At 44.5% G+C, this 57,671-nt stretch carries 53 protein-coding genes and 1 pseudogene (1 of these 54 running past the window's edge); 1 reads left to right on the top strand and 53 read right to left on the bottom strand.

All coding sequences use genetic code 11. From position 1 onward, the window contains the following. From CSX02_RS10220 to CSX02_RS10010, 44 genes and pseudogenes are all read right to left on the bottom strand, one after another. Positions 1–201: the beginning of an HAD hydrolase-like protein gene (locus tag CSX02_RS10220; protein ID WP_099386607.1), read on the bottom strand. 447 nt of this gene lie to the left of the window's left edge; the window shows 201 of its 648 coding nt (coding positions 1–201); the start codon lies at positions 199–201; its stop codon lies off the left edge, out of view. Between the two features lie 8 nt (positions 202–209). After that, a complete protein-coding gene (gene folK, locus CSX02_RS10215; protein ID WP_099386606.1) occupies positions 210–1,025 on the bottom strand; it encodes a 2-amino-4-hydroxy-6-hydroxymethyldihydropteridine diphosphokinase in 816 nt (271 codons plus the stop codon). 2 nt (positions 1,026–1,027) lie between these two features. Further along, positions 1,028–1,840 carry a dihydropteroate synthase gene (gene folP, locus CSX02_RS10210; protein WP_099386605.1) on the bottom strand — a complete coding sequence of 271 codons (813 nt, stop codon included), beginning with the start codon at positions 1,838–1,840 and terminating at the stop codon, positions 1,028–1,030. Then, the gene (locus CSX02_RS10205) at positions 1,840–2,229 is read right to left on the bottom strand and encodes a thioesterase family protein (protein ID WP_408607296.1); all 390 of its coding nucleotides are present in this window, start codon (positions 2,227–2,229) and stop codon (positions 1,840–1,842) included. The genes folP and CSX02_RS10205 overlap by 1 nt, the downstream gene beginning before the upstream one ends. Next, positions 2,198–3,436 (bottom strand): bifunctional folylpolyglutamate synthase/dihydrofolate synthase, encoded by a 1,239-nt coding sequence (locus CSX02_RS10200; RefSeq protein WP_143248176.1) that lies wholly within the window; start codon positions 3,434–3,436, stop codon positions 2,198–2,200. Before CSX02_RS10200 ends, CSX02_RS10205 begins: the two co-directional genes overlap by 32 nt. Before the next feature lie 69 nt (positions 3,437–3,505). Then, the gene (locus CSX02_RS10195) at positions 3,506–5,740 is read right to left on the bottom strand and encodes a DNA gyrase/topoisomerase IV subunit A (protein ID WP_099386602.1); all 2,235 of its coding nucleotides are present in this window, start codon (positions 5,738–5,740) and stop codon (positions 3,506–3,508) included. Positions 5,741–5,764: 24 nt separating this feature from the next. Then, positions 5,765–7,717: a DNA gyrase/topoisomerase IV subunit B gene (locus CSX02_RS10190; protein WP_031543363.1), complete on the bottom strand. Its 1,953-nt coding sequence runs from the start codon at positions 7,715–7,717 to the stop codon at positions 5,765–5,767. 3 nt (positions 7,718–7,720) lie between these two features. Beyond that, the gene (locus tag CSX02_RS10185) at positions 7,721–8,824 is read right to left on the bottom strand and encodes a PucR family transcriptional regulator (protein WP_242970468.1); all 1,104 of its coding nucleotides are present in this window, start codon (positions 8,822–8,824) and stop codon (positions 7,721–7,723) included. Positions 8,825–8,917: 93 nt separating this feature from the next. Then, positions 8,918–10,030, bottom strand: coding sequence for an ABC transporter ATP-binding protein (locus tag CSX02_RS10180; protein ID WP_031543365.1), 1,113 nt, complete (start codon positions 10,028–10,030; stop codon positions 8,918–8,920). Positions 10,031–10,180: 150 nt separating this feature from the next. Further along, a complete protein-coding gene (locus CSX02_RS10175) occupies positions 10,181–10,822 on the bottom strand; it encodes a type I phosphoribosyltransferase (RefSeq protein WP_031543366.1) in 642 nt (213 codons plus the stop codon). 26 nt (positions 10,823–10,848) lie between these two features. Then, positions 10,849–11,286: a dUTP diphosphatase gene (locus CSX02_RS10170; RefSeq protein ID WP_099386600.1), complete on the bottom strand. Its 438-nt coding sequence runs from the start codon at positions 11,284–11,286 to the stop codon at positions 10,849–10,851. Between the two features lie 15 nt (positions 11,287–11,301). Continuing rightward, complete coding sequence (locus tag CSX02_RS10165; RefSeq protein WP_031543368.1) at positions 11,302–12,312, bottom strand: NAD(P)H-dependent glycerol-3-phosphate dehydrogenase; 1,011 nt, start codon at positions 12,310–12,312, stop codon at positions 11,302–11,304. Positions 12,313–12,330: 18 nt separating this feature from the next. Beyond that, a complete protein-coding gene (gene plsY, locus CSX02_RS10160) occupies positions 12,331–12,987 on the bottom strand; it encodes a glycerol-3-phosphate 1-O-acyltransferase PlsY (RefSeq protein ID WP_099386599.1) in 657 nt (218 codons plus the stop codon). Continuing rightward, entirely contained in the window at positions 12,987–14,312 is a 1,326-nt protein-coding gene (gene der / locus CSX02_RS10155; RefSeq protein WP_031543370.1) for a ribosome biogenesis GTPase Der, read from the bottom strand. Before der ends, plsY begins: the two co-directional genes overlap by 1 nt. Positions 14,313–14,320: 8 nt before the next feature. Beyond that, positions 14,321–15,664 (bottom strand): DUF512 domain-containing protein, encoded by a 1,344-nt coding sequence (locus tag CSX02_RS10150; protein WP_051637878.1) that lies wholly within the window; start codon positions 15,662–15,664, stop codon positions 14,321–14,323. Positions 15,665–15,718: 54 nt separating this feature from the next. Further along, positions 15,719–17,668 (bottom strand): hypothetical protein, encoded by a 1,950-nt coding sequence (locus tag CSX02_RS10145; protein WP_143248175.1) that lies wholly within the window; start codon positions 17,666–17,668, stop codon positions 15,719–15,721. After that, a complete protein-coding gene (locus tag CSX02_RS10140) occupies positions 17,643–18,548 on the bottom strand; it encodes an ABC transporter ATP-binding protein (protein ID WP_099386597.1) in 906 nt (301 codons plus the stop codon). Before CSX02_RS10140 ends, CSX02_RS10145 begins: the two co-directional genes overlap by 26 nt. Beyond that, positions 18,523–18,912 carry a GntR family transcriptional regulator gene (locus CSX02_RS10135; RefSeq protein ID WP_099386596.1) on the bottom strand — a complete coding sequence of 130 codons (390 nt, stop codon included), beginning with the start codon at positions 18,910–18,912 and terminating at the stop codon, positions 18,523–18,525. Before CSX02_RS10135 ends, CSX02_RS10140 begins: the two co-directional genes overlap by 26 nt. 133 nt (positions 18,913–19,045) lie before the next feature. Next, the gene (locus CSX02_RS10130; RefSeq protein ID WP_099386595.1) at positions 19,046–19,396 is read right to left on the bottom strand and encodes a YraN family protein; all 351 of its coding nucleotides are present in this window, start codon (positions 19,394–19,396) and stop codon (positions 19,046–19,048) included. Positions 19,397–19,423: 27 nt separating this feature from the next. After that, positions 19,424–19,714, bottom strand: coding sequence for an EscU/YscU/HrcU family type III secretion system export apparatus switch protein (locus CSX02_RS10125; protein ID WP_099386594.1), 291 nt, complete (start codon positions 19,712–19,714; stop codon positions 19,424–19,426). Positions 19,715–19,716: 2 nt separating this feature from the next. Beyond that, positions 19,717–21,438, bottom strand: a complete 1,722-nt coding sequence (fliK, locus tag CSX02_RS10120) for a flagellar hook-length control protein FliK (protein WP_189281499.1) — start codon at positions 21,436–21,438, stop codon at positions 19,717–19,719. A gap of 41 nt (positions 21,439–21,479) precedes the next feature. After that, positions 21,480–22,238, bottom strand: coding sequence for a ribonuclease HII (locus CSX02_RS10115; RefSeq protein WP_031543386.1), 759 nt, complete (start codon positions 22,236–22,238; stop codon positions 21,480–21,482). 2 nt (positions 22,239–22,240) lie between these two features. Continuing rightward, the gene (gene ylqF, locus CSX02_RS10110) at positions 22,241–23,095 is read right to left on the bottom strand and encodes a ribosome biogenesis GTPase YlqF (RefSeq protein ID WP_031543388.1); all 855 of its coding nucleotides are present in this window, start codon (positions 23,093–23,095) and stop codon (positions 22,241–22,243) included. A 36-nt stretch (positions 23,096–23,131) separates the two neighbouring features. Beyond that, entirely contained in the window at positions 23,132–23,719 is a 588-nt protein-coding gene (lepB, locus tag CSX02_RS10105; protein WP_099386592.1) for a signal peptidase I, read from the bottom strand. Positions 23,720–23,871: 152 nt separating this feature from the next. Continuing rightward, positions 23,872–24,225 (bottom strand): 50S ribosomal protein L19, encoded by a 354-nt coding sequence (gene rplS / locus CSX02_RS10100; RefSeq protein WP_031543393.1) that lies wholly within the window; start codon positions 24,223–24,225, stop codon positions 23,872–23,874. Positions 24,226–24,350: 125 nt separating this feature from the next. Beyond that, positions 24,351–25,700 carry a hypothetical protein gene (locus CSX02_RS10095; RefSeq protein ID WP_099386591.1) on the bottom strand — a complete coding sequence of 450 codons (1,350 nt, stop codon included), beginning with the start codon at positions 25,698–25,700 and terminating at the stop codon, positions 24,351–24,353. After that, positions 25,697–25,981, bottom strand: coding sequence for a GNAT family N-acetyltransferase (locus CSX02_RS14195; protein WP_456297894.1), 285 nt, complete (start codon positions 25,979–25,981; stop codon positions 25,697–25,699). Before CSX02_RS14195 ends, CSX02_RS10095 begins: the two co-directional genes overlap by 4 nt. A 390-nt stretch (positions 25,982–26,371) precedes the next feature. Further along, positions 26,372–27,076: pseudogene (trmD, locus tag CSX02_RS14190) on the bottom strand (tRNA (guanosine(37)-N1)-methyltransferase TrmD); the annotation flags it as partial. 63 nt (positions 27,077–27,139) lie between these two features. Beyond that, positions 27,140–27,370 carry a KH domain-containing protein gene (locus tag CSX02_RS10085; protein ID WP_031543399.1) on the bottom strand — a complete coding sequence of 77 codons (231 nt, stop codon included), beginning with the start codon at positions 27,368–27,370 and terminating at the stop codon, positions 27,140–27,142. Positions 27,371–27,394: 24 nt separating this feature from the next. Then, positions 27,395–27,640: a 30S ribosomal protein S16 gene (rpsP, locus tag CSX02_RS10080; RefSeq protein ID WP_031543401.1), complete on the bottom strand. Its 246-nt coding sequence runs from the start codon at positions 27,638–27,640 to the stop codon at positions 27,395–27,397. A 45-nt stretch (positions 27,641–27,685) separates the two neighbouring features. Beyond that, positions 27,686–29,053, bottom strand: coding sequence for a signal recognition particle protein (ffh, locus tag CSX02_RS10075; protein ID WP_031543403.1), 1,368 nt, complete (start codon positions 29,051–29,053; stop codon positions 27,686–27,688). Positions 29,054–29,063: 10 nt separating this feature from the next. Then, on the bottom strand, positions 29,064–29,423 hold the full coding sequence (gene ylxM / locus CSX02_RS10070; RefSeq protein WP_031543405.1) for a YlxM family DNA-binding protein: 360 nt from the start codon (positions 29,421–29,423) through the stop codon (positions 29,064–29,066). Between the two features lie 63 nt (positions 29,424–29,486). Beyond that, complete coding sequence (gene glmM, locus CSX02_RS10065) at positions 29,487–30,815, bottom strand: phosphoglucosamine mutase (protein ID WP_031543406.1); 1,329 nt, start codon at positions 30,813–30,815, stop codon at positions 29,487–29,489. 56 nt (positions 30,816–30,871) lie between these two features. After that, positions 30,872–31,378: a ribosome maturation factor RimM gene (gene rimM, locus CSX02_RS10060; protein WP_031543407.1), complete on the bottom strand. Its 507-nt coding sequence runs from the start codon at positions 31,376–31,378 to the stop codon at positions 30,872–30,874. 11 nt (positions 31,379–31,389) lie between these two features. Further along, a complete protein-coding gene (gene ilvA / locus CSX02_RS10055; RefSeq protein ID WP_031543408.1) occupies positions 31,390–32,601 on the bottom strand; it encodes a threonine ammonia-lyase in 1,212 nt (403 codons plus the stop codon). A gap of 14 nt (positions 32,602–32,615) precedes the next feature. Then, a complete protein-coding gene (gene ftsY, locus CSX02_RS10050) occupies positions 32,616–33,548 on the bottom strand; it encodes a signal recognition particle-docking protein FtsY (RefSeq protein ID WP_031543409.1) in 933 nt (310 codons plus the stop codon). Between the two features lie 5 nt (positions 33,549–33,553). Then, complete coding sequence (gene smc, locus CSX02_RS10045; protein WP_099386590.1) at positions 33,554–37,114, bottom strand: chromosome segregation protein SMC; 3,561 nt, start codon at positions 37,112–37,114, stop codon at positions 33,554–33,556. A 3-nt stretch (positions 37,115–37,117) separates the two neighbouring features. Next, entirely contained in the window at positions 37,118–37,804 is a 687-nt protein-coding gene (gene rnc, locus CSX02_RS10040) for a ribonuclease III (protein WP_031543411.1), read from the bottom strand. A gap of 74 nt (positions 37,805–37,878) precedes the next feature. Further along, on the bottom strand, positions 37,879–38,109 hold the full coding sequence (acpP, locus tag CSX02_RS10035; protein WP_031543412.1) for an acyl carrier protein: 231 nt from the start codon (positions 38,107–38,109) through the stop codon (positions 37,879–37,881). A 28-nt stretch (positions 38,110–38,137) separates the two neighbouring features. Continuing rightward, entirely contained in the window at positions 38,138–39,160 is a 1,023-nt protein-coding gene (gene plsX / locus CSX02_RS10030; protein WP_031543413.1) for a phosphate acyltransferase PlsX, read from the bottom strand. 503 nt (positions 39,161–39,663) lie between these two features. Then, positions 39,664–40,686, bottom strand: coding sequence for a S66 family peptidase (locus CSX02_RS10025; protein ID WP_099386610.1), 1,023 nt, complete (start codon positions 40,684–40,686; stop codon positions 39,664–39,666). Between the two features lie 59 nt (positions 40,687–40,745). Continuing rightward, on the bottom strand, positions 40,746–41,039 hold the full coding sequence (locus CSX02_RS10020) for a hypothetical protein (protein WP_099386589.1): 294 nt from the start codon (positions 41,037–41,039) through the stop codon (positions 40,746–40,748). Between the two features lie 132 nt (positions 41,040–41,171). After that, positions 41,172–42,917 (bottom strand): ABC transporter ATP-binding protein, encoded by a 1,746-nt coding sequence (locus tag CSX02_RS10015; RefSeq protein WP_099386588.1) that lies wholly within the window; start codon positions 42,915–42,917, stop codon positions 41,172–41,174. Then, on the bottom strand, positions 42,907–44,631 hold the full coding sequence (locus CSX02_RS10010; protein WP_099386587.1) for an ABC transporter ATP-binding protein: 1,725 nt from the start codon (positions 44,629–44,631) through the stop codon (positions 42,907–42,909). Before CSX02_RS10010 ends, CSX02_RS10015 begins: the two co-directional genes overlap by 11 nt. 151 nt (positions 44,632–44,782) lie before the next feature. On the opposite strand from CSX02_RS10010, the gene CSX02_RS10005 reads away from it, so the two are divergent. Further along, entirely contained in the window at positions 44,783–45,154 is a 372-nt protein-coding gene (locus CSX02_RS10005) for a metal-dependent transcriptional regulator (RefSeq protein ID WP_099386586.1), read from the top strand. Positions 45,155–45,186: 32 nt separating this feature from the next. Here CSX02_RS10005 and CSX02_RS10000 read toward each other — a convergent pair whose 3' ends face one another. The 9 genes from CSX02_RS10000 to thyA all read right to left on the bottom strand — a co-directional run bounded on the left by CSX02_RS10000 (position 45,187) and on the right by thyA (position 57,342). Next, positions 45,187–47,877, bottom strand: a complete 2,691-nt coding sequence (locus tag CSX02_RS10000) for a DegV family protein (protein WP_099386585.1) — start codon at positions 47,875–47,877, stop codon at positions 45,187–45,189. Between the two features lie 11 nt (positions 47,878–47,888). Then, a complete protein-coding gene (locus tag CSX02_RS09995; protein ID WP_143248173.1) occupies positions 47,889–50,630 on the bottom strand; it encodes an ATP-binding protein in 2,742 nt (913 codons plus the stop codon). Positions 50,631–50,710: 80 nt separating this feature from the next. After that, positions 50,711–51,103 (bottom strand): response regulator, encoded by a 393-nt coding sequence (locus CSX02_RS09990; protein WP_031543423.1) that lies wholly within the window; start codon positions 51,101–51,103, stop codon positions 50,711–50,713. Positions 51,104–51,139: 36 nt separating this feature from the next. Then, complete coding sequence (locus CSX02_RS09985; RefSeq protein WP_099386583.1) at positions 51,140–52,201, bottom strand: response regulator; 1,062 nt, start codon at positions 52,199–52,201, stop codon at positions 51,140–51,142. After that, entirely contained in the window at positions 52,198–53,640 is a 1,443-nt protein-coding gene (locus CSX02_RS09980; RefSeq protein WP_031543427.1) for an ATP-binding protein, read from the bottom strand. The genes CSX02_RS09985 and CSX02_RS09980 overlap by 4 nt, the downstream gene beginning before the upstream one ends. Before the next feature lie 94 nt (positions 53,641–53,734). Then, positions 53,735–54,232: an acetolactate synthase small subunit gene (ilvN, locus tag CSX02_RS09975; RefSeq protein ID WP_099386609.1), complete on the bottom strand. Its 498-nt coding sequence runs from the start codon at positions 54,230–54,232 to the stop codon at positions 53,735–53,737. An 18-nt stretch (positions 54,233–54,250) separates the two neighbouring features. Continuing rightward, positions 54,251–55,972 (bottom strand): biosynthetic-type acetolactate synthase large subunit, encoded by a 1,722-nt coding sequence (gene ilvB / locus CSX02_RS09970; RefSeq protein WP_099386582.1) that lies wholly within the window; start codon positions 55,970–55,972, stop codon positions 54,251–54,253. Positions 55,973–55,990: 18 nt separating this feature from the next. Beyond that, positions 55,991–56,482 (bottom strand): dihydrofolate reductase, encoded by a 492-nt coding sequence (locus CSX02_RS09965; RefSeq protein ID WP_031543430.1) that lies wholly within the window; start codon positions 56,480–56,482, stop codon positions 55,991–55,993. A gap of 11 nt (positions 56,483–56,493) precedes the next feature. Then, entirely contained in the window at positions 56,494–57,342 is an 849-nt protein-coding gene (thyA, locus tag CSX02_RS09960) for a thymidylate synthase (protein ID WP_031543431.1), read from the bottom strand. Between the last annotated feature and the right edge of the window lie 329 nt (positions 57,343–57,671).

Raw genomic sequence — 57,671 nt, 5'->3', positions numbered from 1 at the left:
CGCTTCGCGTGCCTGTTCCTTTGAAAAAGCATAAAATTTTTCAAAACTTTCCGAAAGCGGCGGACCGATAAAACGTCTGAGTCCGTCTGTATCGCTTTCTTCTATTCCATAAAATTGTAAAGTATATAAAACCGATTTGATAATTCCATCTGACGAATCAATCAATGTACCATCCAAATCAAAAAGAATCACTCGATACATCTTTCATTCTACTCCAATTCTTCCAATAAATCACGCATTGTCTTATGATAAACAGGATGTACAAATCCCGGCGCCAGTTCCGTCATCGGGCGCAGCACAAAATTCCGGTTTTTGATATCGATATGCGGAATAATCAGATCCGAATCGTCATAAATCAGGGAATCATAAAACAGAATATCGACATCAAGTGTCCGCGGACCCCAATGGATTTCGCGTGTTCTGTGCGCAGCATGCTCGATTGCATGGCATCGCTCCAGCAACTCCTTCGGAGAGTCTGTCGTCCACAATTCTATCGCACCATTTAAGAATCGGTCCTGCTCCACACCTCCATATGGTTCGGTCTCTATATAGCCAGAAACACGGACTCCGCGCACCTGCGGCACTTTCAGTGCCTCCTGCACCGAGTCAAGATAAGCTCTGCGGTCTCCCATGTTCGAACCGATTGCCAAAAATACCCTGTGCCAACCGCGCTCCACTGTCACTGAGACATCTTCAAACGGCAGCCCGATTGGTGCTGACGGCTTACGCAGGCAGAGGACGATTCGGGTTGCCTGTGCAAAATGAAGTAAGACTGCATTGGCAACTGCATCTGCCGCTGCCTCAATCAGATCAAAATGTTCACTGCGTAAAAATGCATCCATAAAAACACACAGGTCTGCATAATTGAGTGCCGCCTGAATCTGATCTTCCTGCGCAGGCGCAGACATATCATAATACACTTTTGCATTGATCAAAAATGTCTGCCCCTTTTGTTTTTCCTCTTCAAATACTCCATGATATGCATATATCTGGAGGCCTTCCACATTAATATAATCCTGATTCATTTTTACTCCATCGCATTGAAAATTGCTTGTGCCATACGCATTGCGCGATAATTTTCTTTCACATCATGAACACGGAACATGCAGGCTCCGCGCTCCACGCCCATCACCGTCGTCGCAACGGTTCCTTCCACGCGCTGATCTTTCGGCAGATCCAAAGCCAAACCGACAACCGATTTGCGCGATGTTGCCAGCAAGACCGGATATCCAAGTTCCAGCAGACTGTCAAGATGTTTCACTGCCAGCAGATTTTGCTCAAAGGTCTTGCCAAAACCAACCCCCGGATCCAGAATTATCTGCTCATCCTTCACCCCGGCAGATTTTGCAATTTCCAATGATTTCATCAAATCATTTTTCATGGTTGCGACAAAATCAGACACTGCCGGTTCCTGACGGTTATGCATCAGACAGCATGGGATATTCTCGCGCGCAGCCAGAGCAGCCATCTGTTCATCTGCGCGAAATCCCCAGATATCATTGAGCATATCAGCGCCGGCAGCAACAGCCGCTTCAGCAACACGGCTCTTATATGTATCAATCGAAATCGGAATATCAAATCGTGTCTTAATCTTTTCAATGATAGGTGCGACACGAGAAATTTCCTCTTCATCGGAGATTCGTTCGTAGCCAGGTCTGGTAGATTCTCCGCCAACATCAATGATGGCAGCATGTTCTGCAATCATTTCTTCGACATGATATAATGCCCGATCGATGTCATTCCATTTTCCGCCATCCGAAAAGGAATCCGGTGTTACATTTAAAATTCCCATGATATAGCAGTCATGTTTCAAATCAAATTCATGTTTCCCGATTTTCATTATGCTTTCCCCTTTGCTTTTTCCATAAATCTGGCGCTGTCAATCACGAAGCGCTCATGTTCCCCTTCTCCGATCACTCCGGCTTCATCATATGCCGTAACCGAAAAGGTCAGTTTACGTCCATCAATCGCCTTTAATTCTGAGCAGACACGTACCTTACGTCCTTCAACCGTTGCAGAAACATGACGAATGTTTACAGCAATTCCGACCGTCCCCTGCCCCGGTTCCAAATAAGGCGCCACACTGTAACAGCAGCAATTTTCCATCAGGGCAATCATTGCAGGTGTTGCATATACCGGGAGCAGACCGCTTCCCATGGATTCTGCTGTACGATTATGCGTCACTTCTTCACTCACTTCATTTGTTAATCCTACTTTTAATTCCATCATTCCATTCCTTTCTTACAGCTCCCAAATACGATAAAGACCCACAAAACAGAATCGGTTGATTCTGCTCAAGCGCCATCTGAATTGCTTCCCGGACACTGTCGGCCACACGCATTGGCATTTGATTCAGTTGTTTTGCTTCCTGATATAATTCCATCCCGGAGAATGCCCTTGGATTGTCCGGTGGAGTCAGCGTAATGAGTTCGGATGCAAACGGTAGCAAAATCGACAACATCTTCGCATGAGCCTTGTCGCTCAACACACCCATAACCATAACGATCTTTGATTGGCCAAAACTGTGCCGTAAGCTTTCTGCCAATTCCAATGCCGCCCCTTCATTATGTGCGCCGTCCAGAATCACCAACGGATTTTCGGAAATCACTTCAAAACGGCCGGGCCATGATGTATTTGCAATCGCTTCCTGAAGCTTTGCAGTATATGCCGCATCTTTTGCCAGACAATCCGGTGCAATCCGATCGATGGTCCCCAGAAATGTCTCCAAAGCCAATGCACAGTTAATCAGTTGATAATGGCCTGCCATTTTTGTCTCAAATGTAATCTGTTTCCATGAAAAGCATAACTGCCCAGGCTTTTCTGATTCGAGCCGGATATCATGCGTATCAACAAATGTAATTTCTGCATCTTTTTCGTCTGCATATTTGGACAAAACCGATTTGACACCTTCTGTCTGCGGAGCAGAAAAAACAGGACAATGTGACTTGATGATTCCCGCTTTTACGGAAGCAATTTCTTCACAGGTATTTCCCAAAAAGCGGATATGATCCAGGCTGATGGATGTGATAACCGATGCAATCGGTGTATCCAGCACATTCGTCGCATCTTCCGCTCCGCCCATACCGCATTCCATCAATATGATATCAGGCTTTTTCTTTGCAAACCACAAAAAGGCAATTGCTGTTTCCGCTTCAAATATGGTTGGCCACTGTGCTTCCGGCAGTTCGCTGCATACACAGCGAATCTGCTCCATAAGAGTCTCATATTCATCGGCAGACATCGGAATATCATTCAATGTAAATACTTCCAGCGGCGAAAAAACTGCCGGTGAAGTATATCTGCCTACCGTCAGTCCCATCCGGCGGTAAAGGGAAGACAGATAAGCTCCCACGGAACCTTTTCCGTTCGTTCCCGCAATATGGATAATGGGCAACGCCAATTGTACGTTGCCCAGAGCCTCCATCAAATGTTTCATATTTGAAAGGCCTAGCACAGAGCCTTTGTTTTTGATTGTATCCAAGAATTGTAAGAGTTCTGTAGTCACTTATCTCTTAACACCTTTCGTATCACGATTTCCGATATGAAGACGATTCAGGGAAACCTCTTTTCCCTTCACTTCAACCACACGGTTGTCACCCTCTGTAAGGAAATATACTGCCTGCAATTCATCCTGTGCATCCAGCTTCATACCTCTGACTCCAATTGCAGTTTTTTTCTTTTCCGGAATGGTATCACAGGCAATTCTCAGGAATGCTTCCTTTGCGGAGCGCATCACCATGGTCATTCCTTCTGTCAATGGGCTGACATTCAATACCAAATCATCATCTGCCAGTTTGGTCGCGGCAATGGTGCGTTTTGATGCCACAAATTCCGTGCCGTCAACCTGCTTAATCATCGCAGTCTTCGTCGCAAATATCATCTTTTGTCCCGCAATCGCATCGAGATCACAGACATAGATAAAGCGTTCCTGTTTGCTGTCATAATTGGAGAGATTGTCAATCGGAACTCCCTTGTCACGGAATTTTCCAAATGGCAAATCCAGTGTCTTTATGCTGTGCATATTGCCATGATCGGTAAAGATACAAATCTTTCCGACATTTTTGCAGACAAAGACATATTTATTTTCCGCATCGGCAGCTTCTTTGTTTCTTTCATAAGTTGCAAGATCGATGGTCTTTGCATATCCAAAGCGGTCCATCAGGAAGACAACATCTTTCACTTCAATCGGTTTTTCTTCCACAACCGCTTCCGCAAGGTTATCGATTTCGGTTCGTCTGGCGCGCTCATACTCTTTCTTGTACGCCTTTAATTCCTTCATGATATGCTTTGCCATAGATGCACGGTTTGACAGATAATCCTGATATTCCGCAATCTTTGCAAGTGTCTCGTTGTGGTCTGCCATGAGTGCCTCAATCTCGAGACCAACCAGGCGGTGCAGTCTCATGTCGAGAATCGCCTGTGCCTGATTTTGTGTGAAATGCAATTGCTTCGCCATTTTTTCGGACTCTTTTGACTTGAAGGCAATTCCGTCCGTGATTCCTTCGGTCAGACAGGCCTTCGCCTGCTTCACTTCCTTGCTGCCGCGCAACACCTCAATGATCAAATCGATGACATTACAAGCTTCAATCAAGCCTTCCTGGATTTCTTTTTTGTCCATTTCTTTGCTCAGAAGCGTCTTATATTTTCTGGTATTGACATCGAATTGAAAATTGACATGGTGACGGATAATCTGCACCAAAGACAAGGTTTCCGGCTTTCCGTCCGCCACCGCAAGCATATTCACACCAAATGTATCTTCGAGTTTGGTCTTTTTGTATAACAGATTCTTTAATGCTTCCACATCAGCACCGCGCTTTAACTCAAGCACGATGCGAATGCCTTCCTTGGAAGACTGGTTCGTAATATCAACAATATCGGAAGTCTTGCGTGTCTCAACTAAAGAAGCCACATCATTCAAAAATTTACCGATATTGGCACCGATCATGGTATACGGAATCTCTGTAATGACAAGACGCTCTTTGCCACCTTTTGCCTTTTCAAGCTCCACTTTGCCGCGCACCTTGATTTTTCCCTGTCCGGTTTCATAAATGCTGAGCAATTCATCCTTGTTTGCAATGATTCCGCCTGTAGGAAAATCCGGTCCCGGAATATATTCCATCATTTCAGCATTGGTAATATCCGGATTCTTCATATAGGCAATCACGCCGTCGATGCATTCGCCAAGATTGTGCGGCGGAATGCTGGTCACCATTCCGACACCGATTCCTTCCGATCCGTTGATCAACAGATTCGGCACACGTACCGGCAGTACCACAGGCTCTTTTTCGGTTTCATCATAATTCGGTATAAAATCAACAACATCCTTGTCGAGATCGCCAAGATATGCCTCCTGCGTGATTTTTTGCAGACGTGCTTCCGTATAACGCATTGCCGCTGCGCCATCTCCCTCAATGGAACCGAAGTTACCATGCCCGTCAATCAGTGCCTGGCCCTCTTTGAAATCCTGCGCCAGAACAACGAGTGCTCCATAGATGGAAGAATCACCGTGCGGGTGATATTTACCCATGGTATCACCGACAATACGTGCACTCTTCTTATATGGTCTGTCATAGCGCACACCCAGTTCATACATATCATATAAAGTGCGCCGCTGTACCGGCTTTAATCCATCACGCACATCCGGAAATGCACGCGCAACAATGACAGACATCGCATAATCCAAAAATGATTTCTGCAAATGTTCGGAATATTCTGTTTGAATAATATTCTGATCAGACATTCAAATACTCTTCTTTCTTGTTTTTTATGCATTATAATCGAGCTCTGCATCATATGCATGCTCATAAATAAATTCGCGGCGCTGCACGACATCATTTCCCATCAAAAGGGAAGTCATATCACTTGCCATCATCGCATCTTCAATCTCGATGCGCTTCATCATACGGGTTTGCGGATTCAAAGTGGTCTCCCACAGCTGTTCCGCATCCATTTCTCCAAGACCTTTGTAACGCTGGAGTGTAAATTTTTCACCCTCATGTCTTCTGCGGTATTTTTCCAGAGCCGCATCATCATACAGATAAATCTCATCACCCTTTGCCGGCTGTACTTTATAGAGCGGAGGCATTGCCACATAGACATGTCCCTCATTGATCAAATCCGGCATAAAGCGGTAAAACAGAGTCAGCAGCAAGGTCGAAATATGCGCACCGTCGACGTCCGCATCGGCCATAATAACAATCTTGTCATAACGCAATTTGGAAATATCAAAATCATTGCCATAGCCTTCAGAAAATCCGCAGCCAAATGCATTGATCATCGTCTTGATTTCCGCATTGGCCAACACTTTATCAATACTTGCTTTCTCGACATTTAATATTTTACCGCGTATCGGCAAAATTGCCTGATACATACGATTGCGTGCCGTCTTTGCAGAACCGCCCGCAGAATCTCCCTCGACGATAAAAATTTCGCACTTGGAAGCATCACGACTTTCACAATTGGCAAGTTTGCCGTTGGAATCAAAGGAATATTTTTGTTTGGTCAGCAAATTGGTGCGCGCGCGTTCCTCTGCTTTTCTAATCTTTGACGCTTTTTCTGCGCAGGCAATCACAGCCTTTAACACTTCCAGATTTCGATCGAAATAAAGTGGAATCTTGTCATTGGTTACCTTTGATACCGCTTTGGCCGCATCCTGATTATCCAGTTTGGTCTTTGTCTGTCCTTCAAAACGAGGATCCGGATGTTTTACGGAGACAACGGCCGTCATGCCGCTTCGCACTTCTGCTCCGTTGAAGTTTGGATCCTTGTCCTTAAGAATTCCGAGTTCACGCGCATAAGAATTGATAACTGCTGTAAAAGCAGTCTTAAATCCGGTCAGATGCGCGCCGCCCTCAGAGTTAAAAATATTATTACAAAAGCCTAAAATTGTCTCATGGAATTCATCGGTATACTGAAATGCAACATCCACTTCAATCCCCTCAGCCACACCATGAAATGAAATGACATCATGAAGTCCGGCAAGTTTTTGCTTTTTGTTGATATCTTTGACGAATCCGACAATGCCCTCCGGCTCGTGAAATTCGATATGCTCCGGCTGTCCATCCGGACGCTTTTCGTTATCTTCGCGTCGATCTTCATAGATAATTGTCAAATTAGGATTTAAATATGCCGTTTCATGCATACGGCTCTTGACATCATCCTCACGGAATCTGGTCTTTTCAAAGATTTCCGGATCCGGAAGAAAATTAATTTTCGTGCCATGCTTTTTGGTTTTTCCCAGTGTCGGAAGCAGTCCTTTCTCCAGCTTAACCACCGGCACACCGCGCTCATATCCATCATGATGAATCAGGCCGTCACGGGAAATTTCGATATCCATGCGTGTGGAAAGTGCATTTACAACCGAAGAACCAACACCGTGCAAACCACCGCTTGTTTTATAAACGGTATTGTCAAATTTACCACCCGCATGCAATGTTGAAAATACAATACGTGCAGCAGATACGCCCTTTGCATGCATTCCCACCGGAATACCGCGTCCGTTATCTTCTACCGTACAGGAGCCATCCGCTTCCAAAGTCACCCAGATTGTGTCGCATTCGCCTGCCAGGTGCTCATCCACCGCATTGTCCACGATTTCATAAATCAAATGATTCAGTCCCTTGGTCGTTACGCTTCCGATGTACATTCCCGGACGCTTGCGCACCGCCTCAAGACCTTCTAATATGGAAATACTGCTCGCATCATACTTTGTTGCCATAAATTAAACATTCTCCTTCATATGTGCCAATACCATTACCGCAATGCGGAATGTCATGGCATCTTCAAAATTACGAATATCAAGGCCGATGGCTTTTTCAATTCGTTCCAGACGGTATACCAGTGTATTGCGATGCAAATACAATTGTCTTGCCGTCTCTGAAATATTCAATGAATTTTCGAAAAAGCGATTGATGGTATTCATCGCCTCTTCATCCTCTAAAATATCCGGGACCGTCTCACCAAAGACTTCTCGGATAAACATTTCACATAAACTCTGCGGAAGCTGATAAATCAGACGGCCGATACCGAGTCTGCCATAGGAAATCGTATCCTGTTGTGCATAGAATACACGGCCAACCTCCAGTGCCATTCTGGCTTCCTGATATGATTTTGCAACATCAATCAGTTTTTCCACCGGGTTGCCATATCCGACTCTCGCCTTGACCATAACCTCCATATGAATATTGTCAACCAGCTGAGATGCCGTCTCCTGAAGGAAACGATCCTCTTCTGTCTCATTATCACATTCCGGAAGTTCCTTGACCAGGATGACAGATGATTCATCCAGTCGAAATACAAAATCTTTGTTCTTGATATTGGACAGATTCTTTACCGTAGCCAATACCAGCTCGTGGTTTTTCTTCGCAGTATCAATAATATAAACCACACGCCTTGCATTTTCCACATGTAATTTCTTGCCTCTGGTAATCACCTCAATCGGAAGCATATTGGCCAGAATCACATTTTGCATGAAGCCGGCACGGTCATACTGTTGTGCCGAAGCCATTGCCAGGGTGCGAACCTGTGCCGCAGCCATCCTGCCAATCGTATCCTGATACGGTTCTCCGGATAAAAGCAGGACATATTCTGTTTCCTCTTCGATTGCGATCAAAAAGCAATGAAACTGTGCTTCCTGCTCCTGTTCAAACTCCTGCTGCTTCAGCTTCAAAAATGCCGTTTCCGCATCTGCCGATTCCTCGCCAACCGATGCTATCAGCATTCCCTCCGCAGTGAAGAGATAGCAGGAAAGACTGGTGATTTCATGAATTTCTGATAATGTGAATTCAAATTTTTGATTGGATACCAAGGCTGATTCTCCCGTCATTTTATAACATTTAAAAACCGGGTGTAAATATCACACCCGGTTTTATATTTACCACTGTTTAATTTTATCGAACCGGGACTTAAAAGTCAAATCCTAGTTGGTAATTGTCTGCTCTGTTTCCTTATCAAATACATGAATCTTAGAAACATCAAGAGCAAGCTTAACCTGATCGCCATAACGAGCCGGAGTATCAGAATTTACACGAGCGGTCATGTTTGCACCTGCGATTGTGTAATACAATAATACTTCTGCACCAAGCAATTCGTATCCGGTTACTTCAGAGCTTACGATGCTCTCAGAGAATTTCTCAAGGCTGTCTGCATCATCATAGATGTCTTCCGGACGAATACCCATAACAACGGTCTTTCCAACATATCCGCCGTCAACAAGCTTCTTAGCCTTTTCGCTTGGAAGAGTTACCTTGAAATCAGCAAACTTAAGAGCTGCTCCGGAACCTTCTGCTACAACTTCTGCATCAACGAAGTTCATCTGAGGTGATCCGATGAATCCTGCTACGAATAAGTTGTTCGGCTCATTGTATAACTTCTGAGGAGAATCAACCTGCATGATTACACCATCTTTTAATACAACGATTCTGGTACCAAGTGTCATAGCCTCGGTCTGATCATGGGTTACATAGATGATGGTAGCACCAAGTCTGTTATGTAATGAAGAAATCTCAGATCTCATCTGTACACGAAGCTTAGCATCAAGGTTTGATAAAGGCTCATCCATAAGGAATACCTTAGGATTACGAACGATTGCACGACCCATAGCTACACGCTGTCTCTGTCCACCGGAAAGAGCCTTTGGCTTACGATCCAATAATTTCTCAAGGTCAAGGATGCGAGCTGCCTCTTCAACCTTTGCCTTAATTTCATCCTTCGGAACCTTACGTAACTTTAATCCGAATGCCATATTATCAAAAACGGTCATATGAGGATACAGAGCGTAGTTCTGGAATACCATTGCGATATCACGATCCTTTGGCTCTACGTCATTCATCAGCTTTCCGTCGATGATCAATTCACCGGAAGAAATCTCTTCCAAACCGGCAATCATACGAAGTGTAGTAGACTTACCACATCCTGAAGGTCCTACGAAGATGATGAATTCCTTATCTTCTACTTCAAGGTTGAAGTCCTTAACTGCCTCAAATCCGTTTGGATAAACTTTGCAAATGTTTTTCAATGATAAACTTGCCATTATAAAATACCTCCTAAAGTATTATCAATTTCATAGCCTTTCGGCTTCTCTGAAATTATAATACCCTAAGAGGCATTTTGTTAGAATTGTCAAAATAGATAATATTTTGGCATCACATTTGTTATTTTGACGAACCACCGTACTTTGGTACTAAAGCTTTGAATATCCGTAGCCGTTTACCATCGCTTCAATCGGATGACCCTTTTTGCAGAACGGACATTCATGTACCGGATATGCTTCATATCCCGGAATATCATTCTCGTCAAAAAGATAGTCAATCTCATATCCTTCGACATTGTCCACGGTCGAGAATACGGAGCATACCATCTCCACAATTCCTCCATAGTACTGAATGCATTCGAGCGCACGGCGAATGGTATCACCTGTTGAAGTGGTTGCAAACATCAGGACGATATGCTTGCCCTGGATGGCCATTTTGTTGTTGTCTCGAAACAGCATTTGATTGTTCGCATTGATTTCCGGAGAAACCACATAAGTCGTCTCGTGCATATTATAATTGCGATAACCGTTCTTCTCGAGTTCTTCCGCAAGAAACGCTCCGATTACCTCTGTCTTGTCCATACATACAATGGTATCCACAGCTTTGGTCATCGGAATCTTTTGCTGAAAAGCTCTTGCTGCAGCTTTTGCCTCATTGATACGGGTTCCGATACTGGTCACATCAATATAATAATTGATATGGGAGTGACTGGTCGCGAAATGTCCCGGAATGGCATGCATTGCAAGATTGTTGCCCTGTTTCGAATAGAATTTAATTTTTCTTTCTTCCATAATTAAAAACCTCCCCATAGAAAAATTTATGATCTGCCGGTGCTTCCGAATCCTCCGCGATTGCTGTTGCCAAGATGCTCCGTCATTTCAAAACGGATCTTCGGCTGATTTTCCATAATACGGAATTGCGCAATACGGTCGTTGATATGGATTTCGGTGTCACGCGTTGCATACATCGGTACGAACCACTGATCCTGATCTCCACAATAAGAGCAGTCAATGATTCCCATGCTGTTTACCTGGATCAATCCCCAGGTTTTGAATGTTGAGCTGCGCGGAACCACATGTGCCTCATAGCCCTGTGGCAGTTCCATCGCGATGCCGAGCGGAATCAGTTTGAATTCTCCGGCTTTCATTACTACATCTTCAGCCGCACGCAAATCAATCCAGTCGCTCTTTCCATCAATATAATCCAATTTTTCAATCTGATTGCTCAGATATTTGATTCGAATTGTCTGTTCCATCTTTTTTCCTTATCCTTATTCCCATTCCAGTGTGCTATGCTCTGACTTCTTGTCGCGCATCATCAAGGATTCCACAACAGATGAAGCCTTTTCGTTTTCGAAAAGCACACGGTTCACGCCTTCGATAATCGGCATGGAAACCTGATATTTCTTTGCGAGCGCAAGTGCGGCTTTTGCAGAATAAATGCCTTCCACTACCATCTTGACTTCTTTGGTGGCCTCTTCCATGGTCATGCCCTGTCCCATCAGCATTCCCGCTTTTCGGTTGCGACTGTGACGGCTTTGGCAGGTTACAATCAAATCGCCGATGCCGGTCAATCCTGAAAGTGTTTCTTCGCAGGCGCCCATCTTGGTGGCGAGTCTGGTCAGCTCAGCGATTCCGCGTGTGATCAATGCCGCCTTGGTATTGTCTCCATATCCGAGTCCGTCTGCCATTCCTGCAGCAAGCGCAATCACATTCTTCAATGAACCGCCCAGTTCCATACCAAGCACATCCGGGCTGGTATAGACACGGAAAACGGAATTCATAAAAATATCCTGAATTTTTTCAGCGGTTTCTCTCTTATGCGCACCTGCAACCACAGTAGTAGGGAGTCCGATTCCGACTTCTTCCGCGTGGGAAGGTCCACACATTACAGCAACCGTTGCAGCCGGGATTTCCTGCTCGACAATATCACTTAATGTCATCAGTGTATCCTCTTCAATTCCCTTTGCAACGCAGACAATAATCTGTCCTTTTGCAACATATTCCGCCATGCGCTTTGCCGTGCTTCTGGTAAATACGGAAGGTACTGCAAGTACAATCAAATCCATCTCACGGATTGCCTGCGAAATATCGGTTGTAAATTCTATACTGTCCGGCAATTTGACGCCCGGCAGTTTGTCCAAATGCTCATGATGCTCACGAAGCATTTGAATTTCCTCTTCCACAATCGACCAGACAACGACATGATGTCCGTTATCGGCCAAAACTTTTGAAAGTGCGATGCCCCAGCTTCCGGCACCGATCATTCCGATTTTATACATGTTGATTATGCCTCCTAATTACGATTGATCTGATTTTGAAAAATGAATTTTGTTTTCGGTTCCGTTCAGCAGGCGAACAATATTCGTGCGATGACGGATAATTGCCATAAGCGTAAAGCAGATGGTAATAATCACAAATTCATTTGCATAATTGCCGGAAACACCAAGGATTCCATTGCGGTAAAATACAAAGATTTGCAACAAAAACAAAAGTACTCCGACAATCGATCCAAGAGAAACATATCTGGTGATCAGGACAATCAGGATAAATGCCAAAAAGCACACCGGAACGGCGAGCGGACAAATTCCAATGACCACTCCGGCTGTACAGGCGATTCCCTTTCCGCCTTTAAATTTCAGATAAACCGGGAAATTGTGTCCCAATACCGCACCAAATCCGGCATATAAACATAATACTTTGATCCAGTCTTCCGCGATGCCGTGAAAAATCGCCCATACCACAGCCATTGCAACAATTGCCTTTAAGCAGTCTCCTGCAAAAGTAATCAATCCGGCTTTAATTCCCAGTGTACGAAGAGTATTGGTCGTTCCGGAATTGCCGCTTCCATGTTCACGAATATCAATTCCTTTTCGTTTTCCATAAATATATCCGGTTTGAAACAAACCAAAAATATATCCGATTACAACAGCAATCACTCGATATAATACAACCATTATCCTTCGTCTTTCCTCTCTCTTACGATAAATTTCAATGATGTTCCTGCAAATCCAAAGGTATCACGAATTCGATTCTCGAGATATCTTGTATATGAGAAATGCATCAAATTCTTGTCATTGACAAAAATGACAAATGTAGGCGGCTTTACAGCGACCTGCGTAATATAATAAATCTTTAAGCGTTTGCCCTTATCCGTCGGAGGCTGCTGCATTGCAACCGCTTCCGCAACAATTTCGTTCAACACACCGGTACCGACACGCATGCTGTTATTCTCAATTACCGCATCCATTGTCTCAAAAATCTTTGGCAGACGCTGTCCCGTCAATGCAGAGATAAAGAGAATCTCCGCATAAGGCATAAAGCTTAAAATCTGTCGGATTTTTTGTGTATATTCCTTAACGGAATCGTTGTTCTTTTCGACTGCATCCCACTTGTTGACACAGATGATGATTCCTTTTCCACGCTCGTGTGCGATTCCGGCGATCTTTGCATCCTGTTCGGTGACACCCTCCGTCGCATCGATAACAAGCAATACCACATCGGCGCGTTCCACTGCGGTCACGGCACGAATGATACTGAATCGTTCGATTTCTTCTTTGATTTTGTTCTTGCGGCGAATTCCTGCCGTATCAATCAGAATATAATCTTTTCCGTTATAACGGATTTCGGTATCAATTGCATCTCTTGTCGTTCCGGCAATATTGGATACAATCACGCGATCCTTTTGCGCAAGTTTGTTGACCAGAGAGCTCTTGCCGACATTCGGCTTACCGATGATTGCCACACGCGGTCTGTCATCCTCTTCTTCTTCGTTTGACTCCGGTGGGAAGTGTTTCACCACTTCATCGAGCATGTCGCCGAGTCCGAGTTTGGATGATGCGGATACCGGGAACGGCTCACCGATTCCAAGATTGTAAAATTCATATACATCCGGCATATATTTATCAAAGTCATCCACCTTGTTTACCACAAGGACAACCGGCTTGTTGGAACGGCGCAGCATATCAGCCACTTTTCCGTCCGCATCCTGCAGTCCCTGGCGGACATCCACCAGAAACATAATGACATCTGCCGTATCGATTGCGATCTGCGCCTGCTCTCTCATTTGAGAAAGGATGACATCTTTGGAATCCGGTTCGATTCCGCCGGTATCAATCAGTGTAAAATTATAATTCAGCCAGGAAACCTCCGCATAGATACGATCACGCGTCACGCCCGGAGTATCCTGCACAATGGAGATGCGCTCTCCCGCTAATGTATTAAACAATGTAGACTTTCCGACATTTGGTCGTCCAACCACTGCTACAATTGGTTTACTCATTTCTTACCTCATTTTCGTGATTCTGTTAATGCCTGTAACAAATCCAGACCGCTTGATTTTACAATAGATATCTCAATTTGTAAAGCTTCTTTGACATCATCAAGCGTCCAGTCGTCCAAAAATACTTCTTCATCAATGCGCAGCATATTGCACGGGATCAGCAACCGTTCTCCCAAATCGCGCTCTTTTAATTGTGCGACCAGATCCTGCGCTGTAATCAGACCGGATACGGTGATCCGCTCTCCAAAAAAATCATTGCGAATGTCCACGACATCGATCTCGTAATTCGGATGTTTCTCACAGAACCATCCGCACAGCTTTTGCAGTAGCGGCGCTGCCAGTCTGCCTGTTGCCACCGTCAGTTTGTGTGGTCTGTCGTCGTGCATCGTCTCATTTGCCAGCGCTTCTTTGAATTCTTCTTCGAGAAGACGCATCATGCCAACGCCGTTTTCCAACTGGATATATCCGTCATATCGCTCCGGCTCCGGCATCGGAAGCCCTGCGGTCAAATACCATTCATCAGATGCCTGCACGAAATGAATGCCATGCTTTTCCATGCAGATTTTCTGCCATTTTTCGATGATGGCAATCACATTTTTTGCATCTTCTTTTTCAAACGGTTCGAGTTTTGCCAGGCCTTCCCGATACTTTGTCAGGCCAACGGGAACAATCGAGAGGCTTTGCATATAAGGAATATATTTTTCCAGGTCACCGATTGTGCGATCCAATTCCGCGCCATCATTGATTCCTTTGCACAAAACGACCTGACCGTTCATCTCAATTTCATGTTCATAAAGAATATCTATCTTTTTTAACGCATCACCGGCGAAGCGGTTATGCAGCATTTCACAACGCAATTGAGGATTGGTGGTATGAACCGAAATATTAATCGGTGCAAGATGATAGCGAATGATTCTCTCCAGATCATGGTCTTTCATATTGGTCAGAGTAATATAATTGCCCTGCAAAAAGGAAAGGCGGGAATCATCATCTTTGAAATAGAGTGTCTCACGCATCCCCGGCGGCATTTGATCGATGAAACAAAATACGCACTTGTTCGAGCAGGACTTATAATCATCCATCAGGCCGTTTTCAAAAATAATGCCCAGGTCTTCGTCATAGTCCTTTTCGATTTCCAGTTCCCATGTTTCCCCGTCTTCTTTCTCGACAAGGACTTCAAGATATTCATCATTTGCAAAATAATGATAATCAAAAATATCTTCGAGCTCATGTCCGTTGATGGACAGCAGCTTATCACCCGGGACCAGCTCCAGCTCTTCTGCGATGCTTCCCGGCTTCACTTCTTTTATAATATGACTTCTGTCTTTTTGTTCTGTTACTTTCTTACTCATATCTATTATTATAAGCGAAAATGAGCTCCTTTAAAAGAGCTCATTTTCATTGGTTTATTGGCCGATTTCACCGGAGATTGTCAAATCGTTCTCGTCGCGGATGAATCCATATACTTCAAGGCAGTTGATGATATTGGTACACCTTGGGCCGAATGTGATGTTCTTGGTGGCAATGCATGACCCATCCGCCTGCAGACCGAATTCATAATCATAATCCACCTGAAGTTCCCAGATTGACTCCTTAATTTTCTCATATTGCGGCTTTGGAATCAGGAAGTTAAATTCAATCGAATCGGCATAGGTGCTTTCCATCGGAACATTTCCATCCAGTTGAAATCCCCAATATATATACGGTTGCATATTTCCTTCTTCATAATCCCGGATTACCGCATCATAGAGTTGTTTGGCAAATTCATCGTTTTCGCCTCGGAATCCTACTGTTTCCCCCTCATCCTCAAGATAATCCTGAAAGACAGCACCGGTCAGATTACTGCGGGAAAGGGTCTTCATCCCCAGCCCATTTTGCATCAGATTCTCAGTCTTGCTTTCCTCTGTACGAATCATCTCGAGCACATATGCGGCTTCCTGCGATTGCATGTTCAAAGAATACTGACGCGATATCCTGTTGCCGTTCTTCAGGCGATATTCCAGATTCACGTAATATTCTTCACTATCCGTCGCTATATTTTCGGCCACGCGATCCTGCAATACAGATTTGTGATCGAGAATATATTTTTGTAAGTCCACCACAAATTGCAAGCCTTCATCCTCATTGTCATAGCACAAAGTGTAATCGAGCAAACATGTAGCCTGTTCGATGTTATCGACAGAAGGAATATACCGTTCCTGAATGCCTGCCATGCCACGCGCGCCAAGAAATGCCAGCACCAAAGCCCCTGCAAATCCAAGCATTTCTACGCATAAACGCTTTTTGAATATGCGAAACGAGCGGGCGATCAGCATCTGCGTAATACAAAAAGCCAGCATGCCGCCTACCATGAAAATTGCAAAAATCGTCGGATAATTCAGGCAGATATCCACTTCCAGCAATACAATAAACAGCGTAATTGCAAAGGTCGCACCAAATCCGATTCCGATGGTCCATCGCATGACCGGACGCATAAACGGAATTGCAACCATATCTCCTGCATATTCGATTTTGCGTTTCTTGTACATAAACCAGCTGAGCACAAAAAAGCATAAGGCAATCAAAAGAAATCCGATAATATATCCCAAACCTTCATATTGGATGGAGCTCATGGTATACTCCAGATCTCCTGCCGAATATACGGCTCTCGCAGAGAGTTTCTGCCACATAAATACGATCGGTGAAAGGAAATCCATCGGTTTCTGCGCGGAAAAATCAAACGAACTGAGAGGAAGTCCATATGCAAATACCATCCGAAACAGGGACAATACATAATAGATAATCTCATAGGCAATATTAAAAAACAGATAATAAAACACGACAGCAATGCTGTTGCCGGCCATAAAGACACAAAAAGTCGCCAGTGAAAATAAAAAAACAGAGATGATCACCGCGCTTATAAACCATTGTAACAGCGGGAGCATAACCGGCACATGATAGCCCGCACAAAGCAGCACGCTGGCAATAAAGACAATGAGCTCCGGTCCGATCATCATCGTAAGTCCGGACACCACATTGGTAATCAGTAATTCTTTTCTTGTCACGGGAAACGCATGCATCATATATGCATTTCGTGCATGATTTAGATATTGGAATACCACAATTGCAGACAAAAGACTCCAGACTGTACAAAGAGAAATCATGAATCCCGGATGCAGGCAATCGTAAACAGCCTCAATCATCGCTGCACGGCGCAATTGTTCTGTCTCCCTGTATTCTGCCATGGTAAACAGCAGACCGATATGAATCGGCATCAGCATGACAATAATTGCCAAAAAGCTGCCCCAGACAGGCCAATAGGAGGCAATATTCTTTTTGAAAATGGTCGGATTAAAATAAGATTTCTTTGACTTCATAATCTGCTCCTCCCATTTCATAGATAAAGATTTCCTCCAAAGTCAACGGCAGAATATCGACAATTGTCTTTTCTCCCTTATCTGCCAGTATTTCCTGGACCGCAACATCACGGTCACCGCGCACAATCAACGTATGGACGCGACCTGTATTTGACATATGTAAGATTTTAAAATTCTCCGACAAATGCGGAATGCCACCGAAACATGCCACCTGGATTTTGAAAATATTATCCTGCAAATCCGAAAGGGAGCGTTCTATCATGACCTTTCCCTTGTTCATGATGCCGACATGATCGCAAACATCCTCAAGTTCTCTTAAGTTGTGTGAAGAAATCACAACCGTCATATTGCGCTCTTCCACTTCGGACAATAAAATATTCCAAATCTGGCGACGCATAACAGGATCAAGACCGTCCACCGGCTCGTCGAGTATCATAATCTCCGGATGAACACAGATTGACAGCCAGAATGCCACCTGCTTCTGCATTCCTTTCGATAGATTGCGGATATTGCGTTTTACATCGATATTCGGAAAAAATTCCTGCATGCGATAAAATGTTTTCAAATCAAAACTGGCATACAATCCCCTGTAATATCGCATCATTTCCATGGTATTTGCCTGCATGAAATAAAAAATTTCATCCGGAATATAGGCAATTTTCCCCTTCATCTGTGCATTTTCAAATATTTCTTCCCCGTTTATAAAAATCTCACCGGCATCCTGACGATAAATGCCCGTCAAATGACGGATGATTGTACTTTTTCCGGCCCCGTTTGGTCCGACCAGACCATATACATCGCCCTGATTCACATGCATATCAACCCCGTCAAGAGCCCTGATTCCATCAAAAGATTTAATGACATGATTCACTTCTATCATCGTTGGTTTCTACCTCTTTCCTGTCCTCCAATAGCCGGCTGCACAATTCATCTCTGCTCACCGATTCCCGTTCCAATTCTTCCACCAGCTGATCAAATTCCCGCAAAAGTTTCGCGCGGTATTGTTCATTGATGCTTACGGCAACATAATAGTCGCCGCCATCCTCATACAGATAGCCAAGCTGCTGCAGATGCTGATAACTTTGCTCAATCATTCTCGGATTCAGTGTCATCGTTGCCGCCAGTTCTCGTATCGCCGGCATTTTTTCATCCCGCAGGACTGCACCGGTCTCAATCAGCCTGATGATTCCTTCTTCAATTTGCAGACGAATCGGTTTTGAACCTCTGAAATTGAGTTGTACCATAACCGCGCTCCTTCCAACAGATTTGCATAAAATAATAGGTATATGCATTATCATATACCTACTTTATCAAATTTATGCCGATAATCCTTTAAGATGCGCAGAATAAATTCTTAGGATTTTCTTAATTTTTGTTTCAGGCTTCAAATGCATTTTTGATCAAGCGGATTTGTTCCCCGATAATTGCAACAACATCAAATCTCATCTCGCAATCAACGGTTCCGACTTCTTTCATCAAATAATAATTGGCGGCTTTGATAATCTTTTTTTGTTTTGCATAATGAACCGCTTCCTCCGGAAATCCGTGGCGATCACTGTCGCGATATTTCACTTCTACAAAACATAGATATTCCCCGTCTTTTGCCACCAGGTCGATTTCCCCGAACCGGCTTCTGTAATTGCGATGCAAAATCCGGTAACCGTTTGCTTCCAGATATTCTGCCGCCACCTGTTCCTTGCCGGTCCCTTTTTGGCGTAAATTCTCCATATTACTCCCATCCTGTCACAGACTTTCTCAATAATTGATTTTGCTTTTCAGTTTGTCCATATCATCCACAAATACCAAAATTTCTGCGACCACCTCATACAGTTCCGGCGGAATCATATCACCGATTTTCAGCCGTGACAGGGTATCTGCCAGTTTGTTGTCTTTATATAGCGGAACATCCGCCTCTTTTGCCGTCTCTATGATTTTTTCGGCGACAGCACCCTTTCCCGTTGCAAGAATCTTTGGCGCAGTCTCGCCCGGCTCGTATGCAATCGCGACGGCGGTTTTGTCGTTTGCTTTTTGTTCTTCCAATGCCATAATTATGCCCTCATATCAAAGGAATAACGATGTACCAGTCCGATTGATTTTGTATCCTGTTTCATGAAATCTTCCACAAAATCAATTTTGTTTGCCTCATTGACCACACTGATATTGCAGTCGTATCCTTTGCGACGCAACCGTTCCGACAGTTCATCGGCATGTTCCATCACAAGATCATAGCTTGCTTCATTGTCAAAATAGAATTTGGTGTCTACCTTACGGTTTCGCATTTTTACCGAGACATCGGTCGATCCCAAATGTTCCATGTCAAGGTGCAAAAAGGCACTCAGTTCATCATCGTCTCCTGCCGCCTTTTTGTTGGCATATACATATAGTTCTCCGGCCACATTTTGTCCGTTCATCTGTAACGGAATCTGAACATATTGATATGTCTGATTGACCTGATTCATAAAATCCACATTATTGCGAATCTCATTTGCCATCTGTGTCAATGCCGGCGCCTCCTGCCCGGTTGCACGAACTGCCGACTCAATCCGGTTCAGCTGATTCTTCAAATGATCATACAGTCTCGAAACCTGATCGGATTCCTTTCCTGCGAGATCCTGTGGTTTTAGCAACCATTGCTGTTTCATTGCTTCCCTTGCAAGTGTCTTGATTTCACTCGATCCAAGCAGCTTGAGCAATGTACTTCGGTCCGCATCTGTTAATTCGCTCATTCCTTTTGCGATTTCCTGCAGCAATTGCATCGCATTTTGATTCGGTTCCAAAGTCATATTATTCGGCAACAAATCTGCCTCGTATAAATTATTGGTCAAATTAGAAATCTCATTTTGTGAGAAGACAGCGCCGAGTGATCCGCCAGGGTATTGGTTTTGCGGATTCACCTGCTCAGGGTTTGCCGATTCCGCAACATCCTGTAAAGCCACAGTCTCGTTCAAACCATTTCCCAAAGTGTCGGTTTCCGCAGCCACAGTTTCTGCAGCCACAGTTTCCGCAGTTGCTGCTTCCATAGCCGCATTTTCCAGACCAGCTGTTTCAACAGCAGGATTTTCGGTCAATATATTTACTGCCGGATTTTCCATCGGCAGATTTTCTGTCGAAAGATTTTCGCTGAGGATCTGCAGCACATCTCCGGCCATTCCGGCCAGCGCCTGCCCCGGCAGATTTTCGTTTGCAACCACATCCGGAAGCGCTTCCATAAATTGATTCAGCTCATTGGTGATGGCCTGTCTGTCATTCGCATAATTTTCAAATTGCGAAATCATCTCCGGTGTCGTAGGCAATTTCAGATTTGTCATCTCAACCAACGTCTCAACATTGGCCGTTGGATTGTTGGAAAGCACACGTGCCATCTGCACCAGCGAATCACGATTGACCGGCATTGCCTTTTCCATCATGGAATTCACCATTGTCAAATTGGTCTCGTCCAACGGAAGATTCGCCTGGGAAAGCGCATTCATCATCGTCAGATTAACCTGATTGCCGTTCAGTGTAAACGGGCGAATGGCTATCGTATTTCCGTCATTGGATTTTACCTGAAAAAACAGAGACTGACCCTGTGTCAGGGAAATGGATGCGTCCAGTCGCGCAGACAGTGTCTGCCCGTTTGAGAGGCCTAGAAGCACTCTGCCGCCCTTGATGGAATTGACTGTTCCTTCGAAGATATTTCCCTGTGTCAATTCGGAAAGATTCGACACCAGCTTCTGTGTGCCCATTTGGGATGAGACCGGTGTCGGTTGCGATGTTGAATTGTGATACATTCCCAACAAGTTGGACAATTGCATTTCCAATCCTCCAATGATTACAAAAAGTTCTTGATAAAACTACGTCTGTGAATTGGTGTCGGACCGTATTTTTTTAATGCTTCAATATGTTCGGCCGAACCATAGCCCTTATTGGATGCAAATCCGTATTGCGGATACATCTTGTCATATTCCACCATCAGGCGATCTCTCGTCACTTTTGCGACAATGCTTGCCGCGCCGATAGAAATGCTCTTCGCATCTCCCTTTATAATCGGAATCTGTCGAATGGTCACCTCCGGAATGGTCACTGCATCATTGAGCAGCAGATCCGGCTGTTGCGACAGATTAGAAATTGCTTCACGCATTGCTTCATAAGTCGCCTGTAAGATATTGATTTCATCGATACGCTCCGGCGTATTGACGCCGATTGCGACCGCAACCGCTTTCTCCATAATTTCTTCATAAAGCGCCTCGCGCTTTGCTTCCGATAATTTTTTGGAATCATTGATATAAAGGATGTCACAATCCTTTGGCAAAATAACGGCGCCTGCCATAACAGGGCCTGCCAACGGGCCACGGCCAACCTCATCGATTCCGCAAATGAATTCATAATCCTGATATTTCTTTTCGTAAAATTTTAATTGCTCAATCCGCACCTTTTCCGCCTCAAGTTTGTTCAACCGTTTACGCGCCGATTCCACAATTTTTTGAACTCCACTTCTTTCATCATCCTGATACATTTGGATAAATGCACCCAGATTTGCATCTTCCGTCTCTTTTAACAAAGCTTTGATGCTGCCGATTTTTTCTTCCATTTCTATGCCATCTCCAATGATATTCTACCCAATTTGCCGCTGCGAAATTCATCCAGTACCAGAATGGCAGCTTTTGCATAATCCAGCTCACCGCCGTTCTTGATACAATTGCGCTGTTTGGCAATTGCAAGCAGAACCTGTGCATCCTCATTTTCTTCCTCGATGTCATAGCGTGCAGCCAAAGCACCCGGATAGTTCGCCTTCAGATAGCGAATCAGTTCCATAGCCAATTCATCGATATTGAGAATATCATCATTAATCGAACCTACCAGGGCCAGACGCAGTCCGACGGTCTGATCCTCAAATTTCGGCCATAAAATTCCCGGTGTATCCAGCAATTCGACATTCTTATTCAGGCGAATCCACTGTTTCCCCTTCGTAACACCCGGCTTGTTTCCGGTCTTTGCAACCGCTTTGCCGGCGAAAGAATTAATGAAAGTACTTTTCCCGACATTCGGAATACCGACTACCATCGCTCGAACCGGGCGATTCTTGATGCCGCGCTTTCTGTCGCGCTCGATTTTTTCTTTACACACATCCATAATGACATTATGAATCTGATTCATATAATTCTTGCTGCGCGCATCCAGACAGACGACTGCATATCCCTTTTCTTCAAAATACCTGGTCCAGCCTTCCGTTGCCTTTGGATCCGCCAAATCATTTTTGTTCATCAGAATCAGACGGAATTTATTCTTTCCAAGCTCGTCAATATCTGGATTTCGACTGGACTGCGGCAGTCTGGCATCTACCAGTTCCACCACCAGATCGATCAATTTGATATCTTCCTGCATTTGGCGCTTTGCCTTTGTCATATGTCCGGGATACCAGTTAAAATTTGTCTTTGTCTCATTCATAAAATTGATTACTCTTTCGCTTTATTATTGTATATATTATCGGACAAATCCCATATTTCCTAAAGACGAGAACCGATACCACGCCTTTCCTTCTATATAGGATTTCTTGATGACACCGATATTGGCATATCGGCTGTCCTCACTGTTGTTGCGGTTGTCTCCCAGCACAAAATACTCATCCGTGCCCAGTTCAATCGGTTCTGCGGCAATGCCTGCATTTTCGATGGAAGCAACCTCCGTCTCTTCCTCGTAAAACTGATTATTGATATAAACCGCACCGTCACGAATTTGAATCGTATCGCCCGGTGTTCCAACGACACGGCGCACATAATAATGAGATTTTTCGTTGCCGTTCGGCAAAAATACAATCACATCTCCCGCTTTTGGTTTCGTAAATGTATAACTGAAGCGATTGACGAACACATCCTCACCATTCAGCAGGCTTGGCTCCATCGCATTTCCCACAACCTTTGTGCGATAGCAAAATAAATAAACCAGGAGCATTGCAACCAACATCACGGCCAGCAATTCCACTACCCATGACATGATTTCCTTGAACAGTCCCATGTTAAATTTTTTTCTTTGCTTTCCGAAATTTAATCCACTCTTTCTTCTGCGTCTCATAAAACCCAATTACTTCCTTTACCTTTATCCTATCTATTATATTCTATCCCCCTACCCCATTTCAATAGACCATCCAAAAAACCTGTTCCCATTCACAGCCGACTGAGACAAAAAAAGATCCTGTCAAAATGACAGGATCTTTTACGCAGTTCTTATTTTACAAGTTCTTTAACCTTTGCAGCCTTACCTACACGGTCGCGTAAGTAATATAACTTAGCACGGCGAACCTTACCATGACGAACAACTTCAACCTTCTCTACGTTTGGAGAGTGAAGTGGCCAGGTTTTTTCTACACCAACACCGTTTGATAACTTACGAACGGTGAAAGTAGTACGGTTGCTTCCGCCCTGCTTCTTGATAACTGTTCCTTCGAAAACCTGAATTCTTTCACGGTTTCCTTCTTTGATTTTTCCGTATACCTTAACAGTATCACCTACGGAAAACTCAGGAGCATTCTCTTTCAACTGCTCAGCTTCAATGTTCTTGATAATTTCGTTTGCGTTCATTTTGTGACCTCCTAATGTTTTGACATTCTTAATGCTACTATGATTCGCAACAGAGGAACATCGCCTTCTTGTCTATTCACAACCACGATATTATAACATGCCTTTTGTATTATAGCAAGTGTTTTTTACTGGCTAAGTGAACTCGCATAGTTTGACATTGCAGTGGTGAGATTGGTTGCATCGATCACCTTGCAATTGCTGACGATATAAGTGGAAAGTTCTGTCAGATCATTGGTTGTATCGGAGCCCTGCATACCCATTGCAGTCATTGCTGCAATCAGCATCATGGCAGCATCCTCATTCTCTCCGGCCTGAAGCATGGTCTCGCAATCTGTGACAATGGACTTGGTTTCTGTATAATTTGCAAGCACATAATATAAATCCTTGGTGATGGTAGCGGAAGATAATGTCCAGTTTTCTCCTGTTGCAGTAGTAAATGCTACATCTGTATCCTTATCAGCGCCAAGAATAGTAAGAAAGCTTGCTTCATCGGTAATGGTGTCCCCAAATACTTTTGATAACAAAGATCCGTCCGCAGGAGCAGTTCCGCCGCCCAAAGTTTCGGTTTCTGTTTCTGTTGTAGGGACAACCGGTTCCTGTGTTTCTGTTGCAACCGGCTCGGTTCCTGCATTCTTGACATCATCCGGAATGGTAAGGCTGCCTGAGCCATAATTCGCGGAGAAAGAAATCTTGCATGCGGAAATCTTTACATCCACGAGAGAAGCTGCCGCAGACTCGATTGACTGCATTGCTTCCGAATCCATCGACAAATCAAAATAGGTTGCAAATAATGTCTCGCTGTCAAATTTTGCGGACATTACAATATTTCCTTTTAATGAGCTAAGATCCATATTGGCCTGCTTTGCATAATCTGCAGCGCCATCCACATCTGCCAGTTCAGACAATGGAAGCTTGTAGGTCAGTACATATACATCATCTTCGAGCTCTAAAGTGGCATTCTCATTCTTTTTGTCATCGATTTCCTTCTGCAGATCATCGATGTATTTTTCGATATCGCCCATACCCATTTTAGAAGTCAGATCATTGATCTCATCTTCTGCGGACTTGTCCGATACGGACCAGGTATTTGTAGCGGAATCAAGTGTATAAGAATGTTCCTTGTCGGTCCAGTTCTCTACTGAATCGCTCTGTGACTGAGCGCCAGCTTCCACACTGTAGGTTCCCTTTACATAAGTGATTCCGTTTGCTGCGGAAAGATCCATATTCACGGATAAGCCAACCTTGGTTCCGGCTGTAATACCAAGTGTTGCAAGGGTATCTCCGTTTACGGTTGCGCCAAGTTCTGCAGTCAGTTTTCCGTCGACCTTTTTGTCGCCGATATTCTCTGCAAGATTCTTGTTTGCATCATATAACTCTTTGACTGTCGGCAATTTCTTCTTTTCACCGCAACCGGTGGCAAGTACTGCAACACCAACGGTGGCAAGTACAAGTGTTCCTAATGCTTTTCTTTTCATAAGCCCTCCTGTGGTTGTATCATGCAGATACTGTCTGCCGATACATAAAATCCTGTTTTTTTATAAAGTTCCTGCATATCAGACTGTTCTTTTGGAAGATAGACAAACGGAACCTGACCGTTTTCGAGCATCTTATTGCACAGATAGGTAACCAGTGCCATCGCAATATGTTTGCGCCGCAGTGACGGTTCCACATATAACTGCCCGATACTGCCATCCCGCTGTAATGCAATCACAGCGGATGGGATATCCTGATAGCAGGCAACAAAGGCAAGTGTCATATCCCCGGGATTCAATCCCCATTTCGCAATCAGTGCTTCATGCGCCTTCTCATATGGCACAATCGAAATACCTGCCGAACCCTTTTTCCCATCTTCGCAATACAGTCCGCGTATCGGAAGCTTCTCGCGCCTTGTCAGAGCACCAATCAAATATTCTTTGCAGTCCTCTCCAAATGCACAATATGTACTATGTTCCACAAAAATTGCATTTTTGTCAAGGGTCTTAGGTACTATAAATGTTTCTGTCTGCGGCTCATAGCATGCATGATAATAATATCTTTCATCCGAAGAAATCAAAACGCATCCGCTTTCATCCTCTTCGACAAGAGACAGATACCCACGTGAAATTCCCTCTATCATATCCATATGATAGATTTTTTTGCGGGATAGTTTTTTGCTGATTTCCTGTAATTTTTCGTATTTTTCGTACAGGTCCGGTCTTCGGCTTTTCGTGCGTTTCATCGACTGTTCCAGTCGCCATGCACGGATATCTCTCGTATTTCCGGACAAAAGCACCTGCGGTACTTCCCTGTCATGCCAGACGCGAGGACGCGAATATTGCGGATATTCCAGCAAATCACCCTGAAAGCTCTCCGTTTCTGCCGAAATCTCATTATGTAGAACACCCGGAACGAGTCTTGCAATTGCATCAATCATCACCATGGCGGCCAACTCACCGCCGGTCAATACATAATCTCCGATGGAGACATAATCCGTCACACATTCTTCGAGCACGCGCTCATCGATGCCTTCATAATGACCGCAGAGAAAGATCAGTTCCTCCTCCTTTGCAAAATCCTGCGCCATGCGCTGGTGAAAAGGCAGTCCCTGTGGTGTCACATAAATGACTCTGCACTTTTTTTGTTCTGTCCGAACCGATTGGATCGCACGATAAACAGGCTCCGCCTGCATCAGCATTCCGGCGCCTCCACCATAAGTATAATCATCCACCCGCTTGTGTTTGTCCTCAGAAAAATCACGGATATTCACAGCATTTACGGATATTGTTTGATTCTCGATTGCACGCCCGATAATACTTTCGTGCAATCCCGCATTTACCATTTCCGGAAATAATGTCAAAATTGTAAAATTCATAAATACGCTCCCGTTTGATTCGTGAAAAAAAGGGCCATGTCAAATGACACAGCCCCATATCTGCTATTGAACAATCTCAACAACGACTTTTTTGTCTTCTCGAGTAGAAGCAGCCTTAACAACAGAACGAATTGCCTTAGCAATGCGACCCTGCTTTCCGATTACTTTCCCCATATCAGACGGTGCAACAGATAATTCCAAAACGATAGTTCTACCGTTTTCAGTCTCTGTAACAGTGACTTCATCCGGGTTATCAACGAGCGCTTTAGCAATTACCTCAACTAATTCCTTCATGATAATCACCTCGTTTTATCAGAACTATTTTTCGATTCCAGCTGCCTTAAAAATTCTTGCTACAGTCTCAGTAGGCTGTGCTCCGTTTGATAACCACTTCTTAGCAAGCTCTTCATTTACATGATATTCTGAAGGATCCTTGGTTGGATCATAAGTTCCGATTTCCTCGATGCAACGACCATCGCGAGGTGCGCGAGCGTCTGCTACTACGATTCTATAGAAAGGAGCCTTCTTCTGTCCCATTCTTCTTAATCTGATTTTTACTGCCATTTTTGTTTCCTCCTAGAAATAAATAATTAATTGTTTACTTTTTTATTAAAAAGGTAGTCCTTTGAACAAACCTCTTTTACCTTTTTTCCCGAATCCGCCCATCTGCTTCATCATCTTTTTCATCTGCTCAAATTGTTTGATCAGACGATTGACATCCGCAATGTCCACTCCTGCGCCTTTTGCAATACGAATCTTGCGGCTCGGATTGAGCAGGTTTGGATTCTGACGTTCCTTCGGTGTCATGGAATAGATAATCGCTTCCGTGCGCGCCATCTGTTTCTCAGCCGCATCTGTATCGATATCCGGCATCTTGCCTTTGGCCATGCCTCCCATGCCGCCCATCATCCCCGGCATCATTCCCATGATGCTGGAAAGACCGCCCATCTTTTTCATCTGACTCATCGAATCAAGATACATCTCAAAGTCAAATTCGTTTTTGCGCATCTTTTGTTCCAACTGACGCGCCTTCTCCTCATCGATGTTCTCTTGTGCCTTTTCGATTAACGAAAGCACATCGCCCATTCCGAGGATTCTGGAAGCCATTCGGTCCGGATAAAACTGTTCCAGATCCGACAATTTCTCGCCCATGCCGGCATAAAGAATCGGCTTACCGGTAACCGCACGAATGGAAAGTGCCGCACCGCCACGGGTATCACCGTCAAGCTTGGTCAGGATGACACCGTCGATTCCAATTTTATCATCGAATGTACTTGAAACATTCACCGCATCCTGTCCGGTCATCGCATCCACCACAAGAATGGTCTGGAATACCGAACATGCTTCTTTTATTTCAATCAATTCCGCCATCATCTCTTCATCGATATGAAGACGACCGGCAGTATCGATAATCAAAACATTGCATTCCGTACGCTTTGCTTCTTCCATCGCAGCTTTTGCGATTTCGGAAGGTCTGACTTTGTCTCCCATTTCGAAGACCGGAACGCCCTGTTTTTCTCCATTGATTTTTAACTGCTCAATTGCGGCCGGACGATAAATATCGCAGGCGGCAAGCAATGTCTTTTTGCCTTTGCTCTTAAATTTTCCGGCAAGTTTTGCTGTGGTTGTCGTTTTACCGGCACCCTGCAAACCAACCATCATGATGACGGTCAATTCTTTTCCGGGCCGAAAGGCAATCTCAACGGTCTCAGAGCCCATGAGGGAAACCATTTCCTCATTTACAATCTTGATTACCATCTGTCCCGGATTCAAACCGTTCATGACATCCTGGCCGATTGCACGCTCTTCAACTGATTTTACAAACTGCTTAACAACTTTAAAATTAACATCCGCTTCGAGCAAAGCCATCTTAACTTCTTTTAAAGCAGCTTTTACATCCGCCTCTGAAAGTCTGCCTTTGCCGCGCAGATTTTTAAATACATTTTGCAGTTTTTCCGATAAACTGTCAAAAGCCATAAATCATCCTTTATAATTGTTCCAAAATCTTAGAAGCCAGTTGCGAAATGCAGGTAACCGACTCTTTTTGCGACTGATTCAGTTGCTGATCGGCAAGCAATTTTTCAAGTTGCTGATGCATCTGTGTCATCTCACTTTTGATGGCAAGAAACCGTTCCAGCAAATGGAGCTTTTGCTCATATCCGAGCAGTTTCTGATCCACACGCCGAATGATATCGGATACGCCCTGACGCGAGATTCCTTCCTCTTCTGCGATTTCGGAAAGTGATAAATCATTATAGACCACATCTTCGTATATTTTACGCTGATGCTCATTTAAAATTTCGCCATAAAAATCGTATAAATACGCTTGCTGTATCTTCTTATCCATGATTACACCTTGAGTATATTACCATAGCGGCAATATGCTGTCAAGTATTTTTTCTTGACACCTCTACGCGTTCACAACCGCATTCTTGATTTCGTTTGCATATTGCTTGCAAAGAGCATCATCTTCACATTCCACCATGACGCGAACCAGAGGTTCCGTACCGCTCTTTCTGAGCACGACGCGGCCTTTGTCTCCCATCTTCTGCTCACAATCTTTGACACAGTCTTTGACACTTTGCGCAGCCAGTGCGGCATCCGGATTCGGAACCGTCACATTAATCAACACCTGCGGATACAAAGTCACATCACTGACCAGGGCAGACAATGGACATTTCTTTTTGATCAGCACGCTCATCACCTGAAGTGCGGTCAATACACCGTCTCCTGTGGTCGCATATTTGCTGATGATAACATGGCCGGACTGTTCTCCGCCGATATTATAACCATGCGCATTCATCTCTTCGGAAACATACTTGTCTCCGACTGCGGTCTGTACATTCGCAATGCCCTGACGCTCGAGCGCTTTTGTGATGCCAAGGTTGGACATAATGGTTGTGACAACCGTATTGTCCTTCAAGGCTCCCTGCTCTTTCAAATAGCAGCCAAGAATATAAATAATCATATCTCCGTCGACAATATTGCCGTTTTCGTCGACAGCCAGACAGCGATCGGCATCTCCGTCAAACGAAAAGCCGATGTCCAGCCGATTCTGACGAACATATTTCTGCAGTTCTTCAATATGGGTTGAACCACAGTTGCGATTGATATTAAATCCATCCGGCTGATTGTTGATGACAAAGGTATCTGCACCAAGCATATCAAATACGCTCTTTGCAATCATAAAGGAAGCACCGTTTGCACAGTCGAGACCAATCTTGTAGCCGCGCATGGATTCATTTAATGTGGTCGTCAGATAATTCATATAATGATTTCTGCCCTGCATATAATCCTGCGCTCTTCCTACCGCTTCATTTTCAGCAAGTTCCACGGTTGTAATACCGTCAATGTAATCCTCGCACTGCTGGAGAATTTCTTCGTCCATCTTCATTCCGTTTCCGTCGATGATTTTAATTCCGTTATCATAAAACGGATTGTGGCTGGCCGTAATCATAATACCAAAATCATATTTTTCGGTTCTGGTAATATAGGACACACTCGGTGTCGTCGTAACATGAAGCAGATCCACATCACAGCCGGTTGAAGTCAGTCCGGCAACCAGCGCATATTCAAACATATATCCGGAACGACGCGTATCTTTTCCGATGACGCATCGCGCATTCTCTGTTTTCCCTGAATAATAATACCCCAAAAATTTTCCGATTTTGATTGCATGGTCCACCGTCAGGACTTCATTTACTTTCCCACGGAATCCATCTGTTCCAAAATATTTCATCTGTAATCTCCTTTTTACAGTATTTATGTTTCAATGATTGATATTTGCATCCTCTATCAAATCAGGCCCGGCAGCAGATGAATGGTAATTATTTTCTCATCCAGATCCACTGATTTCACACAGTCACGGATTGCCGGTATCAAAATTTCCTTGCCATCCTCAGTCTCAATCACATAGACATCATTGGCACCGGTCTGCATGACATCCACGATTTCACCCAGAGTCTCCCCCTCGTCCGTCATCGCAGAAAGTCCGATCAAATCCGCCACATAATATTCATTTTCCTGTAATGGAATTGCATGATCCCGGTCCACATATAATTCCGCATTCCGATATTTCTCGACATCATTGATATTGTCAATCCCTTTGAATTTCAAAATCACCAGATTTTTGAAAAAGCGGGCCTGAACGATCTCAAGTTCTCTTTTTTCTTTGCCGTTATCCAGCAAAACTTTTTTGATTTTCTTAAAACGCATCGGATCGTCTGTCGTCGGGAATACTTTCACTTCCCCCTTCACACCATGCGTTGTGGTAATGACGCCTACACGAAATAAATCTTCCATATTCACTCCTGTTAAATCGATGTGCGTACCACTTTCGGCTTGTAGCCCTTCTTTTCCAGGGCATCCAGAATCTGTTCCTTATGTTCGGTTCCGAAGCTTTCCAAGGTGATTCGCAGTTCAACTGCAGCACTTCTGTTGGTCGTCACAAACTGGTTATGTTCAAGCTTAATGACATTGCCCTGCTCCTTTGCAAGAATGTCAGACACCTTTGCCAGTTCACCCGGCTTATCCGGCAGTAATACCGAAACGGTGAAAATACGATCGCGGAAAATTAATCCCTGCTGTACCACCGAACTCATGGTGATCACATCCATATTTCCGCCGCTCAAGATCGATACCACACGCTTATCGCGGACATTCAGATGCTTTAAAGCCGCAACTGTCAGCAATCCGGAATTTTCAACAATCATCTTATGATTTTCCACCATGTCCAAAAATGCAGTAATCAGTTCATCATCATCCACGGTGATAATCTCATCCAGATTCTTTTGGATATACGGGAAAATCTTTTCGCCCGGTGTCTTGACCGCCGTACCGTCCGCAATGGTATTGACGCCATCTAAGGTCGTCACTTTTCCCGCACGGAACGAAGCACTCATGCATGCAGCTCCGGCAGGTTCCACACCGATCACTTTAATCTTTGGATTCAGCAATTTGGCAAGGGTAGAAACACCTGTTGCCAGTCCACCGCCTCCGATTGGAACAAGAATATATTCCACAAGCGGTAATTCTTTGAAGATTTCCATCGCAATGGTTCCCTGTCCGGTTGCAACCGCAGGATCGTCAAACGGATGGATAAAGGTATAGCCTTCTTTTGCTGCCAGCTCTAGTGCATAAGCACAGGCTTCATCATAGACATCTCCGTATAATACCACTTCCGCTCCGTAATTTTTGGTGCGATTGACTTTGATGAGCGGAGTCGTGGTCGGCATGACAATGACTGCTTTGCAGCCGTAGCATTTTGCTGCATAGGCAACGCCCTGTGCATGATTGCCCGCAGATGCGGTAATCAGTCCTCTCGCGCGCTCTTCCTCGGAAAGCGTGCTGATTTTGTAATAGGCGCCGCGCACCTTATACGCACCGGTAAATTGCATATTTTCCGGTTTCAAATATACTTTATTTCCGCTTTGCTCACTTAAGAAATCACTGTAAATCAATTTGGTCTCAAGTGTGACTTCTTTGACCTTTTCACTTGCTTCTTCAAACTTGTCCAATGTTAACATCTTTATACCTCTGACTAATTCTGTGAAAACAACGCCTCTACAAATGCATCGGAATCAAATTTTTCCAAATCATCAATGGTCTCTCCGACTCCGATATATTTTACCGGTACCGACAGTTCGGATTGAATCGCAACCGCGATTCCTCCTTTTGCGGTTCCGTCCATCTTGGTCAATACAATTCCTGTGATATTGGTCACTTCCGAGAATTCTCTGGCCTGTGCCAGCGCATTCTGTCCGGTTGTCGCATCCAGGACAACAAGTGTCTCACGGAATGCATCCGGATATTCATTCTCAAGAATCTTATTGATTTTGCCAAGCTCATTCATCAGATTTTTCTTGTTATGAAGGCGACCTGCAGTATCCACCAGCAGGACGTCCGCCGATCTGGCTTTTGCTGCTGCAATCGCATCAAAGACCACCGAACCCGGATCTGCGCCTTCGGTGCCGCCAACCATCTGTACGCCACCACGGTTTGCCCATTCTTTCAGCTGTTCTCCGGCTGCAGCGCGGAAGGTATCGGCGCCTGCCAGAATGACTTTCTTGCCTTCTGCGGTCAGTTTTCCGGCCAGTTTGCCAATTGTGGTGGTCTTGCCCACGCCATTGACGCCTACGACCAGTACGACCGATTTTTCCGTTTCAAAGCGATATGCCGCCTTCTCAACCTGCATTTGCTCCTTGATGCTGTCAATCAGGAGCTGTTTGCACTCTGCCGGCTCTTTGATATGTTGTTCCTTGACTTTCTCGCGGAGAGAATCCAGGATTTCCTCAGTTGCGCGAACGCCCAGATCTCCCATAATCAGAATCTCTTCGAGTTCTTCATAAAAGTCATCATCGATTTTTGAAAAGCCGCTGAAAATACTGTCCAGTCCGGATACAATATTATCTCTGGTTTTGGTCAGCCCCTGAACCAGTCGGCCGAAAAATCCTTTTTTCTTTTCTTCTGCCATGATGGTTACTCCTCCAAATCATTTTCGATCAGGTTTACGGATACCAATGTTGATACACCCTTCTCCTGCATGGTAATACCATACAGTCGGTCTGCCGCATTCATCGTACCACGGCGGTGCGTAATGACAATAAACTGTGTATCCTTTGTCAGCTTCTTCAGATAGCCGGCATAGCGAACGACATTCGAATCATCGAGTGCCGCCTCAATCTCATCGAGCAGACAGAACGGAGACGGTTTCAATGCCTGAATTGCAAACAACAATGCAATCGCAGTCAATGCCTTCTCTCCACCGGACAGCTGCATCATATTCTGCAGTTTCTTTCCCGGCGGCTGTGCGATGACGCGAATGCCTGCCTCAAGGATATCCTCATCCTCCTGCAATTCGAGTGTTCCATGGCCACCTCCAAACAGATGTTTAAAGGTCTTGTCAAATTCTTTCTGGATATCCGCAAACTTTTCGGTGAACTGCTTGCGCATTCCTTCGTCAAGTTCTTCGATGATATCAACCAGACGCTCCTCCGCAATGATCAGATCGTCATGCTGATTCTTTAAAAATTCATATCGCTCGGATACTTCTTTATATTCTTCAATTGCATTGACATTGACATCTCCGAGAGAACGAATCTCATCACGAATACGGGAAATCAGCTTTTTCAATGCAGCCAAATCATCATATTCCTCATTGCGCAATTCTTCTGCCGCATGTGGAGACAATTCATAGGTTTCCCAGATGTAATTCGTCTGATAATCCAATGCTTCTTTTAATTTTTCCTGTTGCGTAGACAGACGGACAATTTCTTTTTCCAGGTCGGTCTCACGCTTGCTGATATCTTCCTGCTTTTGGAAAAATCCACTGTAAATTTCAGTTTTTTCTTCTTTATCCGCGCGGGCTTTTCTCAGACTATCACTTAATTGTGCAAAAATGTCATTGCCGCTTGCAATTGTCTGCTGAATCTCCTCGATATTCTTGCGTTTCTGCTCTACATCGGATTTTGCGGTTTTGGCTCCCTCGATCAAATCTTCACGCTCGGTATCCAGTTTTGCAATTTCACGATTCAAACGCTCAATATTTTCATTCACAAATCCTACGCGCTGTACAATATTGGCCTCTTCAAGAGAGATTTCGGATAATTTGGAAGTTGCGGCTTCCTCGAGTGCGCTTTGCTCCTTGATAATGCGTGCAAATTCTTCTTTTTCTTCCGCAATCTCAGATTCTCTGCGCTTTGCATAGGCTTCCTCATCCTCGATTTTTTGCTTTTCGGCAGTAATTTCGCGAATGTTTCCATCCAGTTCGGCAGTCTCGTTGCGCAGCGATTCATAGGCCTGGTCGCTTTCTTCTTTACGCTTTTTGGCCTGTTCAAAATTTAATTTTGCCGTATTTTCCTCAAGCAGGAGTTTTTGGAGTGCGATACGCACCTCATTCAGTTCCTCTTCCCCGAGTGCTCTGGCCATCTCAATCTCATCTTTGCGTGCCAGAAGCTTTTCTCCTTCCTTTTGCAAATCAGCCAGACGCTTTTTCATATCATCGAGTTCGCGTTTGCGGCCAAGCAAATTGGAATTGTTCTTAAAGGCACCACCGGTCAAGGAACCACCCGGACTTAAATATTCACCTTCGAGCGTAACCATATGCTGGCTGTAATGATTTTTCTTTGCGAGTGCAAGCGCGTGCTCAACGGTATCCACCACAAGCACTCTGCCAAGCAGATAGGCTGCAACTTCACGATATTTGTCATCGCATTTTACCAGTTCGCTTGCGATGCCGAGTACGCCCGGCTCCTTCAACGAGTCTTTATTTTTGTCATTATGACTTGCGCGCACGGAAGTCAACGGAAGGAAGGTCGCACGTCCGAGACGGTTTTCCTTTAAGAATGCAATCATTTTCTTTGCACACTGTTCATCTTCCGTAACAATATTTTGAATATTTCCGCCAAGCGCGGTCTCAATCGCAGTCTCATATTTTTTGTCGGTGGAAATCAGATCCGACACGACGCCCAATACACCCGGGTTCGAGTCTTTCTGTTCCATGACACGGCGCGTACTGTTGCCATAGCCTTCATAGCGCTCCGCAATATTGCGCAGCGATTCCAGACGCGTCTCAATCTTGTTTTGCTCAAGTCGAACGGTTTGAATTTCCTGTGCATTTTCCTGCGCCTTGGTCTTCCACTCTTTGTCCTTTTCCGACAGTTTTTTCTCTTCGGCCTTCTTTTCCTCCAGCCGCTTTGCAATCTCCTGAAATTCCTGCTCAGTCTGTGCAAAATAGGTTTCCTGCTCAGCCTCACGGCTCTTGCGGGAAAGCAGGCGCTGATTCAGCTGTGCTTTCTGGATATTGGTCTGCTCGAGCATGGTATCCATTTTCTGCTGACGCGCTTTGATGGATGCCTTGTTGTTCAAAAGGCGAATCATCTCCGCCTGTCCGTTTTCGATGCCGGTATTGCATCTGGCAATTTCCTGCTGAATGGCAGCCAGTTCTTCCTGTGCGGTCTGCTTGCGTTCTGCAATCAGCGCATTCTTTTCATCAAATGCTGCCCGTTTGCTCTCGTATTCGCTCTTTTCCTTTTCACGCTCTGCCTTATCTGCATCAATTGCCTGCAAGCGACCGGAGAGATGCTCGTCGGTCATTTCCGCGGTATGAATCTGTTCCTGCAACAATTCAATCTGGTTTTCCAGTCTTTGCTTGGTGACAGAAGACTGATTGATTTCTTCCTGCACGCGCGTAATATTGCTTTCGAGCAATGCAATCTCTTCTTTTAAATTCTCATATTCACCTTTGATTGTTTCATGTTGTTCCTTGACCTCTGCCAGTTCTTTGTCCGCAATTGCAAAATTACTGTCGGTCTGCTCCTGCATGCCGCGAATTCTTGCGGATTCCAGTAGGAACATATTGATATCATAGGTTTTTAATTCTTCACGCTTTTTCAGATAGGTTTTTGCCTTTTCCGACTGGCGCTCCAACGGGCCGACCTGGCGCTCCAGCTCGGCTAAAATATCATTGACACGAACCAGATTCTCGCGCTCATTCTCGAGCTGTTTCTGTGTCTCATTCTTTCTCTGTTTAAATTTGACAATACCGGCAGCCTCATCAAACAGTTCACGGCGTTCTTCCGGTTTATTACTCAAAATACGATCAATCTGACCCTGTCCGATGATGGAATATCCTTCTTTTCCGATACCTGTATCATAAAAAAGTTCTTTGACATCTTTCATACGGCAGACATTGCCGTTAATCAGATATTCACTCTCTCCCGAGCGATATACACGGCGGGCAATGGTCACTTCCTCGTAGTCAAGTGCCAGCTGATGATCGGAATTGTCCAGTGTAATGGCAACATAAGCATAGCTTTGCGGATTGCGGTTTTCGGTTCCCGCAAAGATAACATCCTGCATGGAAGCACCACGCAGCTGCTTTGCACTCTGTTCGCCCAATACCCATCTCACGGCATCTGCTACATTACTTTTTCCGGATCCGTTTGGTCCGACAATTCCGGTTATTCCGTTGTGAAAATCGAATACAATCTTGTTTGCAAAGGATTTAAACCCATGCACTTCCAAACATTTTAAATACATTCACTAATCCCCTGATTCTGCTTTTAATTGAAGAAGCGCTGCATAAGCGGCTTCCTGTTCCGCACCTTTTTTGGTATGGCCTTCGCCCCTGGAAATCTCTTTTCCGTCAATCAGGGCAGCCACCTGAAAGTGCTTATCATGATCCGGTCCGCTCTCAGCAATCAATTCATAAGATAGAACCTTATGCATTCCCTGCACAACTTCCTGCAGGATGGTCTTGCTATCATAAAAGAGTTTTTTATGCTCAATATCCGTCAGGATGTATTTTAACACAAATTCTTTTGCATTAGCAAAACCACCATCCAAATAGATGGCTCCGATTACCGCTTCGAGTGCATCCGACAAGACTGATTTGCGCAGTCTGCCCCCGGTCTGGTTCTCCCCTTTTCCAAGATAGAGATATTTGCCCAGGTCCATCTGCTTGGTGCAAAGTGCAAGTGTCGGCTCACAGACAATGCTTGCGCGTAATCGCGTCAACTCTCCTTCCGGCAAATCCGGATAATTCAAATATAAAAATTCACTCGAAATCAACTCGAGTACCGCATCTCCCAAAAATTCCAGGCGCTCATTGTCCATACCTTTTTTCATATGTTTTTCGTTGGCATATGAGCTATGTGTCAACGCCTGTCTCAGCAGTCCCTGATTTTGAAAATGATATCCAATGGTCTCCTGCAATTCTGCTTCGTTCATAATTGTTCCTCCAAATAACGCGCAAAAGACTCTCGGGCATTTTCGCCGCGAGAGTCTGCAAAATCATTCTATGTTTATGAGATTGCGGATTTGATTGCTTCTACCGCATCTCCGACAGTAGAAATCTTCTCTGCTTCTTCGTTTGGAATTTCAATTCCGAATTCCTCTTCAATTCCCATAATAATCTGGAATACATCCAGCGAATCTGCACCGAGGTCATCTGTAAATGTGGTATCCAGTGTAATCTCGTTTTCGTCCGTATTCATGGTGTCGGCAATAATCTTCTTTAATTTTTCAAGTTCCATAATTTTAACCTCTCTTTATACTGATTTATTATTCTTCTGCCCCGTCATCGGCAGTAAGCAACTCTTTCATCTTTTGATTGATTTGATTTTCCGAAAATGCAACACATTGGAAAATCGCATTCTTGATTTCGGTATTCTTGGAATTACCATGTGTCTTGACTACCAATCCGTTCAATCCCAGAAGCGGTGCTCCGCCATAGGTGGATGCGTCAAAAGATTTGATGGTCTTTTTCAAAGCCGGCAATGCAAGTGCCGCACCGATCTTGGATTTTAAAGTACTCATCAAACCGCCCTTAATCACTGAAATCAGGGTCTGGCTCAATCCTTCATAAAGCTTTAAAATGACATTTCCCGTAAATGCCTCACAGACAATGACATCTGCAGCTCCATGCGGGATTTCACGCGATTCTATACTTCCGACAAAATTAATGTCCTTACATTCTTTTAATAATGGATATGTCTCTTTTACAAGCGCATTTCCTTTTTCTTCTTCGGTTCCGATATTTACAATTGCGACACGCGGATTCTCAATGCCCACAATATGTTTCATATAAATGGAACCCATCTTTGCAAATGTCACAAGATGTCCCGGTCTCGCATCCACATTGGCACCGCAGTCAATCAGAAGCGATACTCCGTTCTCCGTCGGCAAAAGCGGTGCAAGCGGCGGTCTCTTTACCCCCGGAATACGTCCGACAATTGTCTGTCCTCCCACGAGAGTTGCTCCGGTACTTCCGGCAGAAATAAATGCATCAGCCTGCTTATCTCTTACCATTTTCATTCCCACTACCATCGAAGAATCTTTTTTCTTTCGAATGGCATTCACCGGATGCTCAGCCATCTCGATAATCTCGGTCGCATTCACCACCTCAATCTGATCATTCGGATATTCGTATTTTGCCAATTCTGCGCTAACCACATCTTCCTGTCCCACCAGGAAAATCTTAATGTCATTGCGAAGTCTGACTGCATCCACTGCCCCCTGTACCGGTGCAGCCGGAGCATTGTCGCCTCCCATCGCATCTACGCAGATTCTAATTGTTTCAGGCATGATTACACCTCCCTATCACACATCTACATGAAAATATACTATAAATGCGTTTATAAATCAATGCCATGTTATGATGTTACCATTCACAGTTTGTGATAATGCTGTAACATCCTCGCCCCATAGCCCCAGTAACCCTTCACCATTTTGCGAATATTTAAGGTTTTCAATATGCAAAAGGCGAGCATTACACATGTGTCTTTTGATGAATGAACCATTTTGAAAAAAGGTTTATGAAGTGGCGGACACCTAGTTTGTTGTTTATTTCACTAGGGCTCACTCCAATTCACCCGGGTATCCTTTAGATGAGAAGTACATATCCGAAAGTTTTGGGTGTCCGCCAACCATAAAACTTTTTTCAAAATTGTACAGGCATTCAAAAGACATATGTCAATCAAGATGCGAGCCTTTGTATATTAGAAAACCAAAATATTCTTGCAAAGTGAAGGGTTACCGGGGCTATGGGGCGAGGATGTTTATCATAAAACAGACTGTGAATGGTAACATTAAGGTTTTAAAGTGTATTGAATTTCGAATTTTCCGTCAGTGATAGACACGGTCGCGCAGGCTCCGCTAAGCATCGGAATCTGCGGTGGCAGATGCCCGATATCCAGATCCATCAGTATAGGAACATTCAGGTCTCCTAAGATGCCAGTCACGGCAGAATACTGATCCAGTCCCATCATTTCCTGTCCGTAACAGCCCGGGCGTCCAATCAGGAAAGCTTTTGCATTCGAGAACCAGCCGGCCTCTTTCAAATTCCAGAGTGCGCGGCGGATCGACATCACATTCAGATCACAGGATTCCAGAAACCAGATGATTCCGTCTTCCCGATAGCGCTCATTAAATTCCGCCACGCAGTCAAAACGTGTGCCGACCAGATTGGCCAGGCAATCCAGGCAGCCTCCTGCCAGACGTCCGGAAACAGGATTGTGATATTGATACAGCACCGGTCTGGACTCTTCCGTTAAATGATAGCCGACCAGCGGATGCTGTGCATCCTTGAGCTGTTCCAGTTCCCATTTGTCATATCCCTTGAAATGCAATTGCTTTCCGGTCATTACGGCAAGAGCATTTCGCATCGCATCATGCAGAGGTTCCTGGCCGAATTCACTTGCGCACGGTCCATAGACAGCTGCCGTGTCGAGCATCGTCGTAGACAAAAACGTAAAATTGGTATTGTCGGAATAACCGAGATACCACTTCGGCTCTGCGTTTTTGATACGAGAGAAATCCAGCTCACTCAGCACCTCGCACATCAATTCGCCTCCCCCACAGGAAATCAGAATATCGCTTTGCGCATCCTCATACGCTTCCATCAATTCGTCGGCACAGGCTTTCGGTGTATTGCTGATTCCGATCCCGCAGTCCGCATAGACATTCGGTCCGAGTTTGGTCTGATAGCCCATCTGTTCAAACCGGCACAATGCATTTTGAAATAATGTATGATACGGCTCCATCACACAGCCAAATGACGGCGCGACAAAACCGATGGTTCCATGCTCTTGTAAAAATTTCGGATAACGCATATTCTTTTCGTCCTCTCTGTTTTTTGACATGAAAAAAAGAGTGTCATACGACACTCTTTTTATATTGTACTTAATTTTGCACGATATTTCAATTTCTGTCTCGAATAATGATAATAGGATTGCATATTACGCCAGATTGATGATTCCTTGTGATAATGGAATGTCGTCTTATATGCGATATTCTGACGATTGCACCAATTATAAATATCATTGATTCCCAAACGCTTTACCGAACGGATATTGCGCATGAAAATATCAATCTTAGATATTTCTTCCTGATTATTCACATACAGATGAAAGATGGTACTAGGGCACTCAATCACAATCTGCCCGCCTCTTTTTGTTTTATCCATATTGCCTCCCTCTCGATGCACGACTACAAGTCGTGATACTATAGTACTACAAGAGATAAAGAAAAAAAAGCCTTTTTTGACAATTTTGTTATCTTGTGCCAAACATATATTCGCACAACAAAATATGGTACCTCAATGTGCGAATTGGCTATTATAAAGCTGTTCATAGAAACCGTGTTGCAGTAAAAGAGTTTCGTGATTCCCCTGTTCTATGATTTTTCCATCCTTCATGACCAGAATCAGATCCGCATCCTCAATGGTCGACAGACGGTGTGCCACGATGAAGCAGGTCCTGCCGCGACTCATCGCCATAAAGGCCTTTTGAATCCGCATTTCGGTTCGTGTATCAATCGAAGAAGTCGCTTCGTCGAGAATCAGCATCGGTGGCAGCGCCAGCATTACGCGCGTGATACACAGCAACTGTTTCTGTCCCTGTGACAGACTGCCGCCGTCCTCTCCGATAATCGTATCATAGCCTTTTGGCAGGCGCTGAATGAAACTGTGTGCATGTGATGCCTTTGCAGCCTCAATCACCTCTTCATCCGTCGCATCCGGTTTTCCCATTATGATATTCTCGCGAATCGTACCATGTCGAAGCCAGGTCTCCTGCAATACCATACCAAAGGAAGTGCGCAGGCTGTGCCTTGAAACATTGCGGCTCGCCTGTCCGTCAATAAAGAATGCACCTTTGTCCGTTTCATAAAAACGCATCAGCAGATTGATCAGCGTCGTCTTGCCGCATCCCGTCGGCCCGACAATCGCGATCCGGCTTCCCTCTGTCACATCCAGACAAAAATCTTCGATGAGCGGTTGATCCGGATGGTAAGAGAAACTGACATGATCTGCAATTACATGCCCTTTGACAGCTTCCAGTGCCGGACAATCCGGACTCTCCGGAGTCTCCGGCTCTGCCTCAATCAATTCAAAAATTCTTCCTGCACAGGCAATTGCATTTTGCATTTCCGTCACCACACCGGAAATCTCATTAAACGGCTTTGTATACTGGCTCGCGTAGCTTAAAAATGCCTGAAGCTGTCCAACCGAAATTCCGCCGCTCATTGCCAGAATTGCGCCGCAAACTCCGACGCCCGCGTAGACCAGACTGTTGATAAAGCGCGTACTCGGATTGACGGTGCTTGAAAAAAAGGTGGCACGCAAAGAACATTTGCGCAGATTCTCATTGATTTCATCAAATTGTTCACACTGCTTCTGCTCACGTCCAAATGCAATCACCGTCTTTTGATTTGCTATTGTCTCCTGAATCAAAGCGGTCTGTTTGCCTCGCATCTGTGACTGCAGCTGAAACATGGAAAAGGTCCGCTTTGCAATAAAGGATGCAACAAACATTGACAGCGGGGTAACCAGAATCACCACCAGCGTCACCCGCCAGTCAATCATAATCATGAATCCGATGGTTCCAAGGATGGTCATCAGTCCGGTGACCAACTGTGTCATTCCCATCAGCAATCCATCCGCAAATGTATCCACATCCGCGATAATGCGGCTGACCATATCCCCATGAGAATGGCTGTCGATATACCCAAGCGGCAGCCGTCCCATATTGTAAAATGCATCTCTGCGGATATCCCGCACAATCCGATAGGTCATCGTATTGTTGATCATATTCAAAATCCACTGCAAAATTGCCGTCAAAAGCACCACTGCCCCGGTTTGCAGAACCAGCATCCGCAACCGTTCAAAATCAACCTGTCCTTTTGCAACAATCAAATCGATTGCCTTTCCGGTCAGGATTGGGAAAAGCAGCGTCAGTGCCACGACTGCAACCGCGCACAGCACAGACAGGAAAAACAGCCACAGATAGCGTCTCATATAATGAAAGATTTTCCGGAGGGTTTCTTTTTGCTTTTTATTTTTCATGACTGCCCTCCTTTTTGAACTGAGACATATAAATCTCCTGATATACGGCACACTCTTTCAGAAGTTGCTCATGCGTGCCGATTCCGGCAATCGCGCCATCGTCGAGTACAATGATGCGGTCCGCGTGCATAATGGAAGAGGTTCTCTGCGAAACCAAAAAGACGGTTCGCTTTTTTCCCTGCTGTGCAATGGCCTTACGCAATGCCGCATCCGTCGCAAAATCGAGTGCCGATGCACTGTCATCGAGAATCAGGATATCCGGATTGCGCACCAGCGCGCGCGCAATGGTCAGACGCTGTTTCTGTCCGCCTGACAGATTTTTGCCGCCTTCTTCGACTCTACCATCAAGTCCTTTCTGCGCGAGAATATCGCCGGCCTGCGCCACTTCAGACGCGGCCATAAGTTCCTCATCACTTGCCTGCTCATTTCCCCACAATAGATTCTCACGAATCGTTCCGGAAAAGAGTACCGCCTTTTGCAAAACGACTCCGATCTGTTCACGCAGATGCGCATAAGTATATTCTCTGACATCCACATGATTCACACGAACCGTGCCGGAATATGCATCATAAAAACGCGGAATCAAATTGACCAGCGTTGATTTACCGGAGCCGGTTCCGCCGATGATACCAATGGTCTCTCCTCGTTTCACCTGCAATGATATATTGGTCAGCGCCGGCTTTGCACTTCCCGGATATTGCATGGTCACATCACAGAATTCAACATGATATTCGGATGGCTGTGCCTGCATGATATCACCTTCCGTCATGCTCTCCGTGCGCACCAGAACCTCCTCGATTCGTTTTGCACATGCCAGCGATTTGTTGATGGTAATAATCAAGTTGGCCAGTTTTACAAGTTCCACGAGAATCGATGCCATATAATTGACCAGCGCAATGACCTTGCCCTGTGTAAGATGGCCCAGATATACCTCCCGGCCGCCCGCCATGATGACTGCAAGGACTGCGAAATTGATTACAATATATGTCAGCGGATTCATCAATGCGGAAATGCGTCCGACAAAGAGCTGCAGCCGAATCAGATATTCATTTTCATTTGCAAAATTTGCATTCTCCTCATCCTCTTTTGCAAAGGCGCGAATGACACGCGCTCCGGCCAGATTCTCTTTGGTGCGCAGCAAAATCCGATCCAGTGCCGCCTGAACCTTGCGAAACAATGGAATGCTGACCAGCATTACCGTAAACACGATTACAGACAAAACCGGAATCGTCACCACAAAGATCAGCGCGGCTTTCACATCGACGGTAAATGCCATGATCATTGCACCAAATACAATAAACGGCGACCGCAAAAACAGGCGCAGTACCAGATTCACTCCGGACTGAACCTGATTGATATCACTTGTCAGTCTTGTAATTAAAGTTGAAGTGCCCAGATCATCCAAATCTGAGAACGAAAACGATTCGATTTTTCGAAACAGTGCGCTTCTTAAACCGGCGCCCATACCAACTGCAGCTTTTGCCGCATAATATTGTGCCGTTATGGAAAAAGCCAGTCCGATTGCTGCAAGCAATACCAGCAGACCTCCATATTGCAATACCATTCCGGTATCTTTAGCCGCAATGCCATCATCGATAATTTTTGCCATGACAAGCGGCACAAACAATTCCAGCAAAGCCTCCAGCAACTTAAAAAGCGGCGCAAGAATCGCCTCTTTTCTCTCCTGCTTCAAATAACACAATAATTTCCTCATATAGCCTCCTAACGCTAATAGTATATAGGAACAAACGCACTTCGTCAAAAAAGCAAAAAAACTTTTCTAATGGTTCGAGTTATGCTAAAATAACTTTAGTTTGATAGAGAAATCAGAGTACAAATTCTAATAATATTTGGAGGAACTGTACATGCAAAATAATGAATCCGCAGAAAATTATCTGGAGACCATATTGGTTTTAAGCCGCCGTCTCCCCGTTGTTCGTTCCGTTGATGTTGCAAACGAACTGGGATTCAAGAAATCTTCCGTCAGTATTGCAATGAAAAATCTTCGAGAAAAAGGTCATATCACCGTAACCGACGCAGGCTTTATTTATCTGACCGACAGTGGAAAAGATATCGCAGAAAGCATTTATGAGCGCCACGAATTCATCACCAAATTTTTCACCGAAATCGGCGTTGATCCGACTGTAGCCGAAGAAGATGCCTGTCGCATCGAACATGTTATTAGCGCCGAAACATTTGCGGCACTAAAATCATATTTAAATCGTTCAAGAGCATAAAAAAGAGAGGCAAATGCCTCTCTTTTTTTGCGCTATATTTTTTCAAAAAATGCAATTCCGAATGTTCCCTCTCCGCTGGCAACCGCACTTGAGAAAGAACTCTTGCATACAATCACAGACTCGAAGTTGATTCTCTTGGAAATCTCCTCCATTACATAATTGCGCTGGAACGAAGTACAGCCTGCAAATGATACAATGATGACGCGCGGATCGATGCGCCTGGTCTTATGCAAACGCATCGAAATATATTTACGCCACAGGTGCTCTTTCTCACCTGTCATAAACGAGCTCACCGCGATGGTCTTCCGCTTCATTTTCATCACAGGATGCAAATGGAAGGTTCTGGCCAAATGTGCCAGTGAGCGCTTGGTATATCCCTGCATGCTGAACTGATCGAGATCATGCATCACAAATCCATTGTCGACAACCGGTTTATAATGATCCAGTGCCTCTATGATTTCGTCCACACTCTTTCCAAAGCTGGCAAGGCGTGCTGCCTCCAATACCAGCAAGGCTTCTCCTGCCGAAATATTTTCCGAATCATATACATGTACATAATCAAATCCCCTTGCTGCTTCCAACGCGCGGGAATATGTCACGCCGGCATTGCTCGCCATCGAAATATGAATGACATCAATTGCCTCCATCAGATTATCTGCAAAGAAGGTCTCAAATTCTTCCACCGAGCAGCTGTCCATATGAACTTTTTCATTGCGGATATAATCAGACATATTATCTGAATCAATCTCCACAGAATCGATGAATCTGCCTTTGTCGGTCCGAATATACAGATTCATGACATGGATGCCGTATTTTTCGACCATCTCTTTCGGCAGATCGCTGACGCAGTCTGTTGTAATGCGGACCTTTTTGCGTCGGCGCACACTTGCACCATTTTTGTCGGTCAAAGAATTATCAATCTTTTCTTTTTTATAAATGACAATTTCCTGTGGCAGATGATTGAGAATTTCGCTCTCAAGGACTTCCGAACGAATCGGCTTTTCAAGATAGCCGTCAAATCCCACTTCCACATCTGCAGCCTCTGCTTCTTCCCTTGTCATTGTCGTGACTGCAATGATTGGGGATTCTTTACACAATCCGTTTTCCTGACGGCGAATCTCACGCATCGTCTCCACACCGTCCATATCCGGCATCATATAATCCATCAAAATGACATGGAAAAATTTACGCCGCGTCAGTTCGAGACATTCCTTTCCACTCATCGCGGAATAAATCTGCATACGCGTTGCAGCCAGGAGTCGGCTCGTCACCATGGAATTCATGCGATTGTCATCGACAATCAGAATGCGTGCCTCCGGTGCTTCAAACTTCTGGTGATATTCATAATTATGTTTTCCTGCAGTCTCTCCGAAACGAATCACACCAACAGGAGTATGCTCCACCACTTTCTGCGGCAATGTCACTGTAAACACGGAGCCTTTGGTATAGACACTGTCGAGTTTGATGGTTCCGTCCATCAATTCCACGAGTTCTTTGACAATTGACAGCCCCAGTCCGTTTCCTTCAAACCAGCCCTGCGTCTCTTTTGCACTCTTCCGGAAAGAATCATAGATTGTCGCAAGATTCTCTTTTTTGATGCCGATTCCGGTGTCGGAAACCGAGATGCGCATCTGGTAGGTACCATTTTCCAGTTTTTCTCCGGTTGCTTCGAGCTCAATGCTTCCCTTTTCTGTATATTTCACTGCATTGTTCAGCAAATTCAAAAGAATCTGTACGATTCGCTTTTCATCCCCGAATAATACCGCCGGGAACAGCGTATCCACATTCATTTTTAATTCCAGGTTTTTCTTAGCAGCCTGTGTCTTTACCATATTGTAAAGGTTCATAAACAGATTCTTCGTGCTGTATTCCATCGGCACAATTTCGAGTTTATGAGACTCAAGCTTTGCAAAATCCAATACATCCCCGAGCAGTGCCATCAGCATCTCGGATGAGTCCTCAATATTGCTCGCATATTCCACAATCTGCTCACTCGGATTCTCGCGCAAAATCAGTTCATTCAATCCGATGATGGAATTGACCGGAGTACGAATCTCATGGCTCATTCCTGCGAAGAAGGAGCTGCGTGCTCTTGCCTGACGCTCGAGTTCTTGATTTCGTTTCATTGAAATCTTGCGTTCTTCATCATACAAACGCATTTCCACTCTGAGCAGAACTCCGGTTGCGATTCCCACCACCAGGACACTGAACAGGGAATCCATATAAGCGGATGGAAGATTTTTCGGTGCGGCCAGCGCCGTCGGATGATGAAAAGCATATCCATATACGCCGACATCCACTACAATGGTCACCAGCAGTGAGCTCCAGAATTTCCATCCGTCATACATCAAAAAGATATAGAAATATCCGAGCAAAAACCAGATTGTCGCACCACCCTGTAATCCGCCTCCGAACAAAAACAGACTCGGAAACAAAATGATATTGAGCAGAATCGCAAGCAATGTCGATATCAGCCTTGTCTTTTTTCTGACCAGACACATCCAGAGGGAAAGTAAAATCAGCCCGAACAGAACCAGGCACATCACCCACAGATATACGGAGTCAGTCACAAGAAATGTCTCGAACAGGCTGATGAAAGCCACAATTGCCCCTATCTGGATAACCACCTGAAACAACCGTTGTTTCAGATTTTCAGCATCCCAGTACCAGGCTTTGATTCCCTTTATGAATTTACCCTTCAGTTTGCGAATTGTACTTCCCATAATTCATTCCCTTAGCTATTTGAAAATAAGTCATATGCCGACATCAAATCCGACATTTTGATTTTCTGCTCCATCTGCCGGATGACAGGATCGAGACTCTTGCCGTGATATGCCATTCCCCGCGCCGGCTTAATCACTTCAAGCATCTTATCCCCGTTTAATTCAAAGGTTGCATCCTCCAGATTCTTCTTCAGAATTGCCATCTGGGCATCTGATAATTCCGGCAGATTCACAGCAACTTCCTGCTGTGGTTTTTCCTCCGGATCCTCGATTCCGTAATGGTGCATCAGATCATGAATCAAATCATAAAACATGCGATATACTTTTGCATGATTCTCAATAATATAATTAATATTATCTTCTTTTCCGGCCATCTCAAGCAGACGTGCCTGTTCGGAAAGTTCATTTGCACCGATGGCTTTCATGGAACTTTTGACACCATGAATGGCAATGATATAATTCGCCCAGTCTTTCTTTTCATACAGGTCCTGCAGTGGCTGATAATTTTTCGCACCCTTATTGGCATAGATTTGCAGAATATCCTCAAAGGCATCCTCTCCACCGCAATATACATATCCCTTCTCGCGGTCGAGATTTTTAAGCGAATAGGTTCCGGTCGATTCGGTCTCTTCCGCAACCGGCTGCGGTGTGACCTTCGGTTTTTTTTCCACAACAGCCGCTTCCTCTCCGACCTCCACAATCTTGTTTGGATTCAGGATACGAAGGAGCAGTCGATTGAGCACGGAAATTTCAACCGGCTTTTCGAGGAAATCATCAAAGCCTTCCCGCAACAGCATCTCTCTGGCGCCGGCCACCGCATTTGCCGTCAGCGCTACAACCGGTACCGATTTGTAATATCTTCCCGGCAATTCGCGCAGGCGATGCAGAGTCTCCACACCATCCATTTCCGGCATCATATGATCCATAAAAACAAAATCAAAATCTCTTGAAGTGATTGCTTTTAAAGCCTCTGTTCCGCTTAATGCATATTCCACGCGAATCTGATAGCGCTTTAAAATTTCCATGATAACCTGAATATTCAATTCATTGTCATCCACCACAAGCACTTTGACATCCGGACAGATGTATTTCACGATTTGTTTTGTCGCATTTGTAAGCGCATCATTCTCCAACTCATTGTTGATTGCCTGTGCAATCGGCATCAACTGGAACGGTTTATAAATCTGATAAATATTTTGATTGGAAATCTCACGCGAATATTCTCCGTCGAGTACCACGATCACTTTCATCTTCTTGGAAAGCATATCGAAATATTCCGTATCTTCACGATATTCCACACTGCTGATAAACAGATGCGTAAACTGATTCTCCGACTGTCTTCTCTTTAATTCTGCTAGATTGCGGCAGAACTGGCATTTCACATTCAGCTGATCCTTCATATTGAGGATGGATTCGAGATATGCATCTCTGGTCTCGCCCTCATAATGCTCCATATTAAAATAGATGCCTACATGTACCATTTCCGCATTGCGGATGGTAATAATCGGTCTTGAGTCCACGACCTTCTGCGGCACAACCAGACGGATTTCGGTTCCCTTTTCATAATTGCTGTATACAGAGATGGTACCGCCCATCTTTTGGATGATTGCACGGCTGATTGCAAGTCCAAGTCCGATGCCGCCGACATTGCGCGAACGGCCGGCATCTGCCTGATTATAGGTATTGAACAGGTTCTCCAGTTCCTCTGTCTTCATTCCGATTCCGGTATCACGAATGGAGATGAGCAGATTGATTCCATATGCCTCTTCGCGCCAGAAAATATCAATAATCACACAGCCTTCTTCTGTGAATTTGAATGCATTGTTGACGATATTGATAATTGCACGGCGCAGACGCTTCTCATCTCCGATCAGACCACGCGGCAGATCTGCTGCATAATTGACAATCAGTTCCACCTTCTTGTTGTTTTGCTGGCCTGCCGACATATTTACCAGATCGTTGATGGTCGAAGAAATATTATAGGTTTCTTCTGCAAGATAAATTTCGCCCTGTTGCAATTCCGAAAAATCCAGAATATCTGTTACAACAAACATCAGACTGCGTCCTGCCTGACTGATCTTTGCCAATTCTTCTTTCATTTTTTCGGGATTGTCTTCCTGCATAATGCTGTCCACCAGACCGGAAATCGTATTGACCGGTGTACGAATTTCGTGGCTGACATTTGCGAGGAAATCATCCTTTCCCTTTTCTGCGCGTTCCATCTCCTGAATAAACTGACGCATATAACGCTCATACATTTTTCGGAGACGAACCCACAAATAAACAATTCCGCAGATAATCAACGCATTGATGGTCGAAATCTGTGTATGGAACAATTCTGCAGGATTTGAAAAATCAATCGTCTGCAAAATGAATGCATGAATCACAAAGGTCACCACAATCGTAATCAGTGACATGATAATAATCGGTGTATAGGCATAAAGCGCCATCGTCACCGTCACTGCCGTCAGCGGAATCAAAACCAATATCATATTTTGTTCAAAAATGGAATAAATAATGACTGCCGCATCCATAAACAAAGTTGTGAATACAACCCGAAAATTGGCAGAACCGAATTGTCCAAGATTCACAAACCAGATCATCACCATTGCGAATCCCAGAAACATAGGAATCCATGACGGCCATTCATAGAAAAGAGCGATTCCCATAATTGCAAGCAAATGCAGGGAAATAATCACCACAATGACCATCTCTATAATTTTATCTTGTTTTTCTTGTGCTATCTTATCCACTATGCGCCCCAATACATAATAGTTTTTTCTTCAAAACACCGCCCATCGCGAATCGCAACAGGCGGTAGGTTCATCCATCATTATATCAGACCAATCTTTTTTAACGCTTGCTCGAATCGTTCCTGATCAATCGGTTTGCCGGAGTAAATGGTACATCCAAGTTCAAAGGCCATCTTGACATTCTTCTCATCGGTCAAAGCGGTTGTCATAATTACCTTGGTACCGTCCTCGACGGAAATACCATGCTCCTTCTCGAGATTACGAATTCCCATCAGTGCCTGATATCCGTCCATGACCGGCATCATGATGTCCAGACATACCAGATCGTATGGTTCATTTTCTTCAAGAGACATCATAAAGGCATCCACAGCCTCCATTCCGTCAACGGTCACATCACAGTCTCCATATTTGGACAGGAAATTTGTCATAAATTTTCGTGTCACAAAATCATCTTCAGCTAATAATATTTTCATTTTATTTTCATCTCCTTTTCTGTATGAAAAAATCGACTATACAAATTGACGATAAATTTTCTTTGCCACCTTATATATATTCGGATTAAACTTAATCTCTGCATCCACATCCATAATCGCAAGCGCTTCTTCCAAAGAATAAGCATCGCGATAGCTTCTTGTCTCAGTCAATGCACAGAATTCTCCGACCACAGCAACGATTTGGGCAGCCAACGGAATCTCATCCCCTTTTTTCCCTGTTGGATAGCCTGAACCGTCATAATTCTCATGGTGAAAATTTGCAATTTCCCTGGACATGTGAATAAAATTATTAAATTCTCCGTTGCCTTCTATATCACGCAAAATCCGGGCTCCCTGAACTGTATGGCTTTGCATAATCTGAATTTCTTCATCCGTAAGCGCATCCTGCTTTTGTAACAGGGTTGACGGAATCGAAACATTTCCGATGTCACATAACGGTGCCGACAGTTCAATCATATCAATGTAGGAATCCGATATCACCGAATCAAACAGAGGAGAAAGCTGTAATGCCTCCGCCAGAATCCGGCAGTTTTTACTCAGACGCTCCATATGCGCTTCATCATAATTCGCATTTTCTCTTGCGACACGGATCAACGCATAGAGCACATTCTTCTTTTCCCGCTCATTCTGCTCCATCTGTGCAGTAATTGAATGCTGAAGTTTGCGATTCAAATCCTGCAATTTTTTCCCGGTCTCAGCGGCTTTCAAGTGGACTTCAACGCGTGCTTTTACGACTTCCGGAATAAACGGTTTGGTAATATAATCCGCACCGCCCACCTCAAATCCTTTGACAATATCGGATGGATTGTCATAAGCTGAGATAAAAATCACCGGTATTTCTCTTGTCGCCGGATTCTTTTTGATGAGCGCACATAATTCATGTCCATCCATCACCGGCATGGCGATATCAGTGATAATCAAAGATAGTGGAAATTTTTCCACAATCTTCATTGCCTGTTCCCCATTCTCTGTAAGAATCGGCTGATATCCCATCTCTTTCATCATATCCCGAAGTGCGAAACGATTCGTCTCGACATCGTCCACAATCAGAATCCAAACTGCATTCTCCTGGTTCATTCCTCGATACCTGCCTTTTGTGATTTCAACAACTCCGCCAAATCTTTATGATATGCCATTGCATGTTCATAATCTTCTTTTTGTACAGCCATCTTCACACGAAGCGCAATCGATTTGATTTCTTTTGGCGCCTGTGCAGTCATTTGTTTAATGGTATCTGCAAATGATTCCGCTTTTTCCCAATTTCCCATCTCCAGGCAGAGAACAAGCTTGGTCATTTTTTTATCCAGTTCTGTAAGATTTTCTTCTGTTCCAAAGTGCCACAGGTCATCTTTGATTCCGAAGTCATCAAGCGTTGCATGCTTGATATTTTCGCGGTTATTCGAAATCGTCTTGTCCGGTTCCTCAATCTCATCCTTTGGCAGTTCGACCCAGATTTGAAATGAGAACATGGAACCTTTGCCCTGCTCACTTTCGAGATGAATGCTTCCACCCATCATCTCAACCAATTGCTTGGTAATATTCAGTCCCAGGCCGGTGCCACCGAATTTGCGCGAAATCGACGCATCCACCTGTGAGAAACTCTGAAATAATTTATCCTGATCCTCCTTTGCGATTCCGATTCCGGAGTCAATCACAAGAAAGAATAATTCTATGCGGCTGTCGATTTGTGCAGTCTTCACCACTTCAAGAATAATCTTGCCTGCTGATGTGAATTTTACCGCATTCGACAACAAATTATTTAATATCTGAACAATCCGCAACTCATCTCCGATGATGCGTTCCGGAATGTCCGGAGAGATCGTCAGTAAAAATTCCAATCCTTTTTCATTGATTTTTGTGCGGTGATTGGAAACCGCATAATCAATCATATCGCGAAATACAAACTCTCGCAGTTCCAATGTAAATTTGCCGGCTTCGAGTTTGGAAAAATCCAACACATTATTGATGATATTATGCATATCCTGGCATCCGCGCTCAATCAGATTCAGACGACGGATTTTGGCCGGATCCGTCTCCAGTTCCAGCAATTCCCTTGTATTCCCGGAAATGCCATTGACCGGTGTCCGAAGCTCATGCGTCACATTAGCCGTAAACTCCGATTTGACTTTCAACGCATCTTCAATCTGCTGATCCACTTCCAGAACGCGCTTCTTCATCTGAATCCGCTCTGTTATATCACAGGCAATCACAATGCAATGATCCTCATCCATTTGATACATGCGCGTGGAAACAGGGAAACAGGTTCGATTCCTGCGATATGCTTCTGTCTCAATTTCCCTGCCGTCGAGTGGTTCCATGCAAACCAGCTGGCCCGATTGCCACGAAAACAAAGATGGAAAGATTTCTGTCACGGATGTCAATTTGATGTCTTTTCCGTATTCTAATGCCGCATCTGCAGCATGATTCGCATAAAAAACAGACCCGGTCTCATCAAAATACAAGATCAAATCATTCGAATGCTCTATGGAAAAGCGCGAGATTTCCTCAAAATCCATGTTTCCCTCCCACCGTTTTTTCGTCGAAAAACAATAGAGTTCCAACCTTAATTATAGTTAATTTTTCCCATTTATACAAGCGAAATCTATTTTTTTATCGATTGCCTGTACTGATTGCTTCGATGGCCACAGGGCCTCCACGCACCACGGAAATCAGCTTGAATTTCGTTTTCAGCAATGCAATCAGATCATCATTTCTCTTTTCGGTCAAATGGCTTTCCAGTATCACACTGTCCTGATTGATGTCCACCACTTCCACACCGAATACCTGAGCGACCTGAAACAGTTGTGTAATCTGTTCTTCCGAAACCTTGCTGATCTTTGCAAAGAGGATTTCTTTCATATGCAAAGGCACATCTGTCAAATCAATCACCTTGATGACTTCCACCATGCGGTTTAACTGCTTTTTGATCTGCTCAAAGGTAATATCATCGCTCTTAACCCCGATGGTCATTCGGGATATTGTCTTATCCTCCGTTTCTCCAACGGTAAGTGACTGAAGGTTATAACTTTTTCCGGAGAACAGTCCGGACACTTTTGCCAGAACGCCCACCTGATTCTCTACATATAAAGCGATCCAGCGACTTTTCATTTCTGCCATCACTGCCTCCTATTTCAATATCATTTCACTCATCGGATTGCCGCCTTTCACCATCGGCAATACCAGCTCATCTGTCGAAATCATGCATTCAATCAACCGTGGCACACCCTTGTGCTGTTTTGCCTCGGCAAAAGCTGCTTCGAGTTCTTCCGCAGTCTCAACACGAATGCCGAATCCGCCATAGCTTTCCACCAGTTTCACAAAATCCGGTACATACTTCGGACATTTGTCATTCGGTCCTTTACAGTCCGGCGGACAGGTCAATCGTCTGCGCAGACAGGTTGCAGAATATCTCTTTCCGTAAAACAGCTGCTGCATCTGGCGCACCATGCCCAGATAATAATTGTTCAATACACAAACCGTCACATCTGCCGACTGTACAACAGCTGTCGCAAGCTCCTGGATATTCATCTGCAGTCCGCCGTCTCCGGAAATGCAAACCACTTCGCGGTCTCTGTTTGCAATCTTGGCACCGATGGCAGCCGGAAGACCGAATCCCATCGTTCCAAGGCCTCCGGAAGTCAGGAACTGTCTTGGCTGTGTCAATTGCAGATACTGGCTTGCCCACATCTGATGCTGTCCGACATCCGTCACATAAATACCGGTCGGATACTGACGATTGATTTCCTCCATGATCATCTGCGGAGAAAGCCCCTTATCGCGGCGCATCTCAAGCGGATTTTCCTGCTCCCATTCTTCAATTTGTTTTTGCCATGCAGATGTATTTTTTGCTTCCGCCCATTCATTTAATTTATCAAGTGCGATTTTTGCATCCGCAACAATCGGAATATCGACCACAACATTTCTCGAAATGGATGCGGTATCAATATCGATATGTACGATTTTCGCTTTCGGCGCAAACTCATTCAAATCGCCGGTGATGCGATCGTTGAATCGCGTACCGATAGAAAAGAGTACATCACATTCACTGACCGCCTTATTGGCACTGTAACGGCCGTGCATGCCGCAATTGCCGATATAAAGTTCGTGATTACTGGCGATTGCGCCTTTTCCCATCACGGTGGTTACAACAGGAACATGAATCTTTTCCGCAAAGGTCTTCAATTCCTCATATGCGCCGGCAATATGAATGCCACCGCCGGCAAGAATCAACGGCTTCTTTGCAGATTTTAATAATTTGTATGCTTTTTTCAGCTGTCCGACATGGACGCCTTCATTGATTTTGTATCCGCGAATCTCCACCTTGTCCGGATAATCCGCAGAACCGCTTGCAGTCTGAATATCTTTCGGCAGGTCAATCAATACAGGACCCGGCTTTCCGGTTCTTGCAATATGAAATGCCATCTTGATAATTTTGCCAAGCTGTGCGCGGTCATGCACCGTCACACTGTATTTCGTGATGGAACGCGTAATTCCTACAATATCCACTTCCTGAAATGCGTCATTGCCGATCAGGGCACGCGGCACCTGACCCGTAAAACAGACTAACGGCACATTGTCATAATGTGCATCTGCCAGACCTGTTACAATATTGGTTGCGCCCGGTCCGCTTGTCACAAGGCAGACTCCGACTTTTCCCGTTGATTTTGCGTATCCTTCCGCTTCATGAATCAGTCCCTGCTCATGGCGCGGCAGTACCAAATCAATCGCATCCGTCTTATATAATTCATCAAACAGATCTGTTACGGTTCCTCCCGGATAGGCGAATATGGTGTCTACGCCTTCCTCCTGTAATGCCTTTACAAATAATTTTCTTCCTGTAATATCCATTTTCTCTTCTTTCTAAAACTACTTCTTGCGTCTATACAGGTAAAAGTAAAACTCTAAATCAAAATAAGTTTGTTCTTCACTGTCTCCAATCAGTTCCCATTCTTCTCTTTCATCCAGATTCGGGAAATATGCATCGGCATCATATGCGTAATCGATTTTCGTCACATGCGCATACTCGCATTCATCCAGCATTTGCTCATAAATTTTTTCTCCGCCGATTACATAGATATCTTCATCATTATATTTCTTTAATTCCTCATGAAGTTCTTCCATGGAATGAACAACGATTGCTCCTTTTACCTCATAATCCTGATTATGTGTCAAAACAATGTTGGTTCTGTTTTTCAGCGGAAGGCCGTTCGGAAAGCTCTCTAAGGTCTTCCGCCCCATGACGACGACCTTACCGGTCGTGGTCTCACGGAAGAATTTCTGATCTGCCGGAATGCGTACCAGCAATTCGTTATTCTTTCCAATCGCCCAGTTTTTGTCTACAGCTACGATTAAATTCATCCTGTTCCTCCCTATATTGCAATCGGAATATTTTTTACCTGTTCACCGGTAATATAATCCGTCACCTTGATATCATCCGTCGTAAATTGATAAAAGTCCTTAATATCCGGATTCAGTTCAAATTTCGGAGCAGGATGCTGCTCTCTTTGAATCAGTTCCTCAATAATCGGCACATGACGGTCGTAAATATGTGCATCCGCAATCACATGTACCAACTCTCCGACTTCCATATCGCACACCTGTGCAAGCATATGTACAAGCACCGCATACTGACATACATTCCAGTTGTTTGCAGCAAGCACATCCTGTGAACGCTGATTCAGGATTGCATTCAATGTCAGCTTGTCATGCCCCTTCTTTTGTGTCACATTAAAAGTCATACTGTATGCACACGGATACAAATGCATCTCATGCAAATCCTGATGCACATAGATATTGGTCATAATTCTGCGTGAAAACGGATTGTTTTTCAAATCATAAATCACACGATCGACCTGATCAAACATTCCTTCCTTATATTGATGCTTCACGCCCAGCTGATATCCGTACGCCTTTCCGATGGATCCGCTCTCATCAGCCCACTCATCCCATACCGTACTCTTCAAATCATGAATATTATTTGACTTGCGCTGCCAGATCCACAGCATCTCTTCCGTACATGTCTTAATTGCCGTCTTACGCAAAGTAATCGCCGGGAACTCCTTGGATAAATCATAGCGGTTTACCACACCGAACTGCTTGATTGTATAAGCCGGTGTACCGTCCTCCCAATGAGGGCGCACCTTCTCTCCCTCCGTGCTTGTCCCATGCTCCAATATATCGCGACACATATCCACAAAAATCTTATCTGCGTAACTCATGCTCCATCTCCTTTATCCTCGATTTCTCGACACTCTATCTTATTATTTTACTCAATCCTCTCCCATATGAAAAGTAAAATTTTTTCATTTATCGCCGCCAGTTCACAGTCTGTTTTTGTTATAAACATGCTCGCGCCGAGCGCGGTTTTCCTATCGCGCTCGGCGCATCCATAGCGGAGCGCTTTTTATGCTATAGGAATTTCGGAGAAATTTCACAAAAAAGAGCCTCGCCAGATGATTCATCAATCATCCGGCGAAGCTCCTACAGATTAAAACGGTCCAATCTCTGGTATTCCATACTTTTGTAAAATCTGATTTACTTCTTTACG

The sequence above is a fragment of the Agathobacter ruminis genome, assembly GCF_002735305.1.
Classification (GTDB): domain Bacteria; phylum Bacillota; class Clostridia; order Lachnospirales; family Lachnospiraceae; genus Roseburia; species Roseburia ruminis.
This window is presented reverse-complemented; position numbering and strand designations above follow the sequence as displayed.

Excerpts from the sequence above, each read along its gene's own strand:
- rpsP (WP_031543401.1), bottom strand. The coding sequence starts at position 27,640 with ATGGCAGTAAAAATCAGATTAAGAAGAATGGGACAGAAGAAGGCTCCT.
- ilvA (WP_031543408.1), bottom strand. The coding sequence starts at position 32,601 with ATGTTAACATTGGACAAGTTTGAAGAAGCAAGTGAAAAGGTCAAAGAA.
- CSX02_RS10170 (WP_099386600.1), bottom strand. The coding sequence starts at position 11,286 with ATGGAACAGACAATTCGAATCAAATATCTGAGCAATCAGATTGAAAAA.
- CSX02_RS10115 (WP_031543386.1), bottom strand. The coding sequence starts at position 22,238 with ATGGAAGAAAAAATCGGCAGCATCAAAGCTTTGTTAAAAGAGACGGAA.
- ilvN (WP_099386609.1), bottom strand. The coding sequence starts at position 54,232 with ATGAAAAGTCGCTGGATCGCTTTATATGTAGAGAATCAGGTGGGCGTT.
- acpP (WP_031543412.1), bottom strand. The coding sequence starts at position 38,109 with ATGGAACTTGAAAAATTAAAGAAGATTATTGCCGACACCATGAATACG.
- CSX02_RS10180 (WP_031543365.1), bottom strand. The coding sequence starts at position 10,030 with ATGGCAAGTTTATCATTGAAAAACATTTGCAAAGTTTATCCAAACGGA.
- CSX02_RS10025 (WP_099386610.1), bottom strand. The coding sequence starts at position 40,686 with ATGCGTTATCCGAAATTTTTACAAGAGCATGGAACCATCGGTTTTGTC.
- CSX02_RS10010 (WP_099386587.1), bottom strand. The coding sequence starts at position 44,631 with ATGAGGAAATTATTGTGTTATTTGAAGCAGGAGAGAAAAGAGGCGATT.
- ylxM (WP_031543405.1), bottom strand. The coding sequence starts at position 29,423 with ATGGATAAGAAGATACAGCAAGCGTATTTATACGATTTTTATGGCGAA.
- glmM (WP_031543406.1), bottom strand. The coding sequence starts at position 30,815 with ATGAAATATTTTGGAACAGATGGATTCCGTGGGAAAGTAAATGAAGTC.
- CSX02_RS10205 (WP_408607296.1), bottom strand. The coding sequence starts at position 2,229 with ATGATGGAATTAAAAGTAGGATTAACAAATGAAGTGAGTGAAGAAGTG.
- plsX (WP_031543413.1), bottom strand. The coding sequence starts at position 39,160 with ATGCCTGAAACAATTAGAATCTGCGTAGATGCGATGGGAGGCGACAAT.
- ffh (WP_031543403.1), bottom strand. The coding sequence starts at position 29,053 with ATGGCTTTTGACAGTTTATCGGAAAAACTGCAAAATGTATTTAAAAAT.
- CSX02_RS09985 (WP_099386583.1), bottom strand. The coding sequence starts at position 52,201 with ATGAACCAGGAGAATGCAGTTTGGATTCTGATTGTGGACGATGTCGAG.
- CSX02_RS10145 (WP_143248175.1), bottom strand. The coding sequence starts at position 17,668 with ATGAAGTCAAAGAAATCTTATTTTAATCCGACCATTTTCAAAAAGAAT.
- rplS (WP_031543393.1), bottom strand. The coding sequence starts at position 24,225 with ATGAACGCAAACGAAATTATCAAGAACATTGAAGCTGAGCAGTTGAAA.
- CSX02_RS10165 (WP_031543368.1), bottom strand. The coding sequence starts at position 12,312 with ATGTATAAAATCGGAATGATCGGTGCCGGAAGCTGGGGCATCGCACTT.
- CSX02_RS10130 (WP_099386595.1), bottom strand. The coding sequence starts at position 19,396 with ATGGAGAATTTACGCCAAAAAGGGACCGGCAAGGAACAGGTGGCGGCA.
- rimM (WP_031543407.1), bottom strand. The coding sequence starts at position 31,378 with ATGGAAGATTTATTTCGTGTAGGCGTCATTACCACAACGCATGGTGTG.
- CSX02_RS10135 (WP_099386596.1), bottom strand. The coding sequence starts at position 18,912 with ATGGTACAACTCAATTTCAGAGGTTCAAAACCGATTCGTCTGCAAATT.
- CSX02_RS10200 (WP_143248176.1), bottom strand. The coding sequence starts at position 3,436 with ATGAAACATTTGATGGAGGCTCTGGGCAACGTACAATTGGCGTTGCCC.
- fliK (WP_189281499.1), bottom strand. The coding sequence starts at position 21,438 with ATGTATCACAATTCAACATCGCAACCGACACCGGTCTCATCCCAAATG.
- plsY (WP_099386599.1), bottom strand. The coding sequence starts at position 12,987 with ATGGTTGTATTATATCGAGTGATTGCTGTTGTAATCGGATATATTTTT.
- CSX02_RS09980 (WP_031543427.1), bottom strand. The coding sequence starts at position 53,640 with ATGGATTTTGAGGAAATCTCGCGCTTTTCCATAGAGCATTCGAATGAT.
- CSX02_RS10000 (WP_099386585.1), bottom strand. The coding sequence starts at position 47,877 with ATGGGAAGTACAATTCGCAAACTGAAGGGTAAATTCATAAAGGGAATC.
- CSX02_RS10185 (WP_242970468.1), bottom strand. The coding sequence starts at position 8,824 with ATGACGGGAGAATCAGCCTTGGTATCCAATCAAAAATTTGAATTCACA.
- CSX02_RS10150 (WP_051637878.1), bottom strand. The coding sequence starts at position 15,664 with ATGAGTAAGAAAGTAACAGAACAAAAAGACAGAAGTCATATTATAAAA.
- lepB (WP_099386592.1), bottom strand. The coding sequence starts at position 23,719 with ATGAGACGCAGAAGAAAGAGTGGATTAAATTTCGGAAAGCAAAGAAAA.
- CSX02_RS14195 (WP_456297894.1), bottom strand. The coding sequence starts at position 25,981 with ATGACACTTGCCTTTGTTGCCTGCTATCAGGATATCCCATCCGCTGTG.
- smc (WP_099386590.1), bottom strand. The coding sequence starts at position 37,114 with ATGTATTTAAAATGTTTGGAAGTGCATGGGTTTAAATCCTTTGCAAAC.
- rnc (WP_031543411.1), bottom strand. The coding sequence starts at position 37,804 with ATGAACGAAGCAGAATTGCAGGAGACCATTGGATATCATTTTCAAAAT.
- CSX02_RS10140 (WP_099386597.1), bottom strand. The coding sequence starts at position 18,548 with ATGATAGAAGTGAATCATGTCATTAAATCTTTTGATGGAATCAGGGCT.
- ftsY (WP_031543409.1), bottom strand. The coding sequence starts at position 33,548 with ATGGCAGAAGAAAAGAAAAAAGGATTTTTCGGCCGACTGGTTCAGGGG.
- CSX02_RS10175 (WP_031543366.1), bottom strand. The coding sequence starts at position 10,822 with ATGGAAGAAAGAAAAATTAAATTCTATTCGAAACAGGGCAACAATCTT.
- der (WP_031543370.1), bottom strand. The coding sequence starts at position 14,312 with ATGAGTAAACCAATTGTAGCAGTGGTTGGACGACCAAATGTCGGAAAG.
- CSX02_RS10085 (WP_031543399.1), bottom strand. The coding sequence starts at position 27,370 with ATGAAGGAATTAGTTGAGGTAATTGCTAAAGCGCTCGTTGATAACCCG.
- CSX02_RS10005 (WP_099386586.1), top strand. The coding sequence starts at position 44,783 with ATGCAAAATAATGAATCCGCAGAAAATTATCTGGAGACCATATTGGTT.
- thyA (WP_031543431.1), bottom strand. The coding sequence starts at position 57,342 with ATGAGTTACGCAGATAAGATTTTTGTGGATATGTGTCGCGATATATTG.
- CSX02_RS10095 (WP_099386591.1), bottom strand. The coding sequence starts at position 25,700 with ATGAAAAGAAAAGCATTAGGAACACTTGTACTTGCCACCGTTGGTGTT.
- folK (WP_099386606.1), bottom strand. The coding sequence starts at position 1,025 with ATGAATCAGGATTATATTAATGTGGAAGGCCTCCAGATATATGCATAT.
- CSX02_RS10020 (WP_099386589.1), bottom strand. The coding sequence starts at position 41,039 with ATGGATAAAACAAAAAGAGGCGGGCAGATTGTGATTGAGTGCCCTAGT.
- ilvB (WP_099386582.1), bottom strand. The coding sequence starts at position 55,972 with ATGGATATTACAGGAAGAAAATTATTTGTAAAGGCATTACAGGAGGAA.
- CSX02_RS10195 (WP_099386602.1), bottom strand. The coding sequence starts at position 5,740 with ATGTCTGATCAGAATATTATTCAAACAGAATATTCCGAACATTTGCAG.
- folP (WP_099386605.1), bottom strand. The coding sequence starts at position 1,840 with ATGAAAATCGGGAAACATGAATTTGATTTGAAACATGACTGCTATATC.
- CSX02_RS09990 (WP_031543423.1), bottom strand. The coding sequence starts at position 51,103 with ATGAAAATATTATTAGCTGAAGATGATTTTGTGACACGAAAATTTATG.
- ylqF (WP_031543388.1), bottom strand. The coding sequence starts at position 23,095 with ATGAATGAGACAAAGACAAATTTTAACTGGTATCCCGGACATATGACA.
- CSX02_RS10125 (WP_099386594.1), bottom strand. The coding sequence starts at position 19,714 with ATGGCATTGGAAGAACAAAAAGCAAACGACAAAACCGCCGTCGCGATT.
- CSX02_RS10190 (WP_031543363.1), bottom strand. The coding sequence starts at position 7,717 with ATGGCAACAAAGTATGATGCGAGCAGTATTTCCATATTAGAAGGTCTT.
- CSX02_RS09965 (WP_031543430.1), bottom strand. The coding sequence starts at position 56,482 with ATGAATTTAATCGTAGCTGTAGACAAAAACTGGGCGATTGGAAAGAAT.
- CSX02_RS10015 (WP_099386588.1), bottom strand. The coding sequence starts at position 42,917 with ATGAAAAATAAAAAGCAAAAAGAAACCCTCCGGAAAATCTTTCATTAT.